This window comes from Mycetocola sp. 2940, from assembly GCF_040548835.1.
Taxonomy (GTDB): Bacteria; Actinomycetota; Actinomycetes; order Actinomycetales; family Microbacteriaceae; genus Mycetocola_A.
The window spans coordinates 1-57452 of record NZ_JBEPSK010000008.1; the positions used below are offsets into that span (position 1 = coordinate 1).

A 57452-nucleotide genomic window follows, 5' to 3' on the forward strand; every position below is an offset into this window, starting at 1 on the left:
CGGCTCGCTTCACCAAGATCCTCAACGAGGGTGCCGGGACGTACGAGTTCTCGGTCTTCAGCGATGACGGTGTCCGGGTGCTCGTCGACGGCGTCTCGATCATCGACTCCTGGGTTCCCCAGGGCGGCACCGACGAGCATGTCGGCTCGGTGACGCTGACCGAGGGTGAGCACGTCGTCACCGTCGAGTACTTCCAGGCCTACGGCGGAGCGAAGCTCGTCGTCGACTACGAGCGGGCCGGTGCCGACACCGAGGCGCCGAACGCTCCGACCGAGCTGGTCACCGCCCCTGGTGCCAACTCCATCCGACTCGACTGGGCGACCAGCTCGTCCAGCGACACCGTCGGCTACCGCGTCTACCGCGGAACGGCTGCCGGAGTCAGCACGTCGGGAACCCCCCTGAGCGGCACGTCGCTCTTGACCTCCCCCTCCTACGTCGACTCGACCATCGTCGTGGGCACCACCTACTACTACGTGGTCACCGCGGTGGACGCCGCCGGCAACGCGTCGGTCGCCTCCAACGAGGCGATGGGCCTGGTCGCAGCGGAGCCCGACACCGAAGCCCCGGCAGCACCCAGCGCTCTCACGGCGACGGGCGGCAACAACACCGTCGCGCTGACCTGGAGCCCGTCGTCTTCGGCCGACACCACCGGCTACCTCGTCTACCGCGCCCTTGAGCCTTCTGTGCTCAACGAGGGTGCAATCGTCTCAGGTGCCGCCCCCATCACATCACCGACCTACACCGACACCACGGTGTCGAACGGCACCACGTACTTCTACGCGGTGGTGGCCGTCGACCTGGCCGGCAACGAATCGGCAGCCTCAAACGAGGTCGTCGCCGTACCGCAGGTACCGAACACCACCAACGTCAAGGTGGACTTCACCGCCACCAACGGCGTTCCCGCAGCGGGTTACGTCGCCGACTGGGGCCAGGCATACGGTGCCCGAACCAGCACCAACCAGGGCACCGGCCTCAGCTACGGCTGGATCGACGCCGACGGCAACACCCTGAACCTGGTCACCAACGGCCGCGACCGTGGCCGCGCCGGAGTGGAAGAACGTGTCGACTCGATCATCCACATGCAGTACGGGGATGTGAGCGGCGGCACCGGAACCAACGGTGTGAAGAACGAGGGCGAGTGGGAGCTCGCCGTCCCCCAGGGCCTCTACGAGGTCACCGTCGCTGTCGGCGACGAACCGGGCGCGGACGGTGTGTACGACTCCAACCACGTCATCAACGTCGAAGGATCCGTCGGCATCGAGAGCTTCGTGGCCACCGCGGCCGCCGAGTACCGGACCGTCACAACCACCGTCGGCGTCTGGGACGGCAAGCTGACCGTCGACGCGCGAGGCGGCACGAACACGAAGCTCGGGTACGTCGACGTGAAGGGCATCGAACGCAAACCCCACGTTGACACCGTGCTTCCTGAGAACCGCTCAACCGACCACGATGTGAATGCCGGCGTCTCGGCGACGATCCGCGTTCCGTACGCCGGCGTCGGAGTGGACCCGCTCTCGCTGCCCAACAACGTCAAGCTGTTCGAACTGCCGAGCGGTACGCAGGTTCCGACCACGGTAGGAACGTCTGGCGGTAACGACGTCATCTCGCTCGCCCCGAACGACCCGCTGAAGCCGAGCACGAGCTACCGGTTCGTGGTGACGAGCGGCGTGCTCGACAACTACGGCGCCCCGTTCGTGCCCTTCTCGTCGGTGTTCACCACCGGCACCGGTGAGATCGTCGAAGGCGAGGGCTTCACCCCGGCCACGAACATCGCGTTCGAAAAGGTCGAACTGCCCATCGGTGCTGGAATGTACTGGTCCTCGTTCACCTTCGGTCCCGACAACAAGCTCTACGCCACCAGCGTGGGCCAGGGCCTCTTCCGCTTCACGGTCAACGCCGACGGCACCCTCTCCAACAAAGAGGACCTCGGCTACCAGGGCATCGCCATGATCGGCCTGACCTTCGACAAGAGCGCAACCGCAGGCAACCTGAAGCTGTGGGTCACGACGACGACGGCCAACTTCAACGAGTCCGGCCAGTGGGTCAGCGGCATCAGCCTCCTGACCGGTCCCAACCTCGCAACCCGCAACCAGGTCTTCAGCGAACTGCCCCGGTCGCTCTCCGACCACCTCACCAACTCGATGACCTACGGCCCCGACGGACGCATCTACTTCCAGCAGGGCTCCAACCAGGCAGCCGGCGACCTCGACAACTCATGGGGTCAGCGTGGCGAGCAGCTCCTCACGGCGGCGACCCTCGTCTTCGATCCCGCGAACAGCCAGGTCGCGGCAGCGGCCGCCGGCGGCGGAGCCATCAGCGTCAAGACCGCGCAGGGCGGTACGTACAACCCATACGCTCCGACAGCGCCGCTGAAGATCTACGCCTCCGGTATCCGCAACGCCTACGACCTGGTGTGGCACTCCAACGGGCACCTGTACGTGCCCACGAACGGCACGGCCGGTGGGGCAAACACCCCCGGTGTGACGGTCAACGCCAACGGAACCTTCACCCGTGAGGCCGCAGCGGGAATCCCCGGATTCTCGACAGTGGATGGCACGGATGTGACGGAACAGTGTGTCCGGCGCGGCTACACGGGTGGCTCGGTCCAGCCGATCGCCAACCAGCCCACGCAGCGCGACCTTCTCTTCGACGTCGTCGCCGGCGGCTACTACGGCCACCCGAACCCGACCCGGTGTGAGTGGGTGCTGAACGAGGGCAACGACCCGGCGAACCCGCCGCTGTCGCCAGGGCAGGGCGGATCCCGGTACGCGCTCGGCCAGAAAGCCGACCCGAACTACCGCGGAATCGCGTACGACTTCGAATTCAACAAGTCGCCGAACGGTGCACTCGAGTACAAGAGCTCGACCTTCGACGGGCAGCTCAAGGGCCGCCTCGTCGTCACCCGGTTCTCGAACAACAACGACCTGATCTTCCTGCAGCCCGACCAGGCCACCGGCGAGATCCTGGGTGCACAGACCGAGGTCGGCATCACCGGTGTGGCGAACACGACCATGCAGGGCGTCGGTGGGTTCAACGACCCGCTCGAGGTCGTCGAGGACACCCGCAACGGAAACCTCTACGTCAACCAGTACGACCGGAGCGGGAGCAGCCAGAAAATGTTCCTCCTGCGGGTGCCGGCAAGCCAGCAGGCCTCCAAGATCAGCACCTCCGCTGACGAGATGATCTTCTCCGCCGTCAAGAGCACCACCTCGGCGACGAAGAACATCACCGTCACCAACGGAAGCACCGAAGCGGTCACCCTGTCCGCGACGGTCAGCGGAGCGAATGCAACCGAATTCGCGGTGGTCTCCGGCAACGGGACTTCCCTCGCACCGGGCGCGAGCACCACGGTCGGGCTGCAGTTCAAGCCGGGCACAACGGTGGGCCAGCGGTCCACTCAGCTCACACTCTCCGCGGGTTCCTCGACCGTCACGGTCGGCGTCTACGGCCTCACCATGAACGGCATCGAAGGCGGCAACGAGCCCACCCTGCAGAACGTGCTGGGGACGCTCGGTCACAACCTGAACGTCGGGTGGACCAACCTCGAGGGAGGCGTGCAGCCGACCGCCAAGGGCGATGAGGTGCTCGAGCCTCTCTTCGTGAAGAGCGGAACCGGTTCGGTCTCGATCACACCGCTCGCTCACTACGCACCGCGGGAGAACATCCCCTTCGGGTGGTACACCGGTGACGGTGCTGAGGCTGACCGGCGCCAGGTCGGTGCCATCTCCTCGGCCGGCTACCAGTCCCTCCTTCCCCCGGTCACGTCCGGAAGCGCAACCACCTTCGATCCGGGCAGCGCAACCTTCGGGCTGTACTACTACTCCGGGGTGTTCGCGCGATTCGGCTTCACCGAGGACCGGCTGAACACGGGCATCGCCCACCGCGCACGCGTCTACCCGGCGAAGAACCGGTCGGGTGTGCTGGTGCCGAACTCGTACATCGTGGCCTTCGAGGATGCCAGCAACGGCGACTACCAGGACTACCTGTTCCTCGTGAAGGGCCTCAAGCCGGTCACGGACACCGGGTCGGTCGACGGAGCCGTGCGGGTGGACTTCACGACGGCGGCGGGTGACCTCGCGGCGGGATATCTCCGCGACCACGGGCAGGCGTACGCGCTTCGCACCGGGGCCGGCCAGGGCAGCGGACTCACCTACGGCTGGAAGGACCAGGTCACCGAAACCGACCTGGACATCTCGGTCGGCGGGACCACGCCAGGTAACGGACGGGACCGCGCCACCAGCCAGCCGGACATGAGGCTCGACAGCTTCATGCACATGCAGTCAGCAGACGTCGCCGGCACCTTCAACGGAACGCCCGCCCGGGCGTTCTGGGAGCTCGCGCTCCCGAACGGCGAGTACACGGTGACGGTGGCCGTCGGTGATCCTGCACCGCAGGCATCCGACCAGGAGATCCACCAGATCAACCTGGAGAACGCGTCACTGATCAACCTGTTCACGCCGACCGGCGCTGCCGGCGCCGCGACTCGTCACACCACGGCCACCAAGACGGTGAGCGTGACCGACGGAGCTCTGACCGTTGATGCGATCGGCGGGCGGAACACCAAGATCAGCTACATCGACGTCGTGCCGGTGGAGGACACCGGCGGCGACGACCCGACGGACGGCGCCCAGGTGAAGGTCGCCTTCCAGCCTGCCGCTGCGACCACCCCCGCGGGGTGGACGGCGGAGACCGGCTCGGCGTACTCGGATGCTCGAGGCTTCGGTTGGCTCAACGCCGCCAACGGGCAGCCCGTCGACCGCACGGTCGCGACCCGCACCCGGACGGCGCCCATGTCTGGCATCGCCTACCCCTCCGACCCGCTGTTGAAGAGCTTCGCGTTCCTCGACAACGAGTCACAGCCCACCTACACGGACGGGATCTGGGAGTACAAGGTGCCGAACGGCACCTACCAGGTCGCCGTCTCGGTCGGTGACGCGAACTACATCGACTCGACTCATGGGGTGAGCGTCGAAGGCCAGCCGGCCATCGCGAACTTCCTGCCGACCGAGACCACCCCGTTCCAGACGGGCGTCCGCGACGTGACGGTGACGGACGGCAAGGTGTCGATCGCGAACACCGGCACCAACACGAAGATCAACTGGGTGTCGATCAAGGGCGAAGGGCTGGATGCACCTGCCCAGCCCCAGACCAAGATCAACTTCCAGCCGTCGACCACGACGGTGCCGAGCGGCTGGCTCGCGGACACGGGCGCGGCCTACGCGGCAACGCCCGGCTACGGCTGGCTCGTCAACGGCCAGCCCGCCGACCGGTCGGCCAACACGCGCCACCGCACCGCGGCAACGGCGGGGATCACCTACCCCACCGGTGACGTGACGCGGCAGACGCTGATTCTCACGCAGGCCACCTCCACGGCAGGCACGTCTGACGGGGTCTGGGAGCACGCCGTCGCCAACGGAACGTACACGGTGTCCGTCTCCGTCGGTGACCCAGGGTTCCTCGACTCGGTGCATGGGGTCTCCGCAGAAGGGTCCGCACTCGTCACCAACTTCACCCCGACGGGCGGCACCCCGTTCGCCACCGGGTCGGCGACCGTCATCGTCGCCGACGGCAAGCTCACGCTCACCCCGACCGGCACGAACACGAAGTTCAACTGGGTCACCATCCAGGGAGCGGCGCTGGCCGCACCCACGGTGGGAATCAAGGCGAACGGCGCGGATGTCGGTGCCACGTGGACCGGCGGAACCGCCAACGTGACCGTCGAGGCGACCGCCGGCAACGGCGAAGCGCTCGAGTCGCTCGTCTACACCGTCAACGGCGGTGCGGCGACGCCGTACACCGCTCCGATCGTGCTGGATGCCGTGGGCAACTACGTGCTGAAGGTGACGGCCACCGACAGCGAAGGTCGCCAGACGGTGCGCGAGGTGCAGTTCGAGGTCCTCAACATCGGCGGAACTCTGACCCTGCGCAACCAGCAGGCGACGCGGGTGGGAGGCGCCACCACGGATGTCATCCCCGGCTTCCGTGAGGACACGCTGATCATGCACCGGATCAACTCCGGGACGACGACGCACACCACGACCGAGTCGGCCACCGTGAACATCACCAACACCGGCACCAAGGACCTGCGCATCTCTGCCATCACCCTCGGCGGAGCCAACCCGACGCAGTTCGAGCTGACGAACCCGCCGGCGCTTCCGCTCCTGGTGGCTCCGGGCGCGAGCGTGCCGATCACCACGAAGTTCATCTCGACCTCTGGTACCCGGGGCGTGCGCACCGCAACGGTGAACATCTCCTCGAGCGACCCGGCCAAGGGCGTCACCGCGGTGCAGCTGCGAGGCGGCTACATGACGGCGCCTGAGGGCAACAGTGAGCTGACCCTTCCGCAGGTCATCGGCCTGTTCGGCTGGACCACCGACGTGGGCCCGCTCACGGACGGGGGACTGGGCAATGGTTCCGAGAACCCGGGTGCCCCGCTCAACGGGGAAGAGGTCAGGTCCAACCTGTGGAAGAGGCTGGACGCAGGCAAGCCGGTCCAGGTGCGCCAGCTGGCGGCCTTCCACGGCTGCTGCGGTCAGACCGAGACGGTGAACGTGAACGGTGCCACATCGACTCACAACGCCGCGTACGGCCAGGGCGTACTCCCTCTGAACAACGCGTTGACCGGCCCCACCCAGCTGAGCACGAACCCCACGGGAAACTTCGGGATCGTCGTTGCCGGCCAGAGCACGAACAACAACAACTACCGCGCCGTGAAGACCTGGCCGGTACGCGATGCGGACGGCAAGATCGTGTCTGGTTCGTGGATCGTGGGTCACGACTACATCAGCTCGCCGAGCCAGTGTGGTATCTCGCCGACGAACTGTGACTTCCAGGACAACGTGTACCTCATCTCCAACGTGCTGCCGGTTGCCTCGTCCGACACTGTCGCGCCGACGCAGCCGGGCACACTGACCGGAGTGGTGCAGGGCTCCGGGGTCGACCTGACCTGGGGCGCCAGCGCCTCGACCGACGTGGCCGGGTACCGGATCGAGCGCGGCACGACCGCGTCCGGTCCCTGGACGACCATCAGCGGTGCGGCACCGGTCACCACCACGAGCTTCCGCGACGCGGCCCTGCCGTTCGCCAACACGGTGTACTACCGGGTGCTCGCGCTGGATGCTTCGGGTAACGTCTCGACTCCGTCCACCAGCCCGGCGATCAACATCTCGGCGGTGGGCAGCCAGGCGATCCGGATCAACGCCGGTGGCGGGGCGGTGACGACGAACGGCACCAGCTGGCTCGCCGACACCTACTTCGTCGGTGGCAAGACCTACACCAACCCCGCTGTCACCCAGATCGCGGGAACCACCGATGACGCCATCTACCTGAATGAGCGCAGCGCAACGACCGACCTCGGCACCTTCGGATACGACATCCCCGTACCCGACGGCACCTACACGGTGAAGCTGCACTTCACGGAGCTCTACTGGGGCGCTCCGGGTGGCGGAACCGGGGGCACCGGCAAGCGCGTGTTCAACGCCAACTTCGAAGGCGGAACCGCCGAGATCACCGGTCTCGACATCACCGCCCGCGCAGGGGCAGCCGCGACGGCCTACGTCACCACGAACACCGTCACCGTGACGGGAGGTGTCCTCGACATCGACTTCACGGCCACGGTGAACCAGCCGACGGTGTCCGCCATCGAGGTGATCCGCTGAGGATCACCGGGGTCGGGCGAAACCGGCCCATGACCAGGTAACAGCAGGAGCCCCGACCTTCGACAGAAGGTCGGGGCTCCTGCAATTCGCGTCCGTCAGACACGACCCACGGCTCCGGGCGTGCCTCCGCCGTCCGCAAGGATGCCGGATCCATTCGCTGGGCTAGCATGAGCGTGCAGCGAACGACTGGCGATGGGGGTGGCGAGACCGTGATACCTGCATGGACGCCAACGGGCCATACCCCGACGCCGGGATCGCTCGCCGGGCTGGTGGTGGCGGACTTCTCCCGTGTGCTCGCTGGTCCATACGCAACGCAACTGATGGCGGATCTGGGCGCCACAGTGATCAAGGTGGAGAGTCCTCTGGGGGACGAGACGCGCGGGTGGGCTCCTCCGGAGCGCGACGGAGTGTCCACTTACTACCTCGGCGTCAACCGCAACAAGTGGGGTGTGGTGCTCGACTTCAACGACGAGGCCGATCGGGTGCTCGCGCTGGAGTTGGCTGCACGCGCCGACGTCGTGATCGAGAACTTCCGTCCAGGGGCCCTGGTCAAGTTCGGACTCGACTACGACTCCGTCTCTGCAGCGAACCCGGGCGTCGTCTACGCCTCCATCAGCGGATTCGGATCGGCGGAAGGCGCAGCCCTGCCGGGATACGACCTCGTGGTCCAGGCGGCATCCGGCCTGATGAGTCTCACCGGACCGGAAGACGGCCCGGCCTACCGAAGCGGGGTCTCAACGTTCGACATCATGACCGGGATGCAGGCCACCATCGGCATCCTGGCGGCGCTGAACCACCGCACGAACACCGGGGAGGGGCAGCATGTCGAGGTGAACCTCCTCTCCACCGCGCTCTCAGCGATGGCGAATCACACCTCGACGTTCGTCGCCGCCGGGCAGGTGCCGTTCCGGATGGGCAATGCACATCCGAGTCTCTTCCCGTACGAGCCACTGCCGGCGAGCGACGGCGAGATCGTCATCGTTGCTGCGACTGACGCCCAGTTCGTCAAGCTTGTCAGGGCGATCGGTCGCCCCGGGCTGGCCGACGATCCACGGTTTGCGAGAACCGAGGACCGCAACCGCAACCGGGACGAACTCCGACCCGTCCTCGTCGAGGCCCTTGCGGAACACACCAGGTCCGAGTGGTTCGACCTGCTGACCGAGGCGGGCGTCGCCTGCGGGCCGATCAACACCATCGACGGTGGCGTGGCTCTCGCCGAACGGCTGGGTCTTGACCCCGTGATCACCGTCGGCGAGGGGGAGAAGGCGGTCCCGATGATCCGGAACCCCATCACGTTCTCGCGCACCCCGCCGCGCTACGATTCCCCGCCCCCCACTCTGGGAGAACACGACGCGCGCATCCGTGAGTGGTTGTCCGGTCCGCCTCCGTGCCCGCGAGGAACCAACGGAAAGGCCTCCCATGCCTGAATATCCCACAGGAATCGGCACGAGCGACATCGATTCGATTTCCCTGCTCGGCCACGACCTGGCGGGCGACCTGCTCGGCAAGGTCAGCTTCGGCGAACTCGCCTACTGGCTGGCCACGAAGCGGCGTCCGACCCCCGGGCAACTGCGTGTCTTCGAGGCCGTCCTGGTCTCGCTCGCCGATCACGGCTTCACCCCCACGGCGATCGCGGCACGGCTGACGCTGTACAGCGCGCCCGACTCGCTCCAGGGAGCGATAGCGGCCGGCCTCCTCGGCGGCGGGTCCCGCTTCCTGGGAGTGACCGAAGACACGGGGGTATACCTGCACAACGTCGTCGAGACCCTCGGAGAGACGAGCGAATGGACGGATGCTCGCTGGGATGACCTCGCGCGGGCGACCCTGACGGCATCCGCGGGCACCGCAATTCCCGGCCTTGGCCACCCGGTGCACAAGAACGGCGACCCTCGCACACCGGTGATCATCGACATCGCCAGGGAGGCGGGGGTGAAAGGGCCGCATCTTGAACTGTTCGAAGCGATCGGTCGCGTCCATCCGGAGATCCTCGGCAGAACACTTCCCCTCAACGGCGCAGGTGTCGCCGGTGCGGCGCTTGCAGACGCCGGCCTGCCGGTTGAACTGTTGCGCGGCTTCGCCCTGCTCGCCCGCACCGCGGGGATCATCGGTCACCTGGCGGAGGAACTCCAGAACCCGATCGGGCCGGATGTGTACCGGGAGGTCGACGGGAACGCCGTCTACAGGAAATCGGTTGAGTCCTCGGATTAACCGGTCGGCCGGATGCACCTCGGTGAGGAAACCAGTTAAAGAAATCTTCGGGCATTCGCGTGTATAGATGCTATAACTAGTTAACGTATAAGTTGTATAACTAGTTTCATGTGCGGGGATCCGCGACGGTGTTCAGTCGCGGCGACCCCTCCGCGGTTCGCCTCGAAAATCAAAGGAGATTTCAATGACGTTTGTCGCCAGTTCTCACCACGTGACCCTGTCGGTCGGGCACGCCCAGGAGGATGTGGACTTCCACACCAGGATCCTGGGTCTGCGGTTCATCAAGAAGACCGTGCTGTACGACGGTGCAAAGCCGATCTACCACCTGTACTACTCCAACGCGGGGGGCGATCCGTCTGCCGTGATCACGACGTTCCCGTGGGCACAGGCCGGGCTCTACGGCTCCCGGGGAACGAACCAGGCCCGCGAAGTGATGCTCTCCGTGCCCGACGGATCGCTCGATTACTGGGCGAAACGACTCGCCGATCACGGCGTCGACAGCACCTTTGAGGATGTTTTCGGCGGACGACGGCTTCACCTTCGCCACCCGTCAGGCATCGAGTACGTGCTGGTGGAGACAGTGGGCGATCCGCGCGTCGGGTTCACGGGCAACGGGGTCTCGATCGAGAACGCGATTCATGGGATCTACGGCGTCGGAATCCACGTTTTCGACCAGGACCGGATGGTGCAGTTCGGCAAGGAGGTCTTCTTCGCAACCGGCGCGATCGATGAAGAAGGAGACCGGGCTCGGTTCCGGGTGGGCGAGAACGGATTCGGGAACTGGGTCGAACTGACCGGTAACCGCACCGATGACCAGGGAACGTGGCGTTTCGGTGCCGGCTCGTACCACCACTTCGCGTGGAACCTCGACAACCTCGAGAACCAGAACGAAGTGAAGTTCGACATTGAGGGCGCCGGCTACACCGATATCTCTGAACTGAAGGACCGCACGTATTTCAAGTCTCACTACGTGCGCACCCCGGGTGGCGCGCTGTTCGAGCTTGCGGTGACGCACAACGAAGGCGGCTGGGACTGCGACGAGTCCCCCGAGGAACTCGGGCGGGCGTTCATGCTTCCGCCGCAGTTCGAGCACGAACGAGAGTCGATCATGAGCCAGCTCGAGCCGTTGCGCGACGAGAACTGACCAACTGAGGGGGTCGCATCCGACTGTCGGGTGCGACCCTGTCGTTTCGAAGGAGGATCTTGTGAGTGCACTGGAAACCTGGGGCGACGCTGTCGGCGCCTCTCCGCTCGCCGTGGTCGCCATTCATGGCCGCGGCCAGAACGTCGAGTTCATGCGGGGACTCGCGGAACGCATCAATGTTTCCGGGGTGGGGTTTTTCGCCCCGACCGCTCCGGGCAATACGTGGTACCCGCACCCCTTCCTTGATCGATCGCCGGAGAACGTCTCCAGCCTGGCGGATGCTCTTCGCACCGTGGCCGCGGCCGTGGCCGCCGCCGAGGCGGCCGGCTTCGCCCGGGTCGTTGTGCTCGGTTTTTCGCAGGGAGCGTGCGTGCTGTCGCACTTGATCCTGACGAAGGATCTGCCTCTCGCCGGGGCCGTCCTCTTCACCGGCGGCTATGTCGGCCCGGACGACATCGCCCCGGCCGACGTCTCTGCCCGCCCGGGGCTCCCGGTCCTGCTGCGCTCCCTCGACGAAGATCCGTGGGTGCCGCCTCACCGCGTCGCCGACACGGCGAAACTGCTCGTTCGATCCGGTGCGCACGTGGACGCTCTGATCGAGACGGGTGACGAACACATCGTCACTGAGAGGGCGATCGCCGATGCTCGAGCATTCCTGACGACGGTGCGCGACAGCGTGTCGTCCCTGTCCCCACAGCGTTGAAAGAAGAGACCTGATGAGATTCGACCACCAGACCCTGCCGCAACGTGTGCGATTCGGCACCGGCGAGGCCGCCACAGCAGTGGCCGCCGAAGTCGAGGAGCGCGGAGCGCGGTCCGTGATGGTGATCGCCGCGCCTTCCGAGAGTGAACTTGCCCGCACCATCGCGAGCTCCATCACGGTGACGCTCTGGTGGGACGACGTCGCGCCGCACGTGCCGATCGAACGGGCGGAACGTGCGCGGGCCGCCGCCCGCGATTCCCGCATCGATCTGATCGTCTCGGTGGGAGGGGGTTCGACGACGGGGCTCGCGAAGGCAATCGCCCTGACCGAGCGCATCCCCATCGTGGCCGTCCCGACCACGTACGCCGGCTCCGAAGCGACCAACGTGTGGGGGCTGACCACCGAGTCTCGGAAGACCACCGGAGTGGACGACGCCGTTCTGCCTGCCGTTGTGGTGTACGACTCCCGTCTCACCCTGAGCCTGCCGGTGGCCCTCTCGGTGGCATCCGGACTCAACGCTGTCGCTCACTGCGTGGACTCGATGTGGGCACCCAACTCCGACCCGCTGAACCGCGCCCTGGCTGAGGAGGGGATCAGGGCTGTGGCAGAGGCCCTGCCTCGCATCGCACAGGAGCCAGGCGACGTTGCCGCGAGGGAACGCATGCAATACGGCGCCTACGTGTCCGCCGTTGCTTTCGCTTCAGCCGGCTCAGGGCTGCATCACAAGATCTGTCACGTGCTCGGCGGAGCCTACGATCTCCCGCACGCCGAAACCCACTCGGCGGTGTTGCCGCAGGTGCTGGCGTACAACGTCGGTGCCAGCGCGGAAGCCGAGGAGAGAATCGCACGCGCTCTCGGTGCCTCGAGCGCCGTCGAGGGAATCGAAAAGCTCTACCGAGCGCTTCCCACGGTGAGGGCACTCCGTGAGGTGGGCTATCAGGTCGAGGCCATTCCCGAGAGCGTCGCCCTGATTCTGCCGCTCGTGCCCCCGAGCAATCCCCGGGACGTCGACGAGGAAGCGCTCGCAGCACTTCTCCGCCGTGCCTATGACGGCCAGCCGGTCGCCTGACGTCCTCCCTTCTCGAGCAGGAAGCCACGATGGAGTACACGCAATTGGGTCGGTCTGGCCTCAAGGTCAGCCGCATCGCCCTCGGGTGCATGAGTTTCGGTGATACCTCGAAAGGGTTCACCGAATGGTCGCTGGGTGACGACGGCGCGGAGCCGATCTTCCGGCAGGCCGTCGAACACGGCATCAGCCTGTGGGATACCGCGAATGTCTATGGGTTCGGGACCTCCGAGGAGATCGTCGGCCGAGCGATTCGGAAATACTCCCGCCGCGAAGGCGTCGTTCTCGCGACGAAACTCTATTTCACCATGCACGACGGCCCCGGCGGTGGGGGGCTCTCGCGCAAGGCCATCATGGAGCAGATCGACGCGTCGCTGACGAGGCTCGGCACGGATTACATCGATCTCTACCAGATCCATCGCTTCGACCCGACGACACCGGTGGAGGAGACCATGGAAGCGCTGCACGACGTGGTCAAGGCGGGCAAGGCTCGCTATCTCGGGGCGTCGTCGATGGCGGCGTGGCAGTTCTCGAAGATGCAGTACACCGCCGATCTCCACGGCTGGACACGTTTCGTTTCGATGCAGAACCAGTACAGCCTCATGCAGCGGGAGGAGGAACGCGAGATGTTCCCTCTGCTTGACGATCAGGGTGTCGGGAGCATCCCCTGGAGCCCGTTGGCGAAGGGGCGGCTCGCCCGCCCGTGGGGAGAGCAAACCGCGCGCTCTGAAACCGACCCGTTCGGCCGCCGGTTCTTCGTCGAGAACGACGAGCCCCTCGTCGGGGTCGTCGCGCGAATCGCTGAAGGACGCGGGATCCCGATGGCACAGGTTGCCCTGGCCTGGGTGCTCCGTAACCCGGCAGTCTCCGCGCCGATTGTGGGCGCAACGAAACAGAGCCACCTTCCCGATGCCGTCGCCGCTCTCAACGTGCATCTCACCGACGATGAGGTTCGCGAACTCGAATCGGCCTATACGCCGCGCGCGCCGACAGGATTCTGAGGGCGACGCTCAGGGTCGACTCCGACCGGGATCCGTGCACGTCGACCCCACCTGGTGGTTCCGATCCACGTGATCACCCGCTTGCCGCGACAGGACGCGAGGAGTAATTTGCGCCGAAGATGGGGCGGAGCCGCTGGCTCACCCGACGCCATCCGGGCCGTCCCTTGACGACAAGGAGACACATGAAACGCATAGCAATCGGGTGCGTCGTCGCACTTGGCCTCGTCCTTGGCGGCGCCAGCGCAGCCCAGGCCGGTGAGACCACGGGCAACGGAAAGCCGGTACCTGCTCCTGAGCGAGCAAGCTCTGTCTGCGCCTTCTCCGGTCAGGACCTCCCCGACGCTGAGGAGAACCAGCCGCCCGAGTTCAACGACGACTTCGTCACCGACCAGCGCTCGCAAAGCTACGGCCGGTGGGTGGCTGCCGGGTTCAAGGGCGACCCGAACGTGCCGAGCCCGGGAGTAGCCTGCCGCGGCAACGTGGAGTTCGAAGAATAGGCTGCTGATCCGTGAGCTCCAGCCACGGTGAGCGCCGCACCCGTATTGGGGTGCGGCGCTCACTGTTGTGTTCCCCCCTCACCTCTTGACAGGGTTCCTCCAAAGGTTATTATAAAGCTTGAAATAAGTTCTTCCCAGCCCGACTGAGAGTTCGCGATGACCCATCCCGCACTGGACCTCGCCCCGTTCCCGACGGTGTTCGGGACTACCGGCTCTCACTGTCCTGCGTCCGGGTGCAGCCGACTCGCACACGGCACCGCACCCGCGCCGAGGCGACAGCCGTCCCGGCATGACATCCGACAGAAAGGGCGGGAGACCTGCAGTCACAGGTCCCCGCCGAAATCCCGCTTTACTCGCATCAAGAAAAGGGAACCTCAATGAAGAGAATACTCGCCAGATCGCTGGCACCCGTCGCTCTCGCTGGCCTGGCTCTCAGCCTCGCCGGCTGCACGTCTGAACCCGCCAGCGGCGACGCCAAGGCCGAGGCCGACGGACCCCTCACCGTCTGGGTGATGGGCGATTCCGGTACGAACTTCGAGTCACTCGTCGAACCGTTCGTGAAAGACAGCGGCCAGAAAGTCGACGTCGTCGCCATCCCGTGGGACAGTATCGATGAGAAGCTCACGACGTCGGTAGCGTCCGGTTCCGGGCCCGATGTGCTGCAGATCGGACTGTCGAAACTGCGCACCTTCGCCGATGCCGGCGCGCTCCTCCCGCTCGACGACCTTCTGTCCGACCGCGACGGGCTCGACCCGGGTAACTTCCCATCCGGTGTCGGGGGCGACGCGACATCCGTCAACGGTGAGGTCGTCAGCATCCCGTGGGTGAGCGACACCCGTGTGCTGTTCACTCGGACCGATATCCTTGCGGAGAACGGGATCGACAGTCCTCCCGAGACCTGGGACGAGTTGCGCTCGGATGCCAAAACGCTCGCGAGTCGCGGGGACGGCCAGTACGGGTACTACATCCCCCAGTGGGATGCTCCGCTGCCCGTCGAGATGACCTGGAGCCTCGGTGGAGACGTGATCGACGCCGACGGCAACGTGGCATTCGACACCCCCGAGTTCCACAAGGCTGTTGACGTGTACACCGGGCTGTACGCCGACGGCAGCGTGCCGACGAACGGCGACTTCGACCAGACGCAGGGGTTCATCTCCGGTGTTGCGCCGATGGTCGTGAGCGGCCCGTACCTGGGCAAGGCCATCGCCGATGGTGCTCCGGAACTGGAAGGCAAATGGCAGGCCAGCCTGCTCCCGGCCGGCACGTCGTCGACGTCGCTCTTCGCCGGCTCGAACCTGGGCGTCTGGGCAAACACGGACCAGCAGGAGGCGTCGCTCGACCTTCTCGAGTTCTTGTCGGAACCCGAAACGCAGCTGGAGTGGTACTCGCTCACGGGTGAGCTCCCGACGGTCAGCAGCGCGCTCGACGACGAGGAACTCAACAGCGACCCCAACGTCGCCGTGTACACCGAGCAACTCGCGACCGCAAAGGTGCTGCCTCTCGTCTCGAATTGGGACGGCGCCGTCGGAACCGAATTGCTCAACGCGTTGAACGCGATCGTGCTCACCGGTGCCGACCGCGACGAGGCCCTGGCGGGCTTCTTCGCGAAGACCGAGGGCCTCACGACCGAGTAGCTGCCAGGAGGGCTGCAGCCTCCGCTGCTGCGGCCCTCCGTCTCTCGTCCCGAACAGCTCCGGAAAGGAGTGATCGTTGCGCACTCGACTTGCTCCATACCTCTTCGTTGCCCCTGCGATGCTCCTCCTTGTCACCTTCGGCGTGTTTCCGATCTTCGTTGCGCTCGCCGTGAGCCTGACGAACATGAACATCTCGGCCTTCGCGAACATCAGCAACGTCGACTTCGTCGGCCTCGACAACTATGTGAAGCTCTTCGACGACGCCGACTTCTGGCAGGCCCTCGGCAACACGGGGCTGTTTGCCGTCCTCGGCGTCCCGTCGATCGTGCTGCTGTCACTGGCGGTGGCGCTGCTCCTCAACCACAGTGACCACTGGATCTTCCGTGCGCTGCGCTCGTTCTACTTCATCCCCGCCATCACCGCCATCGTCGCCATCTCGCTGATCTGGGGATACCTCTACAACACCCAGTTCGGCTTCCTCAACTACGTGCTGTCCTTCGCCGGCATCGACCAGGTGCAGTGGCTGTCCGACCCGCTGCTCGCGAAATTCTCCGTCGCCCTCGTCGCGGTCTGGCGCGGCACGGGTCTCAACATCATCATCTTCCTCGCGGCGCTCCAGGGCGTCCCCCGGGAGTACCTCGAGGCGGCATCCCTCGACGGGGCGAGCGAATGGCGCAAGACGTTCTCCATCGTCCTCCCGCTGCTGCGCTTCGCGATTTTCTTCGTCACCGTCACGACGATCATCTCGTGGGGCCAGTTCTTCGACGAGCCGTTCGTGCTGACCGACGGAGGGCCGCTCGGAGCGACGACGAGCGTCTCGATCTTTCTCTATAAGGAGGGGTTCCGGTTGAACCAGTTCGGCTACGCGAGCGCGGGCTCGATCGTCCTGTTCGCCATCATCGCGGTCATCACCCTGGTCCAGCTCCGCGCGAGAAAGGCAGACGATGAGTACTGACGTCGCCGAACCGCGACTGAGACCCGCCGCACTCTCGGACGGGCCGGCGCGCGCTGATCGATCCACTGCCCGCAAGACCCGCTCCCTCACGATCCTCATCGGGGTGGCGCTCGCCGTGGGCGCCCTCGTCACCACCTTCCCGTTCCTCTGGATGCTCACGTCATCCGTCAAACCGCAGCGGGAATCGACCGATTACCCACCGACGATCCTGCCGAAAGAACCGACCTTCGAGTTCTACGGCGTGCTCTTCACCGAACTCGACTTCGGCCGGTACCTCGTCAACACCCTCGCCGTCGTCTTGATCGGGATGGTCGGGCTCGTCGTGATGGCGATGGCCGGGTACGCGTTCGCGAAGTTCGACTTCCGCGGCAAACGCTGGATGTTCTTCCTCGTGCTCGCGACGATGATGGTCCCGGTCCAGGTGACGATGATCCCGACGTACCTCATCCTCAACCAGATGAAACTGACGAACACCCTCCTCGGGATCGCGCTGCCCACCCTTGTCAGCGGTTTCAGCATCTTCCTGTTCCGCCAGTTCATGTCGACGATCCCGACCGAGATGCGCGAGGCGGCGCGGCTCGACGGGGCGAGCGAATGGCGCACCTTCTGGCAGGTGGTCCTGCCCATGTCCAAGCCGATCCTCGCCGTCCAGATCGTCCTGACCTTCATCGCGGGCTGGAACAGCTTTCTCTGGCCGCTCATCATCGCCAGCGACCAGAAGCTCTACACGCTGTCGGTGGGCCTGTCGCTGCTCAACCAGCAGCTGGCCGTGAACCCGTCGCTGCAGATGGCAGCGGCGTCGGTCATGGTGGTGCCGATCCTTCTCGTGTTCGTCGTTTTCCAGCGTTTCGTCATCCAGGGTTTCGCCCTGTCCGGTCTGAAGTAACCCGTGGAGTCCGTTGCCATGTCACATCTCCCCACGTTCCGTCCCCGACCGGCGTCGTTCGACGGCTTCGTCCACGCCAGCGACGCGCGCCTCGTCGACGGCTCGGGCCGTGAGATTCTTCTGCGCGGTGTCGGTCTCGGCAACTGGATGCTGCCGGAGGGGTACATGTGGAAGTTCAGCACGGGGGCCGAATCACCGCGGGAGATCGAGGCGCTGAGCACCCGGCTGCTCGGTGAGGAGGGTGCGCGCCGGTTCTGGCAGTCGTTCTACGACGGCTTCGTCACCGAAGCCGACATCCGGCGGATCGCGGAAAGCGGGTTCGATCACGTGCGTCTGCCCATCAACGCCCGGTTGATCCAGGCGCCGGATGGCACACCGCTGGAATCCGGGTACGCCATGATCGACCGCCTGATCGCATGGTGCCGCACCCACAAGTTGTGGGTGCTCCTTGACCTCCACGGAGCGCCGGGCGGGCAGACCGGAACCAACATCGACGACTCCCCCCGGAACATGCCGGAACTCTTCATGGACGAGAACTACCGCGCGCTCACCCTGCGGCTCTGGCGCGACCTGGCCGGCCGCTATGCCGCCGAAACCGTCGTGCTCGGCTACGACCTCCTCAACGAACCGCTCCCCAACGAGTGGCAGGACATCTACGCGACCGAGCTGGTCGAGCTCTATCAGGAACTGACCCGGGTGATCCGCGAGGTCGATGACCGGCACCTCATCGTCTACGAAGGTTCGCACTGGGCCACCAACTGGAGCATCTTCACGGAGGTCTGGGACGAGAACTCCCTCCTCCAGTTCCACAAGTACTGGTCCTCCCCGGACACGGCGAGCATCGCCGTGTTCCTCGACACCCGCGACCGGCTCGGGCTGCCGATCTACATGGGCGAAGGCGGCGAGAACACACTCGAGTGGATCTACACCGCGTTCCGGCTCTACGAGTCGCACAACATCGGGTGGAATTTCTGGCCGTGGAAGAAGATCGACACCCTCACGTCGCCGGCATCCATTCCCCCTCCGACCGGGTGGGAGCAGGTTGTCGCGGCCGCCTCAAACCCGGAGCTCGAGGTCCCCGACGCTGAACGGATATTCGGCGAGTTCCTCCGTAACGCCGCAATCGGGAACTGTGTGTGGCGGCCAGGCCTGGTCGCTGCCCTGCTGGGTGAACGGCCCCCCATCATCCCCGCGTGGGGATTCGGCACGCGCGGGGCCGGAGAGTCATACTCGTCCATCGGGTCGAGCGTCATCCCGGGCATCCGCTCAGCCGATGAGGTCGCCCTGTCCTGGGCGAATCCGGGAGCAGGCAACCCCGAGAATCCCTTCCAGCAGACCGACGGGCGGCCCTATTCACACGACGAAGAACTCGTCGTCACCCTCCAGGCGGGGGACTGGCTGGAGTTCGAAGCAGTCGACATCGACCCGGCCTCCGTTCGCGTGGTGGGCGCTGAAGAGGCCACCCGGGTCGAGTCCAGCGCGCGCGGAATCCGGGTCGTGGCGACCGGCGAGGCAGCGCTCTCGCGACTGGTGATGGGAGGCACCTCACGTTGATAGGTTCAGGAAGCATGACCAAACGTTCCGCCGAAGCAGCCGCGACAGCGCCGGCCACGGTGAGCGACGTCCGTCAGCGGAACCGGTCACAAGCGCTGCGCAGCATCATTCTTGCCGGGTCGACGACGAGGGCGGAGCTCGCGCGGGAATCCGGGCTGTCCGTGGCATCCGTGACGAACCTCGTCTCCGAACTCATCGCCGAGGGCCTCGTCATGGAGGGCGGCACCGTCGCGTCGAGCGGCGGCCGCCCCACCACCCTCATCGAACCGAATCCATCCGGCGCGTACCTGCTGGGAGCGGACGTCGGTGAGCGCGGCGTCGCCGTCGAACTCTTCAACCTGTCGATGGCCCGGGTCGACCGTGAGTTCCGTGGCGGGCGCGAGGGTGAGCCGATCGACGCCATCGCCCGCGACCTCGACGAAGCCGTCGAGGCGCTCCTCGAACGAAACCCAGGGGCGCTGGATCGCATGGTCGGGATCGGACTCGGCCTTCCCGGAATCGTCGAAACCGACGAGGAGGGGCGGCAGGTCCTCTACGCACAGAGCCTGGGCTGGCCGGCCATCCCGATCTCCCAACTGGTGTCGCATGACATTCCCGTCTTCGCTGAGAACGGCGCGAAGACGCAGGCCATGGCCGAACTCTGGGACGGCTCAGCCCGAGGAGCGAGCGAAGCGCTCGTCGTGCTGATGGGCCGCGGCGTCGGCCTCGGAATCATCACGAACGGCCAGCTCGCGCACGGGCTGTCGAGCAGCGCCGGCGAGTGGGGCCACGTGAAGATCGAACGCGGCGGCCGGCTGTGCCGCTGCGGCGGGCGTGGTTGCGTCGAAGCGTACGTCGGGGCGGATGCCATCCTCTCCGACTGGCGGGATGCCGGCGGCGAGTTCGAGGGAAGCGGGTGGAACGCGCTCGGCGAGTTGCTGGATGCCAACTCGAGCGGCGACCCCGCGGCGACGCGCGTCGTGGACGAGCTCGTCGCCACGCTCGGCTCAGCCCTCGGCGGCCTCGTCAACCTCACGAACCCGGAACGCGTCGTGATCGGCGGCTGGGTAGGGCTCCGGCTGATGGAAACGCTCGCGCCTCGAATCGACGCCGCGATCCGACGGGAGGCGCTGGAACGGCCGGGCAGCCAGTTCACGCTGTCCGCCAGCCGGTTCGGCGGGGACACCGTTGCCCTCGGAGCGGCGATGCTGCCTCTGAACGCCATCGTCAACGAACCGCGGAAAGCCCACGTCGGGTCTTAGCTCTACGATAAGTGGGAGCGATCACGCACTGCGCTGCGCGCAGTCTGACATTGGTTGACGTCACGTTCCGCCCGTCCACGAGCACCGCGATCTGAGCAATGGGCAGTTCTGTGTTCGACCACCACCAAGCGCCTAGAAACAGAACGGGGACCCAGGTCGATGAGTAACTCAGCAAGAGATGTGGAATCGGCCGGAGACGGTGACGCCGTGCGCAATGCGATCCTGGCGGGTCGTACGACGCTGGGAATCGAACTGGGCTCGACCCGGATCAAGGCGTGCCTGATCGGCGACGAGTCGATGGACGTGCTCGCCGTCGGCAGCCACGACTGGGAGAACGAGTTCGTGGGCCGCTCGTGGACGTATTCGATCGACGACGTGTGGTCGGGAGTGCAGAACGCGTACGCCGGCCTCATTGCCGACGCGTCGCGGCGCTACGGTGTCCAGCCTGAGACCTTCGGAGCGATCGGCGTGTCAGCGATGATGCACGGTTACCTCGCGTTCGACGCCGACGACGAACTCCTCGTGCCCTTCCGCACCTGGCGCAACACCACCACCGAGCGCTCGGCAGCCGAACTCTCGGAACTGTTCGGGGTCAACATCCCGCTGCGCTGGTCGGTCGCGCATCTGTACCAGGCGGTCCTCGACAACGAGCCGCACGTGCCGGAGGTGCGTTTCTTCACGACGCTCGCCGGCTACGTCCACTGGCGGCTCACCGGCCGCAAGGTGATCGGAATCGGGGATGCCTCGGGAATGTTCCCCATCGACTCGGCCACGAACGACTACGACTCCGAGTTGCTGGGGCGGTTCGACGGACTCGTCGCCGACCAGGCCCCCGACCTCAAACTCGCCGACCTGCTGCCCGAGGTGCTCGTGGCCGGTCAGCCGGCCGGCCAGCTGACCGCGGCAGGTGCCGCGCTCCTCGACCCGTCAGGCGGTCTCCGACCCGGCACCGTGTTGTGCCCGCCCGAGGGTGACGCCGGCACCGGCATGGTCGCCACCTGTTCCGTTGCCCCCCGCACCGGCAACGTCAGCGCCGGCACAAGCATCTTCGCCATGGTCGTCCTCGAACGCCCGCTCGAGCGGGTCCACCACGAGCTCGACCTCGTCACGACCCCGGCGGGCGACCCCGTGGCCATGGTTCACTGCAACAACGGCGCGAGCGAACTCGCGGCGTGGGTGGGGATGTTCAGCCGCTTCTCGGCCGCAGCGGGAACGCCGCTCGACTCCGACGCCGTCTTCCGGGCCCTGTTCGGTGAGGCGCTCGCGGGCGACGCCGACGCCGGCGGGCTTCTCGCCTACAACCACCTCGCAGGGGAACCGATCGCCGGCCTGGCCGAGGGTCGTCCGCTGTTCGTGCGGACCCCGGACAGCCGGCTCACCCTCGCCAACTTCATGCGCGCGCAGCTCTACGGGGTGTTCGCCACCCTCAGCATCGGGATGCGGGTGCTCGCCGACGAAGGTGCCGCTCTTGACCGCATGTTCGCGCACGGAGGGATGTTCCGAACCGCAGGCGTTGCCCAGCGATTCCTCGCCGGTGCGCTGGACGCACCGGTCGCGGTCGGTGAGACGGCCTCGGAAGGTGGCGCCTGGGGCATCGCCGTTCTGGCTTCGTACCTTTCACGGGCGTCGGACTCCGACCTCGACACGTACCTGCGCGAACGCGTCTTCGGTGATGCCGAGTTCCAGACGGTGGAGCCCCACGCTGAAGACGTGGACGGTTTCGCTGCATACCTGGAGCGCTACCGCGCGGGCCTGGCCGTCGAGCGCGCCGCGGTCGACGTGCTCTGATCCGGCGCTGCACGCGAACGACCCAGCGCCTGCGGCGTGTCCGCGGGCACTGGGTCGTTGCAGTCCGGAACAAGCGTCAGCAGTATGCGAGCGAGCCGTCGGGCCGTACCGGCAGCGTGCGCTCCCAGTGGATGTAGTCGTCGTCAACCAGCGCCGCTTCGTCGATCTCGACGCCCCAGCCTGGGCGATCCGGCCGGAGTTCCAGGTGGCCGTCGACGGGGAGGTAGGGGTCAACACACCAGCTGGTCTCTTCGATCTTGTATTCGAGGATCGAGAAGTTGCTGCAGGCCGCCGCGAAATGCAGATTGTGCGCCACGGCAAGCGGGCCCATCGGATTGTGCGGAGCCACGGTCGTGAAGTGCGCCTCGGCCAGGGTGGCGATCCGCCGCATTTGGGAGAGACCGCCGACAACGCAGATGTCAGGCTGGACGATGTCCGCGCCATCCGCGGCAAGGAGACTCAGGAACTCGTTCGGCGAGTAGAGGCTTTCACCGGTCGCCAGCGGGACGGTGAGCTCGCCGCGCAGCCGCGCCCAGGCGGCGAAGTACTCCGGCCGGATGGGCTCCTCGAAGAAGAGCGGCTGGTAGGGCGCAAGCGCGTTACCGAGCTGGACGGCCTTGTACGGCTCGAAGATCTTGGCATGGGCGTCGAAGGCGAAGTCCCACTGATCGGAACAGGCCTCGCGCACCGCACCGAAGTAGTCGGCAGACTCGTTGACGACCAGGCCCCATCGCCGGTTGTGGAGGTCGCCGCGGAACGGGCTGAGCTTGAACGCCGTGAATCCGTACCGGTCGTTCAGCTCCTGCGTGATGTCGGTGCACTCGAGCGGGTCGGGAGCCGAGTAGACGCCGCAGTAAACCGACACCCGGTCGCGCACCGAGCCACCCAGGAGTGCGTAGACCGGCACGCCGAGTGCTTTCGCTGCGATGTCCCAGAGGGCGTGGTCGATCGCCGAGATCGCCGCAAGCCCGATCGCGCCCTGCGGGAAGCGCGCTTTGCGAAGAAGCTTCTGGTTGATGAACTCGACACGTCGGGGGTCGTCGCCCACGATCTGATCGAAGAGGTAGTCGAGCAACGGCGGCAGCGCGAGGTCCGGCCCGTGGTTGTAGGCCTCGCCCCAGCCGCTGATGCCCTCGTCCGTGTCGATCCGCACGAGCAGGCGCGGCCGGTTTCCTACCCGTTGCATGAACGATTTCAGGCCGGTGATCTTCACAGTCGCACCGCCTCGGGCAACGGGGGCGCCGTCCCCTCCAGCAGGAGGTCGTCCACAGCTCCCCAGGCGTTCAGGATCTCCGAGATCTCCGCGCGCGTGGCGGCATCCGGTATAAAGCTGGGCGGCCGGATGGAAGCATCACAGAGGCCGAGCTGAGCAAGTGCCTCCTTCACGACACTGACGTTGTTGGCCGACCGGTTCTCGGCGCGCAATTCTTCGAAACGCGCGATGCGCCCGAGGAGAGCAAGGGCGAGGTCGAAGTCGTTCCCGCGCAGCGCGTCGCGCAGCGCGATCGACAGCCGTGGGTTCACGTTCACCAAGCCTGACGTGAAGCCTGTCGCGCCGTGCACCCAGTACGACAACGCGTATGGCTCGGCGAGGCCAGCGATCCAGACGAACCGGTCGGCACCCGCTTCTTCGCGGATCCGGCCGAAGACGGTGGGATCGGTCACCGCGTACTTGATGCCGATCACATTGGGACACGTGTCGCCGAGCTCGCGCAACATCGCCGCACTCACCCAGTCGTTCCGGATGTAGAGCACGAAAGCCACGTCGGGCGCGGCGTCGGCGATCTGCCTGTGGTACTCCAGCCAACCGGACTGTGAAATGTGGGGGTGGACCGGCTGATGGATCATCGCCATCCGGATGCCGACCGACTCGCCGATCCGCACATCCTCCACCGCCGTGGCCACGTCGTGGCCGATACCGAGCAGCAGCCGGGAGTCGAGGCCGCCGGCGTCGGCCGAGGCCAGGATCAGCTCGCGGCGTTCGGCCGCCGTCAGCGCGTAGAACTCGCTGGTGTTGCCGTTCGGGGTGATGGTGGTCACGCCATTGTCGACCAGGCGTCGCAGGAGCACCGCGAACGCGGAGAAATCGATTTCGCCATCCCGGTACGGGGTGACCGGGATGGCGACGACATCCGCCAGGGCTGCGCGCTGCTCGGGAAAGTTCATGCTGGGTCCTTGATCTGGCCGATGGCGCGGGTCTCGAAACGACGGATGTGGTTGAGCACGAGCTCTGCTGCGAGCCCTGAGTCCCCGGCGCGTGCCGCGGCCAGGATGTCGGCGTGCTCGGTCGCTTCATGGTCCCAGGACGGCTTCTGGGTCCATGTGTTCACGGTGATGAGTGCCGTCTGCTCGCGGAGGCCGTTCAGCATGTCGACGAGGATGTCGTTTCCGCAGTTCGAGTAGAGCAACTGGTGGAAGTCCCGATTAGCCAGGCTGCGCTCCGCTTCGTCGGTCGCCGCGGATGCCCGGTCGAGAGCGCTCTGGGCGAGTTCGACGTCGAAACCGCGTTCGACCGTTCGGGCCACCGCGACCGGCTCGAGCAACGTGCGCACATCGAACACGTTGTTGGCCATAGTCTCGTCGACCACGCGAACGGTCGCTCCCTTGTACTCGCTCATCGTGACGAGGCCAGCACCGACCAGTGTCTTCAGTGCTTCCCGCACGGGCGTTTTAGAAATGCCGAATCGGCGCGCCAGGTCGGTCTCAACCAGCGGCTGCCCGGCCGCCAATTCCCCGGTGAGGATGGCGCGCCTGAGGGCCTCGGCGACAAGGCCCGTCCGCGAGGGCGCCTGTATCAACTGCGACGTTGCATCGAGATTCACACTGAACTCCTTTTTTCTCTAAGCACACCATATCAGTAATATGGTGTGTAGTATATGATCGACCGCAGCAGAAATCTTCTGCCCACACAACCAACGGAGGTACGCAATGAAGCGTGACAGTGAACTGGCATTCCGCCAGCTGCGCCGCTCAACGAAACTCGGCGCAGTCGTAGGCGTTGCTCTTGCCAGCGCGCTCGTCATGACCGGATGCGGTGGCGCGACAAGCGAACCGGCCGCGTCGGAAGATGTCGTCCTCGAGTTGTGGGACACAGACACCCGCCCGGAGCGCACCGAAAACCTGAAGACCCTGATCGGTATGTTCGAGAAGAAGAACCCCGGCATCACCGTCAATTACCTCGGGCTGCCCACCGACTCCTATATGCAGAAGATCGGTACTGCCATCGCGACCGACTCCACACCGGACCTGGTCACGCCGAAGGCGTCAGACATCGCGGCGCTCGTTGCGCAGGATGCGCTCGAACCCATCGACAAACAGTTCAAGGCCGGCGGATGGGACGACCAGATTTCACCGGCCATGACCGAGTCTTCGAAGGCCGCGGCACCCGACGGCAACCTCTACCTCACGCCGGCGACGAGCCTTGCCGACGTCATCTACTACCGCGCTGACTGGTTCGAAGAGGCAGGCCTTGACGCACCGGCGTCATGGGACGACTTTTACGAAGCCGCAGATACGCTGACCGACAAGTCGACCGGCCGGTTCGGCTACACGATCCGCGGCGGTGCCGGCTTCTTCCCGCAGTTCGTCGAGATGGTGTACCCGAAGGCCGGTGTCGACACCTTCTTCCGCAAGGACGGCACCTCCACGCTCGATGACCCCAAGGTCATCAAAGCCGCCGAAGAGTACGCAGCGCTCTACAAGAAGAACACGGCCGAGAGCGATCTCACCGCAGACTTCAAGACGATGGTCGCGCAATTCGGCGCCGGTGGCACGGCGATGCTGAGCCACAGCATCGGTTCCTATCCGTCGCATGTCGCAGCGCTCGGCGCGGATGCCGTCGAAGGCGTCGCTCCGTTCCCCTCCGACGACGGATCCACCATCCTTTCCGGATGGATGACTACCGGGTTCGCGATGTTCAAAGACAGCGAGCACAAGGAAGCAGCCTGGAAGTTCCTCGAATTCACCATGAGCGCCGAAGGAAACAGCTTCTGGGCTGAGAAGTCCGGCTACCTGCCCGGAAACCTCGAGGTCGCCGAAGAGGCGTGGGTGACAGAGAACCAGCCGATGCAGTCTGCACTGGCCGCCGCGGCTGAACCCGATGCCGTGCTGCTCCAGCAGCCGTACTACCTCCCCGAGTTCAACTCGATCACGACGACGGATCTCCTGCCGGAATGGCAGCGCGTTCTGCAAGGCGACCTCACTGTGAAGGACTTCCTCACCGCTGCCGCGGCGAGCCTGACCGAAGCGCAGCAGGAGTACCTCGGGAAGTAACCCTTCCCACCATCTCGGGGCGCCGGGAGTTGACCCGGCGCCCCTTCTTCCACCGCTGTCCAGGAGGCATCATCCCCATGGCACTCCCCGCCCTGACCGTGCGATCCGCGCCACCTGCCCGGCGGCTGGCCCGGTACTATCCCTACTTCCTCATCGCCCCGGCGGCGATCCTCACCGTTGTCTTCCTGGTATATCCGGTGGGCAGCGTCTTCTACTACAGCCTGCAGCACTCGAACGTCACCCAGCCTTGGAAGGACGGCTTCGCCGGCTTCGACAACTTCATCGCGATGGCGTCAGATGCCCTGTTCTGGCGGAGCCTCAGCTTCACCGCCCAGTGGGTGGTGGTCGAGGTCGGCCTGCAGTTCGTCTTTGGCCTGGCGCTCGCTCTGCTGATCAACAAGACCTTCGTTGGCCGGGGCATCGCCCGCGCTTTGGTCTTCTCGCCGTGGGCTGTCTCAGGCATCCTCACGACCACGATCTGGATCCTGATCTACAACCCGTCAACCGGCGTCAGCAAATACCTCGCAGACATGGGTATCGGTGAATACGGAACCTCGTTCCTCGCCGGCGACACAACGTTCTGGGCGGTGGTGCTGGCCGAACTGTGGAAAGGCATCCCGTTCTTCGCCATTCTCATCCTCGCCGACCTGCAGTCCGTCTCGCTCGAACTGTACGAATCGGCTGAGATGGACGGCGCGGGCAAGATCCGCCAGTTCACCTCCATCACCTGGCCGCACATCCGCCAGGCCGTCATCATCGCGACGCTCCTTCGTGCGGTGTGGGAGTTCAACAATGTCGACCTGCTCTACACCCTCACGGGCGGCGGACCGGCAAGCGCAACGACGACGCTTCCGCTGTACGTCGCCCAGACCGCCATCCATGATCGGGACTTCGGCTACGGATCGGCTCTCACCGTCGTGGCGTTCGTCATCCTCACCTTCTTCTCATTGCTCTACCTCCGAATCACGAAGACGAAAGGTGACGACAAGTGACCAGTCTGCTGACCCCGCCCGCTGCCCCCGAGCGAACCGAAAGCCGTGTGCCGGCCCCGGTGCGCGTCCTGAGCGCGGAGAGGAAACGGGCACATCGCATCGATCGGGTGCTGACCTACGTGCCCATGGCACTCTTCCTCGTATTCACGATCGTCCCGTTCTACTGGATGCTGTTGTTCGCATTCCGGCCGACCGGCTCCACGTCGCTGGTGCCCTGGCCGATCACGTTCGACCACTTCGTGACGGTCTGGAACGGATCCGGCTTCGGGATCTACTTCCAGAACAGCCTCTTCGCCGCCGTGATGAGCCTCCTCGTCTCCACAGTGATCGCCCTTCTCGGCGGGTATGCCCTGGCGCGATTCCCGTTCAAGGGCAAGGCGCTGTTCCTCGTCGCCATGCTCTGCACCCAGTTCGTCCCTGGCGCCATGATGCTCATCCCGCTCTTCGAGATCTTCAACACCTTCGGCCTCACCAACAGTCTGTGGAGCCTGATCATTGCCGACACGGTCTTCCAGCTCCCTCTGTCGCTGATCCTTATGGCGGGCTTCATCCGGAACGTTCCGATGGAGCTCGAGGAAGCCGCCTGGGTCGACGGTTGCACCCGCATCCAGGCATTCCGGCTCGTCGTCCTGCCACTGCTGAAACCCGGCATCGTGGCCGTCGGCTCGTTTGCGTTCATCAGCGCATGGAACAACTTCCTGTTCGCCATCATGTTCCTCAGCAGTCAGGATCGCTTCACCGTTCCGGTGGGTTTGAGCTATCTGCTCGGCGAATTCGGCACCGACTTCGGTGCTCTCGCTGCCGGTGGTGTCATCGCGATCGTCCCTGTCGTGGTGCTCTTCGCCTATGTGCAGAAGTTCCTCGTGCAGGGCTTGAGCGCCGGGGCGGTGAAGGGCTGATGGGCGCCCAGGATTCGGCCACTGAGAACGTCGGGGCGGTTTGCGCTGCCGCGGGTGCAGCGGCGGTCGTGTACGCGCGGACAAGCCGCGCCGAACGGGCGCAGTTGCTCCACGCCATCGCCGACGAACTTTCGGCGGATCGGGAAGAAATCGAACGCCTCGCGAGAGCAGAGACCGCGCTGTCGCCGGCGCGTCTCGCGGGGGAGATGAACCGAACCATCAACCAGGCGCGGCTGTTCGCCGGGGTCCTTGACGACGGGGGTTATCTCGGCGCCAGCATCGACCGCGCGACCGCGGCCACGCCTGACCTTCGCCGGACCCGGGTACCGATCGGTGCTGTCGCCGTGTTCGGAGCGAGCAACTTTCCGCTCGCCTTCAGCGTTCCCGGGGGTGACACCGTGTCGGCCCTGGCCGCCGGTTGCCCCGTCGTCGTCAAAGCGCACCCCGGCCACCCACTGACAAGTGCGCGCACGTTCGAGGCGATGAGCCGGGCGGTCGCGCGCCTGGCGCTGCCTTCGGCCACACTCAGCCTCGTTTCAGGATTCGAGGCCGGACGGGAGTTGGTCCTGGACCCGAACATCCGGGCGGTGGGCTTCACCGGCTCGACGGGTGCCGGACGAGCGCTTTTCGACCTCGCGTCGTCCCGTCCGCAGCCCATCCCCTTCTTCGGTGAACTCGGCAGTCTCAATCCTGTTGTTGTGACGCGGGCTGCGGCTCGCGCGAGGGGTCGGCGCATAGCCGAGCAACTGGCCACGTCGATCTCGGGGAGCGCCGGGCAGCTGTGCACGAAGCCGAACCTTCTCTTTGTGCCGGATGCCGACGGCGACGACCTGGTCGAACACCTCACCGCCGCTCTCCGGGCGGTGCCTGCCCAAGTGTTGTTGAACGACACCGTCCAGGAGCGGTTCTCTGAGAGCGCGGCACGATGGGCGAACGAGCCGGGCGCCGCGGTACTGGCAGACGGCGGTCCAGGTCAGCACGGGGCCCGGCTGATCAGCATCGACGTCGGGCAGCTCTCTGACGCTTTTCTTGAGGAATCCTTCGGCCCGGCGGCCGTGGTTGTGCGATACCAGGACGGCGATGCGTTGCCGGCGGTCCTCGACGCGCTGGGTGGCCAGCTCACGATGTCGCTGATGCTTGAAGGCGAGGACGTGACCGCCGTTGCCGCACTCACTGAGGCGATGACACGGATGGCCGGGCGGCTCGTCTTCAACGATGTCCCGACCGGCGTCGCTGTCGTCTGGTCGATGACACACGGTGGCCCATACCCGGCGACCACCAACGCCGCCCACACCTCGGTCGGCAGCGCGGCAATCGATCGATGGCTGCGCCCGGTGTCTTTTCAGGATGCTCCGCCAGAACTTCTTCCCGAGGAGCTTCGCGACGACGCGATCGGGATCCCCCGTCGCGTCGACGGGATGCTGATGGCGCTGGCTTCGGTCAGCGCTTGACGAGTGGCTTTCGACGAGGCGGCGGTTCGAGTCAGCGCACCCTCACGATCCGGTCGACTCGACTGTGGGAGTGAGGCCGCGTTCGATCCGATCCATGGTGCCGGCGAAGGCATCCGTGATGTCGATGCCCAGGCGTTCGGCGATGACGATAACCCACCAGAGCGACTCCGAGAGCTTGTGCTCGAGCTGCGCGTTCACGTCGCCGTCGATCTCCCAGGTGCCTTCGTGGGCGAGGATGAGGCGCCCCACCGTTCCGACGTCGTTGCCGAACCCCAGCATCAGTTCCTGGAGGGTCCAGACCTGTCCGTTGAGGCGCTGCTCGAGCGTCTCATAGAGCGCCCGGATCTCCATCGCTCGCTGGCGTGCTGATTCGAGGCTGACGGGCTGTGGGTCGTTCATGAGAGTGTCCTCTGCGCTGAGTAAGTGGGGCGAATGCCGCCCCGGTCTACGGTACGAGGTGCCCCGCTGCGCGGAACAACTCGTACCATTCGGGCCGGGTCAGCGGGAGATCGGAGCCGAGTGCTGCCCCGGCGACACGGTCGGGACTCGTCGTGCCCAGCACGACCTGCATCTGTGCGGGGTGACGGGTGATCCATGCAGTGGCAACGGCGATCGGCGGAACGTCGTACTGCGCGGCGAGGCGGTCGATCACCGCGTTGAGTTTCGGATACTCGGGAGACCCGAGGAACACGCCGGTGAAGAAGCCGGCCTGGAACGGCGACCAGGCCTGCAGCGTGATGTCGTGCAGTCGGCAGTAGTCGACGATCCCGCCGCCGTCGAGGGTGACCGACTGCTGCTCGTCGAGCATGTTCGCCGCCACGCCCTGGGTGACGATCGGGGCGTGGGTGATCGAGAACTGCACCTGGTTGGCGACGATCGGCTGCCGCACGAAACGCTTCAGCAGGTCGATCTGCCGCGGCGTGTGGTTGGAGACGCCGAAGGATCGCACCTTTCCGGCAGCTTCGAGTTCGTCGAACGCCCGGGCGACTTCCTCCGGCTCGACGAGCGCGTCGGGCCGGTGCAGCAGCAGGATGTCGATGTGGTCGGTCTGCAGGGCGTCGAGTGACCCGTTCACCGACTCGATGAGGTGCTCGTAGGAGAAGTCGAAGTAGGGGCCGTTCCCGACGATCCCCGCCTTCGTCTGGATCGTGATGGCGTCCCGCTCGGCGGGGGTCAGGTGCATCGCCTCCGCGAAGCGGCGCTCGCACCCGTGCAGGTCGTCCCCGTAGATGTCGGCGTGGTCGACGAAGTCGATTCCGGCGTCACGGGCAGTTCTCACGAGATCGCGGATTTCGTCATCCGTCTTGTCGGGAATGCGCATCAACCCGAGAACGACGTTCGGGGCCTCGATCTGGGTGTTGGGCATGGTGAACTTCTTCACGGGATTCCTTCCGGGGACGTCGCCGATTCGGTGCATGCCCACCCAAGCACTTCCGGCGAAGCGACGTCCACAGCGGGTCAGGCGGGTCTGGTGGACGCGGTGTCGTAGAACTCCCGTGCGATGTCGACGAGGCTTCGGGCGTCACGGGCCTCGTCGTCACGCCACCAGGCGAGCGTCACGGGAATGAGCGGGGCATCGCGCACCAGACGATAGGCAACGCCGCGTCGAGGATGCCGCGCCACAGTCGCCTCCGCCGTGGTGCCGACCGCCCCGCCGGTCGCGATCTCGTCGAGCCATTCCTCCATGTCGCGGATGTGCCGGATCGTCACGGCCCCGTCCGCCCAGAGCGAGGCCGTGGTGGTGCTCGTCTCCGGGTCGGTGACCACGACGCGCCCCTCGAGGTCAGAGAGTCGAAGTGACCTCCTCCGGGCGAGCGCGTCGTCGGCGGGGACCGCCGCGAACCGGCGCTCACGGCCCAGCTCCACCGCGAGAAACCGTGCGTCGACGGGAACGCGGAGGACGGCGATGTCGACGATGCCCTCTGCCAGTCCCGCCGTCCGCGTGTTCACGTGGACGAGTTCCAGCCGCGTGGCAGGGTGCTCGGCGGCCCACCGTTTGCGGATGCCGTCGGTGTGCGCCCCGAATGCTGCCCAGGCGTATCCGACCCGCAAGGTTCTGCCGTCTGAACCGACAACGGTGCGTACCGCGTCCACCTCGGCGAGCACCCGGCGCGCCTGAACGACGACCCGGTTTCCGGCGGGCGTCGGCACGACGCCGCGGGGTCCGCGGCGAAGCAGCCGGGTGCCGAGTTCCGCCTCGAGGGCAGCGATTCCGCGAGAGGCGGCCGCCTGCGACAGTCCCCGTTCGATGGCGGCATCCGTGATCGTGCCCTGGCCGACGCAGGCGACCAGGAGCCGGAGCGCTGAGAGTTCGAGAGCCATGCGTAGAGCGTATGGCAGGCGACCATCGCGCATTCGGAATTCCGCAAGATGCCCGCCACACTGGCGAGGTGACAGCGCACGCGACTCGGGCGCCAGCCGCCCCGCCGACAGGTAACAGAGGTGTGACCGACGGCGCGTCAGCGCCGAGCGGCCGTACCCTGTCGGGGGTAGGCATGATGCTGACGAGCGCCGTGAGCAACCAGTTCGGCGCTGCCGCCGGCTCCACCGCGTTCGACGCGATCGGACCGGTCGGGGTCGTCGCCATCCGCCAGATCGTCGGCGCCGCGGTGCTGATGCCGACCGTTCGGCCCCCGTTGCATCGGTTCACGAGAGCACAATGGTGGCCGATCCTGCTCCTCGGCGTCGTCTTCGTGACGATGAACCTCGGCCTCTACACGGCGGTTGACCGCCTCGGGCTCGGCCTCGCCGTCACCCTGGAGTTCCTCGGACCGCTGGGCGTGGCGCTTCTCTCCTCCCGTCGTCTGCTCGACCTTGTCTGTGCCGTCGCGGCGTTCGGCGGCGTCTGGATCCTGGTTCTGCCCGGGCCGTCGAGCGACCTGGTCGGAATCGGGGCCGGTCTCGTGGGGGCTGTGAGCTGGGCGGCGTACATCCTGCTCAACCGGACGATCGGCAGGCGAACGCCCGGGCTGCAGGGGGCTGCGGCGGCGACGCTGGTCGCGGCGGTGATGACGCTGCCCGTTGTTGTCATCTTCGCGGTGCAGGGCCGCTTCACCGCTGCGTCGCTCCTCGCCGCGATCGCCGCCGGCGTTCTCTGTTCGGCCGTTCCCTATGCGCTCGACCTGCTCGCCATCCGGCGGGTGCCGACCCCCGTCTTCAGTGTCTTCATGAGCGTCCATCCGGTGGTCGCTGCCCTCGCCGGCCTCATCGTCCTTCACCAGGTGCCGATGATGAACGAATGGGTCGGCATCGCGATCATCGTCGCCGTGAACGCTACCGTCACCGGAATGAGGCGCGGTCGACGCTCCATCGCTGAGCGAGGGGCGTGACCCGCCCGATCATCACGACGGGATTCTCTGCCACTGCAGGACGGACGACGTCGAGACGACGGTGAACCTGGTCCACTCACTGGTGCCCCCCATGATCGTGATGCGTGACAGGTTCGAGACGCTCGACGTGATGCCGTAGTAGCTCCTCCAGCTCGACAACGTCAGGGGCTTGTCGCTGCGGTAGCTGTGCGTATCGCCGTTGATGAGGAAGACCGGCTTGGCGAAGGACAGGCTCTGGGATGCGATGGTCTGGACGATTTTCTGGAACCCGCTTTTGTACGCCGATCCCTGGCTGGGAATGAACATGTCGGCCTGTGTGATCAGGACGACGGCCCGGCTTCCCGCGGCACGGGCGCGCGTGAAGGCGTCGGTGATCAGGCGGGCGGCGGCGTCGATGCGCGACGTGACTTCGGCCGTCTGCGCCGCGGAGGGAGAGGACGCGCCGTACCAGGGGACGAGGTCGTTGGACGATCCCACCGCGTGAAAAGCGGCGAAGGTGAGAGAGCCGGCGGCGAAGGTGACGTTCTCGGGGTACCCGGACTGCGCGGTGACGGGGATCCGCGTCGCCCCGAGCGAGGTCCCCGGAGCAGGGAAGAACACGCTCCTCAGTGTTGCGAGCTTGCTGAGGGGTGCGCCGGCGCCGGTCGTCGCCCGCCAGCAGTCGGCCCACTCGTTGTCGCCGGGCGTGTAGACGAGAGGGTCGGCGAAGAGGTCGAATCGCGACCGCACGTTCGCGTAGTACGAGGAGGAGCAGTTGAGCGGGCTGCTGATGTCGCCGAGGTGGCTGACGAGCCGCACGCCCGTGTCGGCGTTGATTTTCGAGATGTAGGAAGGGAACGCCGAGATCTGCGCGCTGCCGTACGGCACATCACCGATCACGGCGAAGGCGTACGGGGTGGCGGCGGTGGACGCCGTCGTGCCGAAGAGCGTGAGAATTCCGGTCAGAAGGACGGTGGCGAAGACGGAGAGCCTGGGGGAGCGGGTCATGGCAGCCTCGATGGAGTACGTCAGGTCTGGCCTTGAAGGGCAGCGAGGCGTTATGCCGGAATTATGCATCCGAATCCCAAGCCATGCCAGCCCCAGCATCGACACCACATTGGCGGTCGGATTGCGGCTTCGCTCCTCAGCGAGTCCAGCCGACTGCGCCTGCTCGCGTCACGCGGTCTGCGCGGCTCGTGCCCGCCGACCGAGGGTCAGGGCCTGGAAGATCTGGACGACACCGGCGATGACGAGAACGATGGCGGCGATCTTCAGCAGGATGACGACGGCTGTCGTTGGAATGAAGAAGATGATCACACCACCGATGATGCTGACGATGGCGTAGACGATGGCCGCCGCCCTCGATGCCCTGCTCGACGAGTCGGCGAGCGTCGCCACTCCTTCCACAATCCAGGCGATACCGATGATGTAGGCGAGGATGTCGACGCCGAAATCCGGATTGATCATGAGATACACGCCGGCGAGGACAACGAGAAGACCGAGGATGACGCTGAGCGTGCGGTAACCACCCGACGCGCCAGGGACGGTGAAGCTGCGAACGACCCGCGCGATCCCGGCAATGAGGAAGAAGAGCCCGAACAGCCAGGCGACCACGAGGAGCGTCGCATTCGCCCACACGAAGATGGCGATGCCGATTCCAACGGCGACCGCCCCGGCGATTCCGAGGGCCAGGCGGATGCCGTTCAGTTGCGATTTGCTGAACTCGGCCGGTTCGACGGTGAATGAGAACGACATGGTGCCTCCTGTTCCTCTGACGGGTATGGCGGTTTCTGCGCACGGCCCCGTGCCGACCATGATCGTCGAGTTCTGCAGTCGGTGCCAGCCCCTGTTTTCGTCTATCGATGCAGGCGACACAACGCGTCGCGGTACTGAACGGCGTGTGGCGGAGCGGGGGATGTCGCCGCACGGTCACGCGCGTATGCTCGTCGCCCACAGGGAGGCGACATGAGAGCACTGGTGGTTTTCGAATCGATCTGGGGAAACACGGAGGAGGTCGCGCGCGCGGTCGCGGCGGGGCTCGGGGGCGATCGCATAGACGTGGTCGATACGGCATCGGCGCCCGCCGTCATCGAACCAGACGTCGACCTGGTCGTGGTCGGCGGGCCGACGCATGCGTTCTCCATGTCGACAGCTGCAACGCGCGAGTCCGCACGAAAGCAGGGCGCCGAACGCGTCCCCGAGCGCGGCATCCGGGAGTGGATCGAGGCGCAACCGTCACCCGGCCACGCGATACCGGTTGCCACGTTCGACACGCGGGTCGTCACGCCCCGGCTGCCCGGGTCTGCCGCGAAGAAGGCGATGAAGCGCCTCGTGCGACTGGGCTTCCGTGCGGTCGCGAAACCGGAAACGTTCGGCGTGCACGGCTATTCCGGCCCGATCGCGGACGGCGAACTGGAACGCGCGCGGCGCTGGGGCGAGGACCTCGCCCGACAGCTTCCGGCGGGCTGAGTTCGGCACTCTGAGCCCCGACGGTTTCTGTGCAGCGGGACACACAACGACATCCCGCGACATACATCGTTACAAACGAACCGCCCGGTGACGCGCGCTCCTAGCATGAGGGCCATGGCAGACAACCCCACGAAGAAACTCATCCTGAACCTCTTCGAGATGAACTGCGTGAGTCATATCACCCACGGGCTCTGGCGACTGCCCGGGAACAACCGGCACCGCTACACGGACATCACGTACTGGACCGAGCTCGCTCGAATCACGGAGGATGGCGGGTTCGACGCCATCTTCATCGCTGACGTCGTCGGTGCCTACGACGTCTTCCGCGGAGGTCCGGACGACGCACTGCGCCTGGGGCTCCAGATCCCCAACAACGATCCGATGCTCGTCGTTCCAGCCATGGCCGCTGTCGCCGACAACGTCGGGTTCGGTGTCACCTTCTCCACCAGTTACGAACCGCCGTTCGCATTCGCGCGCCGGATGAGCACCCTCGACCACCTCACCTCGGGTCGGATCGGCTGGAACATCGTCACGTCGTATCTGCCAAACGCCGCTCGCAACTTCGGTCTCACGGGAGAAATTCCGCATGACACCCGTTTCGCCATCGCCGAGGAGTACCTCGATGTGCTCTACAAGCTGTGGGAAGGGTCGTGGGACGACGACGCCGTGATTCGTGATGTTGAGCGAGGGATCTATACCGATCCGGCCAAGGTGCGCTACATCGACCATGTCGGTGAGCATTTCCAGGTCGCCGGTCCTCACCTCTCGGAACCGTCGCGGCAGCGCACCCCGGTCCTCTTCCAGGCGACGGCATCGCCGGCTGGAATCCGGCAGGCCGGCAAGCACGCCGAAGCCGTTTTCACCGGGGTGAGGGGCGAATCAGGGATAACCCCTCTGGTCGGCCGTTTTCGCGAGGCCGCGCGTGCGAACGGACGACCAGGCGACGCACTCAAAGTGATTGTCCAGGCCGCGGTCATCGTCGGCAGGACCGACGCAGAGGTGGCCGACAAACTCGACGTCTACCGCCGGTCCGCGAGCACGGTCGGTCGATACGTTCACGCCAGCCTGCCCTTCGACCCGACGGCGCACCCCGGCGACATCACCGTGGCAGAGGCTCTGCGTCGGGAGGGTGTCGCCGAGGGTGCGGTGCCTCCCGCCGCCCTGGGCCAGAGCATCGAAGCCTTCACGGCATCGGCCGCCACCGACCTCGAGCGCGATTTCTTTGCCGCGGGAACCCCCGGCGCTGTCGCCGACGAGATCGAGCGCTGGCTCGACGAACTCGGCATCGACGGCATCAACCTCCGGCAATACCACAGCTTCGACACGGTCCGCGATTTTGTCGACCTGGTCGTGCCTGAACTCCGCAGGCGCGGCCGGGTGCGTGAGTCGTATGCTCCAGGCGAGACCCTCCGGGACCGCCTCACCGGTGCGGGGGACCGCCTGCCTCCCACTCACCCCGCTGCGGCATATCGCGGCGGTCATGGCCTCCTCGCGGGGTCCGCTGCTCTCCTGGAAGGAGCCCGTCGATGAATTCCATCGCATCTCAGACCCTTGCCGTTCCGGTCGGGCTCAAAGCCGCACGCCAACGGCTCGGCCCGGTCTTCGCGACCATCGCGAGTCGGGCCGCAGAACGTGATCTCGATCGGTCCCTTCCGTTGGAGGAGGTGCGCCTGCTCGCAGAAGCCGGCTTCGGCGCCCTGCGTCTGCCCGTCGACGCGGGGGGTGCCGGACTCACCGTCACCGAGTTCACCGCCCTCCTCATCGAACTGGGCACCGCGGATTCCAACCAGCCGCAGTTGTGGCGCAACCACATCGCCTTCGTCGAAGACCGGGTGTGGCATCGGGATGCTCCTGGCGCGAGCGAATGGCTGCACCGGATCGCCTCCGGTGACGTCGTCGGAGGGGCATGGTCAGAGCGTGCCACCGTCCCCGGCGCCGGGAACTCGACACGGTTCGATGCGAGCACCTTCCCGCCAACGGTGACCGGGACAAAGTATTACAGCACCGGCAGCATCTACGGCGACTGGATCTCGGTGGCGGCGAAGGCCTCCGACGACACCGACGTGTTCGTTCTCGTCGACGCTCGCGGAGACGGAGTCGAGCTCTTCGACGACTGGGGCGGCATCGGCCAGCGGCTGACGGGAAGCGGGACGACGATCTTCGACCGGGCTGTTGTAGCCGGGGACGCGGTATTCCGCTCGGACGAGCGGGCACCGCATCAGGAGATCATTTACCAGATCGTCCTGCTCGCCTCCCTGGCCGGTGTCGCGCTCTCCGCCCGCGACGAGGCGGCAGCCGCTGTCCGGGCCCGGCTGCGCAACTACCCCCAGGGGCTCGCTGCCGCGCCACGCGACGACGCCGTCGTCCAGCAGGCGATCGGGGGCGTTGCGGCGGCGGCAGCGGCCGCGAGGGCGATCGTCCTGAACGCCGCATCCGAGCTCGATGCCGGACTCGACGAACTCGAACGCGCAGTCGTTGGTTCCTCGATCCCGGTACCGGCCGCCTCGTTCGAGAACTCGGATTCTGCCGGAACCGCCGACCAGTTGCGTGCCGCGGCGGTCGCGACCTGGGAGGCGCAACTCGTGGCCGCGGATGCTGCGCTTCGAGCGTCCACGGAGCTCTACGACGCGCTGGGCTCGTCAGCCGTGGAACGCAGCACGGGACTTGACCGGCACTGGCGCAACGCGCGCACGCTCGTCTCGCACAATCCGCGCGGCTACAAGGCGCGGCTCGTCGGGGACTGGTACGTCAACCAGGCGGATCCGTCGCCGTGGGCACGAAAGCACGAGATCCAACCTCCCTCCAGCTGATCGACGAACGCCAGGGACCACGAACTCCTTCACGGAGCCCGTGGTATCCGTCGCGCCCGATTATGAGTCTCACCTCGTGTTTTCTGTGACCGTTTGTGTCGACACATGCCGCAACACAGTTCGACAGAGGACCGCCCGGAAATACAGCATGAGAACCGTTGACCCCCGCAGCACGGTTCGGCGCACGACGCCGGTTCGGCACATCGACTACTCAGGAGCACCCGTGAAGAAGAAAATCTGGCTCGCCGCAGCCCTCACCGCCGTCACCGTTCTGACCGCCGGCTGCGCAGCGCAGACACCGGCGGCGTCCTCCGATGGCGGCACCCTGACCTACCTCGACGCGGAGATCGCGACGAGCGCGCAGGTGCAGGAGTCCGGCACCTGGCAGACCCGGGCCCTCCAGCAGAACATCACCGACCGCCTGCTGTACCGCAACGCAGACTCCGGGGAACTCGAACCCTGGATCGCCGAGAGCTGGACTGCCAGTCCCGACGGGCTGACCTACACCTTCGTTCTCCGTGACGGAGTGACCTACAGCGACGGAACCCCGGTGAACGCATCGAGTGTCAAGAAGAACCTCGAATGGCAGTCGAGCGGCGATGACGCGAAGGGCACAACGCCCAACGCGCAGTTCCCCTCCGGCCTCACCGCGGTGGCGGACGACGACGAGCGGACCGTCGTCGTCACGCTTCCCGCGCCCTACGCGCCGTTCCTCAACGTCCTCACCGGATGGGGAGCCGGCCTCGTCGCCGACGCGACCATCGACGCGAGCAAGGAGGAGCAGTCGAAGTTCGTGAACCTCATCGGAAGCGGCCCGTTCGTCGTCGCCTCCGAGACGTACGGCAAGGAGATCGTGCTCTCCCGGCGGGACGGCTACGCCTGGGCGCCGCCCAGCTCGCCGAACCAGGGTGAGGCCCACCTCGCACAGGTGACCGTCATCCCGGTTCTCGAAGACAGCGTGCGTCTGGGAACGCTCAAATCGGGCGAGGGAGATCTCATTCGCTACGTGCAGCCCAGTGAAGAGCAGGCCCTCGCCGACTCCGGCTACCAGGTTGTGGCGGGCACGGGCGTCGGCCTCTCCAACCAGTGGTTCCTGAGGCCCGCTGCGCCGTTCCTGGGCGACATCAACGTCCGCAAAGCGCTTCAGCACGTCATCGACCGCGATGCCATCGTGAAGAACCAGTACACCGGGAGCTGGTCGCCGGCGACATCGGTCCTGGCCCCGGGCACCTTCGGTTACGTCGACGAGTCAGCAAAGTTCGACTATGACCTCGATGAGGCCAACGCCCTCCTCGACGCCGCCGGGTTCACCGCACGCGACTCTGACGGTTACCGCACGAAGGACGGGGAGCGGCTCGTCGTGAAGACCTACATCGACGTGTACGACAACACGGCGAAGAGCCTGTTCCAGGCGATCCAGAACCAGTTCGTCGAGGCAGGAATCGAACTGTCGCTCAACGAACTCGACTACTCGACCTACTGGGCCACCGCGTTCGCCGATCCCGAGGTCGCCGCGCTGCGGGTCGGCTGGCCGCACCCGGACCCCTCGAAGGGGCTGAGCGAGTACTACAGTGCCGACGGATCCGACCTGCTGGGCATCGCCGGTTCGGATGCCACACTGCAGTCGCTCCTGGACGCACAGAACGCCGCGACGGACGACACCCAGCGCACGGCGCTTCTTGCCCAGATCCAGGATCACCTCGTCGACCAGGCGTATGTCATCCCGATCCTGAATGACAGCCAGGTCTTCGTCGCCGCCGAGCGTGTCCAGGGCTTCGAACTGAGCGACGGAGCTCTTCCCGAGTTCTACAACGTCTCGGTCACCGACTAACAACTCCCAGAAGTGGTGCGGTGCCTCAGGCGCCGCACCACCTCACGATTGGAATCGCCGTGGCAGCTCGCAATTATGTCGCTCGACGCATCGCCCAGGCCGTCCTCGTCGTGGCGCTCGTCTACACCATCGTGTTCTTCACGCTCTTCGTCCTCCCAGGGGACCCGATCGAGAACAAGTTGACGAGTCCGCTGAACCCACTGCCTCCGGCATCAGCCGAGGCGCTGCTCGCCTACTATCAGCTCGACAAGTCGCCGTTCGAGCAGTTCACGATCACCGTTGGAAGGCTCTTCTCGGGGGACCTTGGCTACTCTCTTGTCAGCGGCAGGCCGGTCAGCGAGCTCATCGCGCAGGGCGTCTCGGACACCATCGTCCTTGCTGCCATGGCATTTGTCTTCACCCTCGCGCTTTCGCTCACGATCGCACTGACGACGGTTTTCGCGCCGTGGTCCGGCCTTCGGAACGCGGCCGCTTCACTCCCGATCATTTCCATCTCGACACCGAGCTTTCTGATCGGATTCCTCCTGCTGAGCGTCTTCTCATTCCAGCTGGGATGGGTCTCGTCCATCCGCGACCAGGGTCTTGTGTCATACATCCTGCCCGCGGCCACCCTCGCCATCGCCGTGAACGGAGTGCTCTCCGAAGTGCTCATCCAGGGCCTCCGCAAGGCACGGGCAGAGCCATTCGTCACCGTGCTGAGGGCGAAGGGCACCAGTGAGGGCGCCATCGCGATCCGTCACATCCTCAAGAATGGGGCGATCCCGGCGATCACGGTGCTGGCGCTCGTCGTCGGGGAGCTGCTCGCCGGCGCCGTTGTCGTGGAAACCGTGTTCTCACGACGCGGCCTCGGGTTCGTCACGTACGAGAGCGTGCGGGACCAGGACACACCGGTGATCCTCATCGTCGTGATTCTCGTCTCAACGGTCTACGTCGTCATCAACCTGATCACAGACCTGCTCTACCCCAGCCTTGATCCACGGATCCTTCGGCACGGATCGAAGGCCGCCGGTGCACCCGTCCCGGCCAGACGACAGAAGGTGACAGCATGAGCGCTCCCATCCTGACGGCATCCCGAGATCGGCGCCGAAGCGCAGAAGCCGGCTCCTTTCGGGCGGCCGTCGCCCGGCTTGAGCCGATGGACTACCTCGCGCTGGCCGTCGTGGCGTTCGTGCTTCTCGCCCTGCTGGCACCGCGGGTGCTTTCTCCTTACGATCCGCTTGCAGGGGACGATGCCAGCATTCTCACCGCCCCATCCCTCGCGCACTGGTTCGGCACGGACTATCTCGGCAGGGATCTGCTGTCACGGATCATCCACGGCACCGGCAGAACGCTCCTCGGCTCAGCCGTCGCCGTGGTGATCGGCCTGGGCGTCGGGACCATCCTGGGGCTTATCGCTGCGTATTTCGGCGGTCTCGCCGACGTAATCATCAGCCGGCTCGTCGACGTGCTGCTGTCGATTCCCGGGCTGCTGCTCTCGATGGTCGTCGTCGTCGCACTGGGCTTCGGCGCCCTCAACGCGGCCGTCGCCGTCGGCATCGCGTCGATCGCCGCGTTCACCAGGATCATGCGCTCGGAGGTCCTCACGGTGAAGGGTCTCCCCTTCGTCGAAGCGAGCCACCACCTCGGAGGGAAGCGTCTGTACGTGCTGGCCAGGCATATCTTCCCGAACTCGTACTCGTCTGTGCTCGCCCTCACCGGGCTCCAGTTCGGTATTTCGATCATCTGGATCTCCTCGCTGAGCTTCCTCGGTTATGGTGCCCCGCCACCCCAACCGGAGTGGGGTCTCCTTGTGTCCGAGGGTCGCGAGTACGTCGTCTCGTCGCCCTGGCTCGTCGTCATCCCCGGACTGGTCATCGCCGTGACCGTGCTCTCGATCAGCCGGCTCAGCCGGGTCCTCAAGGAAGGCAACACGCCATGACCCTGTTCGCTCCAGACTTCCCGGCCCCGCTCGTCGTTGACAGGCTCTCCATCGGCTACCGCCGACGCCGGCGCGGACCTCTTGAGGACGTCGTGCACGACGTCTCGTTCACGGTGCCGCACGGGTCGACCGTTTCGCTCGTCGGGCAGTCGGGCTCAGGGAAAAGCACGATCGCCCGCGCCGTCGCGGGTCTGTTACCGCACAACGGCGCTTCCACCGCCGGGTCTGTATCCGTCGTCGGACGGGATGTCACCCGGTACAGCGCCTCGCAGTGGCGACCGCTTCGCGGAAGCTCGGTCGGGTTCGTTCCCCAGGACCCGCTCAGCTCGCTCGACCCGTTGCAGAGGATCGGCGTGCAGATCGCCGGCGCCCTCGCCCCATCGGTTCCGCGCTCCGAGGTTCCGGCACGGGTTGTCCGTCTGCTTGAACACGTCGGTATCCGGGACGCGAAAGCGCGGTCCCGGGCTTTCCCGCACGAACTCTCAGGCGGACAGCTGCAACGTGTCCTCATCGCTATCGCCATCGCGGCGGACCCGGCACTGCTCATTGCCGATGAGCCGACCTCGGCACTGGACGTCACCGTCCAGAAGCGGATCCTCGACCTGATCGACGGGCTTCGCGAGGAGCTCGGGCTCGGCGTCCTGTTCATCACCCACGATCTGGCGCTGGCGCAGGAGCGCAGCGATGAAATCGTGGTGCTCAAGGACGGGGTCGTGCGAGAACAAGGGCCAGCAGGCGTCGTTCTCGTGTCGCCTCGTGACCCGTACACGATCACCCTTCTCTCTGACGCCCCCGCAGCGTCCCCCGACAGGTACCGGGATCGCGTGCGTCAACCGGAGGCATCCGCCCGCTCGATCATCTCGGTCTCGAACGTCACGAAGACGTTCGAGGGCCGCGGTCCGGCTGACACGGCGACCCGGGCCCTCGACGACGTTTCGTTGACCGTCGCAGAGGGATCCGTCCACGCCCTTGTCGGTGAGTCGGGGTCAGGCAAGACCACCCTGGCGCGGATCGTCGCCGGGCTGACCGGCTTCGACGAAGGCTCCACCGTTGTCGACGGAAGGGAACTGCCCGCCCACGCAACGTACGCCAACCCCTTCGCGCGCACGCTCCAGCTCGTGTACCAGAACCCTCTCTCGGCGGTCGACCCGCGCTACAGCGTGCGGCGCATCATCGAAGAGCCGTTACGGATCCACGGAATCGGCGACTCGCAGGCCCGGCGGGCCCGCGTGGCTCACGTCCTTGACCAGGTGGCTCTGCCGTCCACCGTGCTCGGTCGGACGGCCAGGGAGATCTCCGGGGGTCAGCGCCAGCGGGTGGCCCTGGCTCGCACCCTCGTGCTCGCACCCGATGTGCTCGTCCTCGACGAGCCGACCTCTGCCCTCGATGTCACTGTGCAGGCGCAGATCGTGGACCTGCTCCTCGACCTCAGGGAACAGCACAACCTCAGCTACCTGTTCATTTCGCATGACCTGGGCCTCGTGCGGCAGATCGCAGACACGATCACGGTGCTCAGGCTCGGGGCGGTGGTCGAAAGCGGCAGCACTCAGGAGATCTTCTCGAAACCCCAGGACGCGTACACCCGTGAACTTCTCGACGCAGTGCCCAGGCTGGAGCGAAGGATCGAGGCCGTCGCCTGACCTTCCCTGGCAGCTTGTCCGTACTTCAGCCACGCGCAAAGAACTCGAGGGTGTGGGCAACGACGGCATCGGGTTGTTCCTCGGGGATGTAGTAGCCGGCACCGGGCACGTGCTGCAACGTGAAGTCGTCGGCATAGTCCTCGTAGCCGCCGACAATCTCAGGGTGTTCCCGGGACGGGTCGTTCCCGCCGTAGAGCACGGAGCCATAGAGCGAGAGGGTCGGTGTCCGCAGGCGCGTACCGCGGTATGCGCCTGACCGCTTTGCCTCGGCCAGGATGAAGTCGCGATACAGGGCGGATCCGGCTCGTGCCCGCGCCGGATCGCGGAGGCGGGAGACGAAAATGTCGAGGTCCTCCTCCGACCACACCGAGCGATCCTGGGTGTCGCTTGTCATCTGCCAGCGCGGGAGCCGTCCGGAGCGGAGCAGCCTCGCCCCCAGGACGGGCGTTGCGATCGCGAGCATCGGCCACAGCTTCCACAGCGACAACAACATTCGCGGGTGGAATTCCGGGTACGGATGAGGAGCGGCGATGGGGATGAAACGCTCGACCCGGTGAGGCTGGCTCAGGCAGAGCCGGTAACCGAGGAGCGCGCCCCAGTCGTACCCGACGACGTGTACCGTCTCAAGCCGGAGGGCGTCGAGGAGCGCGACGACGTCGGCCACCAGCTGGTCGTTCGTGTACCCGTCGGCGGGGGCATCCGTCCATCCGGCCCCTCGCAGGTCGGGGCAGATGACGCGGTAGTGCTCCGCCAGCGCGGGAATCATCTTGCGCCACGCCCACCAGTGCTGGGGGAAGCCGTGCAGCAGAAGCAGCGGTTCGCCGCTGCCTGCCTCCGCCACGTGCATTCGAAGCCCGGGCAGGTCCAGGAAGTAGTGCTTCACTCCTGCCAGGTGGGGCAGTGTTTCCTCGTTCTCCCGGCTGGAGTCGATCTCGGGATCGGCTGCCCTGTCGGGTCTTCTCTTACCCATGAGAGGATCGTACTACGAACATAGTGGCATTTCTACTACGCTTATAGTGGAATGATGATACCGATCCGGGAGCGGGTGCTCGACGCCGCAATCACCCTCCTCGCAACGGGCGGGCTCCGCGCACTCACGCATGTCCGTGTCGACCAACGAGCAGGTTTGCCGAAGGGGTCGACGTCCAACCACTTCCGCACCCGTTCTGCGCTGCTCATGGGCGTCACCGGGTGGATCGTTCAGCGCGAACTGCCGACTGTAAGTGTTGCATTCTCGCCGCGGTCCGCCACCGAGTTCGTCGATGCGATGTGCGCGCTGCTCGATGTGGCAACCCGCGACAATCGTGACCTCACCTCAGCACGGCTCGTCCTGTTCATGGAAGCGAGTCACAACGCCGAGCTACGTGAGGCGTTGTCCCAGGGGCGCGCGTCCATGGGCGCGGTTGCCATATCCGCCCTGACCGAGATGGGTGCCCGAGATCCGATCGCCGGCGCGGAAGCGATCGCCGCCTGTTTCGAAGGGCTCATCCTTCACCGCATCGCCCGCCACGCGTACACCGATCCGCGGCCGATCTTCGAAACCGTGGTCAGGGGTGCGCTGCAAGAGGGTCGCACACCTTGATCCGAGGACCTTCGTGTTCTATAAAAGAACTGGACGTTCCGCTTTGGATTAGATCGGGCGCTCCCAACGTCAGCGTTGCACGAGGAGTCCGATGACCAGCCACGCCCCCACGAACGCCTCTCCAGCAGCGCCCGCCTCGCAGACGCTCAGTCGGGGCATCCGCATCCTGGAGATCCTTGCCCAGACGCGGGGCGATCTCTCCATCGACGACGTCGCGCACCAACTTGATGTGCACCGCTCGATCGCCTACCGTCTCCTGCGCACGCTCGAGGATCATGGGCTCGTGGTTCGCCACCTGAGCGGTCGGGTGGCTCTCGGCCCCGCGACGGCCGCCTTGGCGGCCGGTGTGGCTCCCGATCTCCAGGCGGTGGCTCGTCCCGAGCTCACGGCCGCCGCCGACGAGCTGGGCATGACCTGCTTTCTGTCGGTGTTCCACAGGAGCGAGTGCATCACTCTGGTCAGCGTTGAGCCCCGCGATGCGATCGCCACGATGGCCCAGCGTCCCGGGACCCGGCACCCGGTCACTGTGGGTGCCCCCGGCAAGGTGATCCTGTCGCTGATCTCGCCCGCAGAGTGGCCCGGCGCCGTGTCAGACGGCCTCCGGGCCGAGCTCCGGGAGGTCGATGCCCGCGGTTTCGCGACGAGTCATGATGAAGTGATCTCGAGTGTGCAGTCCGTTGCGGTTCCCCTCGCTGTCCGGGATCGCTCGCCAGCCGCTGTCGCCGTGGTTTACGTCGCTCCGGTTCGGAACGCCGAGGCGATCGCCGCCCGGCTGACGCGCGCCGCCGCCGCCATTCGCAACGCGCTCGGCGGCTGATGCTGCGGGTGTGCCCGGAAATCCGTCGCGCCGGTACCCTGAGAACATCATGAGCGACGACGATGAAGTAGATCTCCTGGTGGACGCGTGGGCAGGTCGCCTGCCCGAGATTGACTTCACCCCGCTGGATGTCATGTCTCGCCTTCGTCGCGTCGCCCTCCGCCTCAACACACTCCGTGCATCCGCCTTTCGGAGCGCCGACCTGAGCAGTTGGGAATTCGATGTCCTCGCGGCCCTCCGGCGAGCCGAGCCGCCGCACGAGTTGAGCCCGATGGAGCTCTCGCGGGCGACGATGATCGGTACTGCGGCAATGTCCAACCGGCTGGAAAATCTCGCGGCCCGCGGACTGATCGAACGGAAAGCCAACCCGCGAGACGGGCGAAGCAACCTGGCGCGCCTGACGGCCGACGGGGCATCCCGCGTCGACGCGGCCATGATCGCGCTCGTCGGGCTCGAAGCAGAGGAACTCAAGCGCTTGACCGGCCAGCAGCAGGCCCAGCTGGCGAGCCTGTTGAGGCTCATGGGCGGCTCGTCCACGTAGTCGCTGCGCGAGCCGGCGGAGACCCCTGATCTCCTCGCGTATCGTGAAGTAAGGTAACGATGTAGTAGGGTACCGGTATGGACCCGACGTCGAATCCGCTGGATCGCCTCCTCGAGATCAGCGAACTGTTCCGCGCTGACATGGCGCGGGCCTTCGAGGGCACAGGCCTCACTGCCGCACGCACCCACCTGCTGTGGGTGCTGGCCGGCCTTGGCCCGTCGCCACAGCAGGCCCTCGCCGGCGCCATGGGCGTCAGCGCCCGGAACATCACCGGCCTCGTGGACGCCCTCGAAGCAGCCGGGTACGTCAAGCGGTCTCCGCATCCGACCGACCGGCGGGCGACGATCGTCTCACTGACGGATGCCGGCGAAGTCACGATGAGCGACATGGCACGCGATCACGCGAACCTCTCCACGAACCTTCTGGATGCCGTGGACCCTGCTGATCGCGCGGCTCTCTCCCGGGGACTCGATGCGATCGCGACGCGGTTGCGCGCCCTGATCCAGGAAGAAGCGGACGCGGCGGCGGTGATTCGATGAGCGCTGACACCACGACGACCAGCCGTCGCTCGCCGTGGGAGCAGACCAGGTACATCGCACGCCGGGCCCTCACCATGGAGATCGGCATCTGGCAGAGCCTCTATCGCTTTCTCTTCCGTCGTCCGAGAGTTCCCCGGGGAGCTGTCGGCTTCACCTATCACAAGCAGGTCTGGACGATCCTGATGATCTTCATCGGGCTCTCAGCGTTCGAGATCCCGATCCTCGACCTCATCGTCCACCGGTGGCCGGTCGTGCGCATCGCGTTCCTCGCCCTCGGCATCTGGGGGCTCACCTGGATGATCGGGCTCGCGCTGGGCTTCGTCACCCGCCCGCACGCGGTCGGGCCCGGCGGCATCCGGGTCCGCAACGGTGCGGAAACGGACGTTCCCCTGGCCTGGGACGACGTCGAGTCGGTGAGTCTCGACAAGCAGGCGGACGAAGCCAAGGCGCCAAAGGTCACCGTCGATGACCAAGGCAGACGCACGCTCTGGATGCGCATGCAGAACGAGACCAACATCGAAGTCGCCCTGGAGCGCGCGACATCGATCCGGTTGCCGTCGGGAACCGAGACCGTGAACGTCGTGCGCTTCTGGGTTGACGAGCCCCGGGACTTCCTTGCGGAGGTCCGCAAGTACATCTGATCGTCGCGAGTCAGGACACCCCGGTCGCCTTCGCGGACTGCACGGCCGCCCGGATGCCGGCCAGCCACGGCTCACCGTGCCCGGGCAAGACGATCATCGCGCCGGTTTCGGCGAGCGGCACAAGCGACTCCATCGCCTGCGCGGAGTTCCCCGTCGCGGCGCCGGCGATGATCTGTGCCCCTCGTGCTCCCTTGTATGGGTCAAGGGTGACGAGCGCATCCCCGGTCAGCAGGGCGTCCCGGTCGGGGAAATGCAGCGCACAGTGCCCGCGCGTGTGACCCGGCGTGAAGATGACGTTCGGACTGCCCGGAACGTCGAGAACACCCGACGACGGCAGGTCCCTCACGTCGCTCACCCCCTTCACCCTCAACGCGCCGGCCGCCGTCATCGCCGCGAGGACACGCGTCGATTTCGGGTAGGTGAGCGGGTACAGGAACGGGGACCGCTCGCGCTGGTAGCGGTAGGGATGCGCGGCCAGTTCGCGGTCGGCGGCGTGGACGTACACCGGAATCCGTCGCTCCTGCACGGCTTTGGCGGCGAAGCCCACGTGGTCGAAGTGGGCGTGGGTGAGTACGAGCGCTGAGACGTCCGTCAGCGACCGACCGATCTCGGACAGCGCCGACAGCAGGTGCGGCCACGTCGACGGTAAGGCGGCGTCGACGATCGTGACCGCTCCTTCATCCTCCACGAGATAACAGTTGACGTAGGCGTGCTCGAGACGGTGGATGCCGGGCGCGACGTCGCGCGTCAGCGCCGCACCACCGGCGGATCTTCTCCTGGTACCGCGTCCTGACGTGCGGGTCGATGTCTTCATCGCGTGCTTCCCTTCTCGACGGAGCGTTCACAGTACGCACTGGGCACATGCAGGAACAAGGGGCTTGCGGCCGTCGCGCGCCCGATGCAGGCCCTGTGCCAGACTGCTGGCATGGATACCCCTCGCCGGCTGAGCCGTGCCCGGCTGGCCGGCGGGTGCGTCGTGATCTTTCTGGGAGTGGTTGTGCTCGTCCTCGCGGCGCTGGTCCTTCTCAGTGCACTGGAGCCCGAACCGGGGGATGACCACCGGACCATGGCCGGGACCGTGGTGTTCGTCGGCATCGTGGGATCGCTCGTCGTCGCGGCGGGTGTTGTGGTGCTCCGACGCCGGCCGCCTGAGCCGGCCGCGAACGCCCGGGTCCGTCTGTGGGTCCACGGCCGATTCGGCTACCAGGACGTCGTTCTCCTCTCGTTCCCCATCGCAGGCACCGCACTGATTCTGGGGTCGATGCTCGCCCCGACCGTTGTTTCAAGCCTTCCCCAGCAGGCAGGCACGTTCGCGGTAACTGCCTGTGGCTACGTCGACGAGGAGGACCGCGACAGCTACACGTGCGCCGGCGTGTTCGAACCGGCCGCAGGAGACCCCTGGACGCTTCCCCCGCACCTCTGGCTCGGAGAGGGGGAATTACCCGACCCCGGCGACCGCAAACCTGCGACGTTGCTCTCCAATGGCGGCGTGGTGGTCGGGGAACCGGAAATCTCCGGGGCGATCCTGGCACTCGGCCTGATTCTCGGCGGGGTCGGCCTGCCGATTCTGGTGATGTACCTCCGAAGCTTTTCGCGGTTTCTCTCGCTCCGGCGACGGTACCCCGGCGTCGACGTGGTCGAACGTGGGGGCTGGCGGAGCGCGGGCGGCGGGTCTGAGACGAGCCGGGCACACCTACGCGGGCAGGCGAAGACGAAGGCGGGTGTCCTTGGACTCTTCCTCAGCGTGCTGACCGTCGGAATCCTGGTGGCCGGAGGGTTCACGCTGTGGGACCGGTTCGCTCCCGGCCGAGTGGCGGCATCCGTCACCGTCGACCGGTGCACGGACTCGGGCGACCTCAGCGGACCCGGATTCCGTCCGCTGGTGACCTGCACGGCGACGGCCAGTGATGGGTCACTGGTGGAGTTCACCCCCGAATCCCGGATCCACCTGCCGGCGGGCGAGGTGGTGAGCGGTGAGATCAGGGACGGTGCGTTCATCGATCGCAGCGTGGGAATTCTCGCCGACCCTCTGATGCCGGCGCTGGCCGTAATGGCGGGTATGTGGGTTCTGATGGCGCTCGTCCTGTGGGCGAACGTTCACGAGGTCAGGCGGTTGCAGCGTGGGGAGCCCTCGACAAGAACTGAGGACAGGCGGAATGTATTACGGACATGAGCTGCAATTCGGCACATTCATCACGCCGGGCAACAATCCCCCGGAAACCGCCGTCGAGCTCGGTGTCCTCAGCGAGGACCTCGGCTTCGACCTCGTCACCTACCAGGACCACCCGTACCAGCCCCGGTTCCTCGACACCTGGACCCTGTTGACCTGGGTCGCGGCACGCACGCACCGGATTCAGGTGTCGGCGAATGTGCTCAACCTGCCGCTCAGGCCTGCGGCGGTCACGGCCCGCGCCGCCACGAGCCTTGACCTTCTCACGCACGGTCGATTCAACCTCGGACTCGGCGCCGGGGGATTCCTCGGCGCGGTGGCGGCGATGGGCGGCCCGCGGCTGACCCCCGGCCAGGCAGTCGACGCGCTCAGCGAGGGGATCGACGTGATTCACGGAATCTGGGATGCCTCCGAGCGCTCCCCGCTCCGCATCCCGGGAACCCATTACGCGGTGGACGGGGCGAAACGAGGTCCCGCTCCCGCACACCCCATTCCGATCTGGCTGGGGGCGTACCGGCCGCGGATGCTGCGCCTCACGGGCGCAAAGGCCGACGGCTGGCTCCCCTCCCTTGGCACGATGGAGCCTGCTCAGTTCGCCGCATCGAACGCGGTCATCGATGAGGCGGCGCTCGCCGCGGGACGGACCCCGAAAGACATCCGTCGCCTGGCGAACATCAGTGGCCGTTTCGAGCCGACGGGCAGCGGATTTCTTCGTGGACCGAGCAGGCAGTGGGTCGACGACCTGCTGCCGTATGTCGTCGAGCACGGCGTCGGCACTCTCATCCTCGCCTCAGACGATCCGTCGACCATGCAGCGATTCGCGGCGGAGGTGGCGCCGGCGCTCCGCACCGCGCTCGCCCGGTAGGGTCAGGGGCAGTTCCCGGAAGTCGGTGCAGATCCACCCTTGTTGAGCCGCACCGGCCGAGCGGAGAATGTCCGCATGGCAAGCCACGCCGCAGATGCCCCGGCTGACGCATCCGACCCGACCCCGTCATTTCGCGCTCAGATTCTGGCGACCGAGCATTGGGGTCTCCTCGCCGCGCGCGGCACGGCGCAGAGCGAGGTCCTCTCCCGCATCGGCATCTTCCTCACCCTCGTGTCGGCGGGCCTCGTCAGCCTCGCCCTCGTCGGCCAGGCCACGGACTTCTCCGATGCCTTCATCGCCTTCGCGATCGGCGTGCTCGCGTTCATCGACCTCGTCGGCCTGCTCACCCAGGTCCGGGTGGTGAACATCGGCATGGAAGACCTCATGTACGTGGTGGCCATGAACCGGCTTCGCGGTGCGTACCTCGAACTGGACCCCGGCATCCGGCGCGTTCTGATGGCCTCGCCCCACGACGACTTCCCCGGCGTTCAGCAGACCTATTACTTCTTCTCGCCGAAACGCGGTCTCAGCCAGGTGTTCGGAAGCACCATGATGTTCATCATGATCATCAACGCGGCGCTGCTTGGGCTGCTCAGTGCGGCGATCGTCGTGATCTTCAGCGGGTCGGCCGCGCTCGCCGTGTCTCTGGGACTTCTCGTGGGGATCGCCTATTTCGTGGTGAGCTTCCTGGCAGGGAACCGGCGCTTCCGAGCAGCGCTCGCGGCCCACCGGCCGGAATTCCCCTCGCAATCCTGACGATGCGCGCGAAGCGTTGACATAGACTCGTCCGCATCCCGGCGGAAGGAGCGTGCAATGGCACGAATCGTCGTCATCGGGGCGACCGGCCACGTCGGCAGTTACCTCGTGCCTCGCCTCGTCTCTGCCGGGCACGACGTCGTGGCGGTGAGTCGCGGCATCCGGTCCCCGTATCGAGAGGATGCCGCGTGGCGGCGGGTCACGCAGGTGCAGCTGGAGCGGGCAGCGGGCGACGCCGACGGGACCTTCGCCGACGCTGTCGCGAAGCTCGACCCCGACGTCGTGATCGACATGATGTGCTTCACCCCGGAGTCGGCCGCGCAGCTCGTGGAAGCGCTCCGTGGCCGAGTCCAGCTGCTGGCCAGCTGCGGCACGATCTGGGTGCACGGTCCGGCCGCCGCGGTTCCCACCCGCGAGTCCGACGAGCGCAACCCGATCGGCGAATACGGCATCGGCAAGGCGGCGATGGAAGCGCTGCTTCTCGCTGAGTCGAACCGCGGCGGACTGCCGTGTACCGTGCTGCATCCCGGGCACATCACCGGACCGGGCTGGCCGATGGTCAACGCTGCAGGCAACTTCGACCTCCGCGTGTGGGAGGCGCTCGCCGCAGGGAGGGAGGTCGCTCTCCCCAACCTCGGGCTCGAGACGGTGCATCACGTTCACGCGGATGATGTCGCGCAGTGTTTCCAGAAAGCCATCGAGCGCCCGGCCATGTCAGCAGGAAAGAGCTACCACGTCGTCTCCGAGCGGGCGATGACGCTCCGCGGGATCGCCGAAACGGCCTCACGCTGGTTCGGCCAGGAGGCGCGCCTCTCCTACCTCCCGTTCGAGGAGTTCCTGGCGCGTTTGGCGCCGGAGCACGCAGCGGCGTCTCGTGACCACGTCTCCCGGAGCCCGTCGATGAGCATCGCGGCCGCGGCATCCGACATCGGCTACGCGCCCCGGCACACCTCTGCCGAGGCGATCGCCGAGGGGCTCCAGTGGCTTCTCGGCGAGGGCATGATCGACACCGGCGGCCGGTCGCTCCAGGCCTGAACGGCGGTCAGGCCTGGAACCGTGCCCGCTGGCAGCGGGTGCCGGCAGATCCGTCGGGAAGAGCCGGCACCCGCTGGACTATCAGAGGGAGCCCGGTACCAGCACCCGGCTGATCGTGTGGATGACCCCGTTGCTCGCCTCGATATTGACAGCCTGCCGAACCAGGCGCGGATTCCGCAGGTCGGTGTTCTCATCGCGCAGATTGATCCCGCGCGGCTCGACGACCCCTCCATTCGCCATGGTCAGCGACTTGGAGATCAGGACCTGCACCACACCCAGTGATCGATCCGGCACGACATGGTAGAGCAGCACATTGCTGATCTGGTCGAGCGTGAGGGCAGTGGTGATCGTTGTGAGAGCCTCGGTTTCGCTTTCGGGAGCCACTCCGGTGAGATCGGTCACGAGCCGCAGGAAGGCACGGTCGTTGGGTGCGAAAACGGTGAACTCTCGCGAGGTGTCGCCGAGGACGGGTGCCAACCCGGTCGCGAGGACAGCCTGGACGAGCAGGTCGTAGTCGTACGGATTGCTGTCCGGCGTTCCGCCCCCTGACGCGGCGACGGCCACGTCGACGATCGTGCCGGCCGGCGAATCGCCGTGGGCTGTCGCCGGAGCTGTCGGGCCCACCAGGACCAGAGCCGCTGCTGCAGCCGTGATCGCGACGATGGTGTTCTTCTTTTTCATGTTCGGCACTCCTTTGTCATGGCATTCTCATGCCCCGAATGGGTGCCTCCCGCGAGGGACTCTACGACACGGTTCTCGGGCGGCACCATCCCCTGGCCCCTCTTGTCAGCAAACTTTCAGTACGAGCGAGGCCAGTACCTGAAGACGCGTTTATTTTTCGCCGCGCTGCATCCGATCGAGGTGTTTTTACGGAAGTACCAGTGAGAGCGCGGATGTGTCTGCCGGATCCTGGTTGGGTGCCTCCGTCCTGGGCCCCGTCGGCGCATCCCGCCCTCTCGCAACCGGTCGCGCCATCGGTGCGGCGGAAAAAGAGCGATACGCGGGTGGAGGTCGAGACTATGCTTGACGGCGCCGCCACCCGGGCGCCGTCGCCGCCTCGGCGGTCGACGGTCACGTCGGAGAAGCGGTCCCGGATCGAGAGGTCGCACAGTGACGTGACGGATCACGACGATGCCGCCATCGAAGCGCTGTTCAGCGCAGGCGACGAACGTGGGCTGGCGGCTGCCTACGCCCGCTGGTCCGGCGTCGTCCATTCGCTCGCCCGTCGGGCTCTCGGCGTCGACGCCGACGCTGAAGACGTCACGCAGCAGGTTTTCATCTCGGCCTGGCGGGGACGAGAAACGTTCGATCCCGCGAAGGGACCACTCGGTGCGTGGCTGGTGGGCATCACCCGCAGGCGAATCGCCGACGCATTCGAGGCACGCACACGCGCGCGCCGCATCGAGGAGAACCTGGCGGAGAACCTCGAACAGGAGGGGAGTCCTGATATCGCCGAAATCGCAGAACGATTGATGATCGTCGACGAACTGGAGCGCCTCGAGCCCGTGCCGCGTCGGGTCATGGCCCTTGCCTTCTACGGCGACCTGACGCACTCAGAAATCGCGGACACCACGGGCATCCCCCTGGGCACGGTGAAGAGTCACATCCGCCGGAGTCTCGGCCGTCTTCGCACCCGACTGGAGGCGAACCATGGCGCACCTTGACGACGACCAGCTGACTCTCTTTGCCTTCGGCGAAGCCGACCCGAATGCCGAACAGCGCGAGCACCTCCGAACCTGTTCGCGGTGCGAGGCCGAGCTCGTCGCCCTGTCCCGACTCGTGAGCGTGGGCCGCAGCCTCGGAAATGAGGAACTGGTGCAGCCCCCGGATGCCGTGTGGAGGGGCATTCATTCGGAACTCGGACTCTCCGAGGAGGTTCGGGAGGTGCCACGCAAACAGCAATCAGCCCCCGAGGCGGCGGTTCGCAGGGACGTCGGCTCTCCAGCCCGCCGCGGGGCGTTCCGCCGCCGCATTCCCAGGCGAGGCGCAGTGGTGGGGATTGTCGCTGCGGCATCGCTCGTTGTCGGAGTGATCGCGGGTGTCGTCGGGGCGTCGCTGTTCGTGCGGCCGGCGGCCTCGCGCGTCGTCGCGGAGGCAGAGCTCGAGCCGTTCCCGAACTGGCAGGCCTCCGGCACGGCGCGCGTCGAAGAAGGAAGCTCAGGGGCTCAACAGATGGTTATCGACCTCTCGGCGCCGGACCAGGGGCTCCGAGAGGTGTGGCTGATCGACCCCGGCACGTCAGGCCTGATCAGTCTCGGCCTGCTCAGCGGTGCGAGCGGCACGTTCTCGCTCCCGGACGACGTCGACCTCGAGCGCTACTCCGTCGTCGACGTCTCGCAGGAACCGGACGATGGAAACCCGGCTCACTCTGGCGACTCCATCGTGCGCGGCGAGCTCCGCAGCACCTGAGCCTGTCGCTCGGTGCGCATAACTCCGCCAACCGGTGTCGCGCTCGGCCCGCATTCCGCGCACAGTCCGCGTCAATCGATTTCTGAGGGAGCGGCCAGGCGGAGTGGTGCACACGATCGTCCAGCGATCCGGTCAGGCCAGCGCTTCACCGGTCGGGTCGTCTGCTGACGGGTCGGCCAGCTGCGTGCCGCCCATCGGGGCGCCGTCCCACTCCTCGACGGTCCATCCGTCGGCCATGCTGCCGGTGGCGATGACGATTCCGGTGTTCGCCAGTTCGTGGGCGGCGGCATACCGGACGTTGACGTCGCTCGTGCGGGATGCGATCCAGGTGCGGATGGCTGCGCCGTGGCTGACGACGGCGACGGTGCCGTCGTGTTCCCGCCCGATCGTCTCGATGGCGGCGTCGAAGCGGGCGAAGAAGTCGCGGCCGTTCGGGCCGCCCGGCATCGCGACGTCGAGGTCGCCCGCCGCCCACGAGAACACCACCTCCATGTAGCGCATCTGGTCGGCGTAACTGCTCAGGCCCTCGAGGGCGCCAGCCTCGATCTCGTGCAGCCCGTCGGTGATCCGCCGTTCCAGGCCACGCTCGGTGGCGAGCGGCAGGGCAGTGAGCTGTGTCCGCAGCAGTGTGGAGACGAAAATCGCGTCGATCGCCTCACCGCGGAGGGCCTCGGGGACCGCCTCGGCCTGTCGCTGCCCGAGGTCGGTCAACCCTGGCCCGGGGTGGGCGGTGTCGAGCCGGCCGAGCACGTTGGCCGGGGTCTGTCCGTGACGAATGAGAAGGAGTCGCATAGGCCTCCAGCCTACGCACCTTCGCCGGTCGGGCAGAGGAGCGCTGGGGCATCGGCCCGTTCCGATCGGGTGAAAATTCTGCTTGGCGTGTCGCAGGGATCGGTCTATGCTTCATTAACATTCGAACATACCTACGAAGAAGGCATCATGAAGACAGCGACGGATCGAACGGCGACGATCTGGACCGAGGGCGTCCTGCCCGTACGGATGTTCTGGCGGGATCGCCGGTGGCGGGTGTCCGACACCCCGACGGCGCTTTTCGGTGAACCGGAGTACTCGCATCCGCTGATGACGCACTCTCCATCGGTCCGGATCGGCTGGAGGTTCCAGGCGACCGACGACGGCGGCGAATCGGTCGTGGTGGACGCGGTGAAGCTCGGATCGGAATGGGTGATCGTTCGCACCTATCAGTGATTCGGCCGGACTCGGATTCGGCTGGACTCCGTTGACGCGATCCGCCCGGGAGAGTAGGAAGTGAGGAGTCGGCCCGCCCTGCGGTGGCTCCGGTAACCGGTTGTCGCTGAAGGCTGATTGTTCGTTCTGGCCTGCGTTGCCCGGGCTCCCGCGGTGGAGTCTCGCAGGGTTTCTGTTCAGCGACTCTGGAGATGACCGTGAACGCCAATTTCAGCGATGAGAACGACGACAGCCCGGATGAAACGAACGTCGACGCACTCGACGCAATCCCGGGGTTTCCCTTCCCGATCAGCCCCGCGAGCGGGCTGTACACCTACTCCGCCCTGCTGTCGGGCCCGCTACCGCCTGCGCCGGTTCGGGAATGGCCGCGAAACCCGCAGCATCCTGTTCCTCCTGACCCGCCGTTCGGCCACGCCGATGCTGAGTGGAGCGGTGCGGAATGGGCCGACGACGGCAACGTTGTGGGCGGGGCCGCGGTGCTTCCGCTGTTCCGGTCGGAAGACCTGCGGCTGGACGTGGACGGCAACTTTGCCCAGATGACGGCGAGCGGTACCGCCTACTCGCGGTTGACCGCACGGAACCACTGGATCGCGTCGCTGACCGCGACGAGCACCGGGTGGTCGGGCGACATCTGGTACAAAGACAATGCGCCGTCCTTCCCGTATACCCGGGTGACGATCCGTGTCGTGCGCCCGTCGTTCTGGCGCCGCCCGACGGCAGCGATCGTCAGGTTCAGCGGCGCCGGAGCGCCGTTCACGCGCGTCTACGCCTGGACGTCGGCCCGCTTCCGCTCCGTGGAGTTCGAGTACGACACCACTCCCGACGCGAACCAGGTGATTTCCGTCGACACCCACGACCATCCCAACCGCCCGGCAGGGATCCGGGACGAAGTGCTGACGATCGACACGGTCTACCGTCGGGCCGGTTTCGACGTCAGGAACTCTGGCGGCAGCGGCAGCGTGCCGG

Annotated in this window: 51 protein-coding genes (1 of these 51 running past the window's edge); 39 read left to right on the top strand and 12 right to left on the bottom strand. The window is 66.3% G+C overall.

Annotation, left to right across the window (positions count from 1 at the left end; genetic code table 11):
• Positions 1-17 precede the first annotated feature (17 nt).
• The 14 genes from ABIE24_RS12010 to ABIE24_RS12075 all read left to right on the top strand — a co-directional run bounded on the left by ABIE24_RS12010 (position 18) and on the right by ABIE24_RS12075 (position 22335).
• Complete coding sequence (locus tag ABIE24_RS12010) at positions 18-7658, top strand: malectin domain-containing carbohydrate-binding protein (protein WP_354500164.1); 7641 nt, start codon at positions 18-20, stop codon at positions 7656-7658.
• 209 nt (positions 7659-7867) lie between these two features.
• The gene (locus tag ABIE24_RS12015) at positions 7868-9085 is read left to right on the top strand and encodes a CaiB/BaiF CoA transferase family protein (protein ID WP_354499953.1); all 1218 of its coding nucleotides are present in this window, start codon (positions 7868-7870) and stop codon (positions 9083-9085) included.
• A complete protein-coding gene (locus ABIE24_RS12020; RefSeq protein ID WP_354499955.1) occupies positions 9078-9866 on the top strand; it encodes a citryl-CoA lyase in 789 nt (262 codons plus the stop codon). Before ABIE24_RS12015 ends, ABIE24_RS12020 begins: the two co-directional genes overlap by 8 nt.
• 184 nt (positions 9867-10050) lie before the next feature.
• Entirely contained in the window at positions 10051-11010 is a 960-nt protein-coding gene (locus ABIE24_RS12025; protein WP_354499957.1) for a VOC family protein, read from the top strand.
• Positions 11011-11071: 61 nt separating this feature from the next.
• A complete protein-coding gene (locus ABIE24_RS12030) occupies positions 11072-11713 on the top strand; it encodes an alpha/beta hydrolase (RefSeq protein WP_354499959.1) in 642 nt (213 codons plus the stop codon).
• A gap of 13 nt (positions 11714-11726) precedes the next feature.
• Entirely contained in the window at positions 11727-12782 is a 1056-nt protein-coding gene (locus tag ABIE24_RS12035) for a maleylacetate reductase (protein ID WP_354499961.1), read from the top strand.
• A gap of 29 nt (positions 12783-12811) precedes the next feature.
• The gene (locus tag ABIE24_RS12040) at positions 12812-13780 is read left to right on the top strand and encodes an aldo/keto reductase (protein WP_354499963.1); all 969 of its coding nucleotides are present in this window, start codon (positions 12812-12814) and stop codon (positions 13778-13780) included.
• Positions 13781-13962: 182 nt separating this feature from the next.
• Positions 13963-14277 (top strand): hypothetical protein, encoded by a 315-nt coding sequence (locus ABIE24_RS12045; RefSeq protein WP_354499965.1) that lies wholly within the window; start codon positions 13963-13965, stop codon positions 14275-14277.
• A gap of 377 nt (positions 14278-14654) precedes the next feature.
• Positions 14655-15911 carry an extracellular solute-binding protein gene (locus ABIE24_RS12050; protein ID WP_354499967.1) on the top strand — a complete coding sequence of 419 codons (1257 nt, stop codon included), beginning with the start codon at positions 14655-14657 and terminating at the stop codon, positions 15909-15911.
• Positions 15912-15987: 76 nt separating this feature from the next.
• Complete coding sequence (locus ABIE24_RS12055) at positions 15988-16866, top strand: carbohydrate ABC transporter permease (RefSeq protein WP_354499969.1); 879 nt, start codon at positions 15988-15990, stop codon at positions 16864-16866.
• Positions 16856-17752 carry a carbohydrate ABC transporter permease gene (locus tag ABIE24_RS12060; RefSeq protein ID WP_354499971.1) on the top strand — a complete coding sequence of 299 codons (897 nt, stop codon included), beginning with the start codon at positions 16856-16858 and terminating at the stop codon, positions 17750-17752. The genes ABIE24_RS12055 and ABIE24_RS12060 overlap by 11 nt, the downstream gene beginning before the upstream one ends.
• An 18-nt stretch (positions 17753-17770) precedes the next feature.
• Positions 17771-19306: a glycoside hydrolase family 5 protein gene (locus tag ABIE24_RS12065; protein ID WP_354499973.1), complete on the top strand. Its 1536-nt coding sequence runs from the start codon at positions 17771-17773 to the stop codon at positions 19304-19306.
• A 14-nt stretch (positions 19307-19320) separates the two neighbouring features.
• Positions 19321-20547 carry an ROK family transcriptional regulator gene (locus ABIE24_RS12070; RefSeq protein ID WP_354499975.1) on the top strand — a complete coding sequence of 409 codons (1227 nt, stop codon included), beginning with the start codon at positions 19321-19323 and terminating at the stop codon, positions 20545-20547.
• A gap of 159 nt (positions 20548-20706) precedes the next feature.
• Positions 20707-22335 carry a xylulokinase gene (locus tag ABIE24_RS12075; RefSeq protein ID WP_354499977.1) on the top strand — a complete coding sequence of 543 codons (1629 nt, stop codon included), beginning with the start codon at positions 20707-20709 and terminating at the stop codon, positions 22333-22335.
• Positions 22336-22411: 76 nt separating this feature from the next.
• Here ABIE24_RS12075 and ABIE24_RS12080 read toward each other — a convergent pair whose 3' ends face one another.
• Genes ABIE24_RS12080 through ABIE24_RS12090 form a run of 3 tightly spaced genes read right to left on the bottom strand, consistent with a single transcriptional unit; the run spans position 22412 to position 25157 of the window.
• Complete coding sequence (locus ABIE24_RS12080; protein WP_354499979.1) at positions 22412-23548, bottom strand: mandelate racemase/muconate lactonizing enzyme family protein; 1137 nt, start codon at positions 23546-23548, stop codon at positions 22412-22414.
• A complete protein-coding gene (locus ABIE24_RS12085; RefSeq protein WP_354499982.1) occupies positions 23545-24501 on the bottom strand; it encodes a dihydrodipicolinate synthase family protein in 957 nt (318 codons plus the stop codon). The genes ABIE24_RS12080 and ABIE24_RS12085 overlap by 4 nt, the downstream gene beginning before the upstream one ends.
• Entirely contained in the window at positions 24498-25157 is a 660-nt protein-coding gene (locus tag ABIE24_RS12090; protein ID WP_354499984.1) for a GntR family transcriptional regulator, read from the bottom strand. Before ABIE24_RS12090 ends, ABIE24_RS12085 begins: the two co-directional genes overlap by 4 nt.
• A gap of 106 nt (positions 25158-25263) precedes the next feature.
• Here ABIE24_RS12090 and ABIE24_RS12095 point away from each other — a divergent pair, with 106 nt between their 5' ends.
• From ABIE24_RS12095 to ABIE24_RS12110, 4 genes are all read left to right on the top strand, one after another.
• Positions 25264-26607 carry an ABC transporter substrate-binding protein gene (locus ABIE24_RS12095; RefSeq protein WP_354499986.1) on the top strand — a complete coding sequence of 448 codons (1344 nt, stop codon included), beginning with the start codon at positions 25264-25266 and terminating at the stop codon, positions 26605-26607.
• A gap of 77 nt (positions 26608-26684) precedes the next feature.
• Positions 26685-27599, top strand: a complete 915-nt coding sequence (locus ABIE24_RS12100) for a carbohydrate ABC transporter permease (protein ID WP_354499988.1) — start codon at positions 26685-26687, stop codon at positions 27597-27599.
• A complete protein-coding gene (locus ABIE24_RS12105) occupies positions 27596-28498 on the top strand; it encodes a carbohydrate ABC transporter permease (RefSeq protein ID WP_354499990.1) in 903 nt (300 codons plus the stop codon). The genes ABIE24_RS12100 and ABIE24_RS12105 overlap by 4 nt, the downstream gene beginning before the upstream one ends.
• Complete coding sequence (locus ABIE24_RS12110; RefSeq protein WP_354499992.1) at positions 28498-29949, top strand: aldehyde dehydrogenase (NADP(+)); 1452 nt, start codon at positions 28498-28500, stop codon at positions 29947-29949. Before ABIE24_RS12105 ends, ABIE24_RS12110 begins: the two co-directional genes overlap by 1 nt.
• Before the next feature lie 42 nt (positions 29950-29991).
• Here ABIE24_RS12110 and ABIE24_RS12115 read toward each other — a convergent pair whose 3' ends face one another.
• The 3 genes from ABIE24_RS12115 to ABIE24_RS12125 form a co-directional block, all read right to left on the bottom strand.
• Positions 29992-30348: a nucleoside triphosphate pyrophosphohydrolase family protein gene (locus ABIE24_RS12115; protein WP_354499994.1), complete on the bottom strand. Its 357-nt coding sequence runs from the start codon at positions 30346-30348 to the stop codon at positions 29992-29994.
• A gap of 46 nt (positions 30349-30394) precedes the next feature.
• The gene (locus tag ABIE24_RS12120) at positions 30395-31330 is read right to left on the bottom strand and encodes an aldo/keto reductase (protein ID WP_354499996.1); all 936 of its coding nucleotides are present in this window, start codon (positions 31328-31330) and stop codon (positions 30395-30397) included.
• 77 nt (positions 31331-31407) lie between these two features.
• Positions 31408-32271 (bottom strand): LysR family transcriptional regulator, encoded by an 864-nt coding sequence (locus ABIE24_RS12125; protein ID WP_354499998.1) that lies wholly within the window; start codon positions 32269-32271, stop codon positions 31408-31410.
• 173 nt (positions 32272-32444) lie between these two features.
• Here ABIE24_RS12125 and ABIE24_RS12130 point away from each other — a divergent pair, with 173 nt between their 5' ends.
• Complete coding sequence (locus ABIE24_RS12130) at positions 32445-33278, top strand: EamA family transporter (RefSeq protein WP_354500000.1); 834 nt, start codon at positions 32445-32447, stop codon at positions 33276-33278.
• 12 nt (positions 33279-33290) lie between these two features.
• Here the strand turns inward: ABIE24_RS12130 and ABIE24_RS12135 are convergent, their stop codons facing one another.
• Together ABIE24_RS12135 and ABIE24_RS12140 are read right to left on the bottom strand one after the other, a co-directional pair.
• Positions 33291-34265, bottom strand: a complete 975-nt coding sequence (locus tag ABIE24_RS12135) for a hypothetical protein (RefSeq protein ID WP_354500002.1) — start codon at positions 34263-34265, stop codon at positions 33291-33293.
• 168 nt (positions 34266-34433) lie between these two features.
• A complete protein-coding gene (locus ABIE24_RS12140) occupies positions 34434-35012 on the bottom strand; it encodes an HdeD family acid-resistance protein (RefSeq protein WP_354500004.1) in 579 nt (192 codons plus the stop codon).
• 210 nt (positions 35013-35222) lie between these two features.
• Between ABIE24_RS12140 and ABIE24_RS12145 the strand changes: the two genes are divergently transcribed.
• From ABIE24_RS12145 to ABIE24_RS12175, 7 genes are all read left to right on the top strand, one after another.
• Positions 35223-35726, top strand: coding sequence for a flavodoxin family protein (locus tag ABIE24_RS12145; RefSeq protein WP_354500006.1), 504 nt, complete (start codon positions 35223-35225; stop codon positions 35724-35726).
• 114 nt (positions 35727-35840) lie between these two features.
• On the top strand, positions 35841-37256 hold the full coding sequence (locus tag ABIE24_RS12150) for an NtaA/DmoA family FMN-dependent monooxygenase (protein WP_354500008.1): 1416 nt from the start codon (positions 35841-35843) through the stop codon (positions 37254-37256).
• Positions 37253-38536 (top strand): acyl-CoA dehydrogenase family protein, encoded by a 1284-nt coding sequence (locus tag ABIE24_RS12155; RefSeq protein ID WP_354500010.1) that lies wholly within the window; start codon positions 37253-37255, stop codon positions 38534-38536. The genes ABIE24_RS12150 and ABIE24_RS12155 overlap by 4 nt, the downstream gene beginning before the upstream one ends.
• Before the next feature lie 223 nt (positions 38537-38759).
• Complete coding sequence (locus ABIE24_RS12160) at positions 38760-40367, top strand: ABC transporter substrate-binding protein (protein WP_354500012.1); 1608 nt, start codon at positions 38760-38762, stop codon at positions 40365-40367.
• A gap of 59 nt (positions 40368-40426) precedes the next feature.
• Positions 40427-41416, top strand: a complete 990-nt coding sequence (locus tag ABIE24_RS12165; protein ID WP_354500013.1) for an ABC transporter permease — start codon at positions 40427-40429, stop codon at positions 41414-41416.
• Entirely contained in the window at positions 41413-42285 is an 873-nt protein-coding gene (locus ABIE24_RS12170) for an ABC transporter permease (RefSeq protein WP_354500015.1), read from the top strand. Before ABIE24_RS12165 ends, ABIE24_RS12170 begins: the two co-directional genes overlap by 4 nt.
• Positions 42282-43925 (top strand): dipeptide ABC transporter ATP-binding protein, encoded by a 1644-nt coding sequence (locus ABIE24_RS12175; protein ID WP_354500017.1) that lies wholly within the window; start codon positions 42282-42284, stop codon positions 43923-43925. Before ABIE24_RS12170 ends, ABIE24_RS12175 begins: the two co-directional genes overlap by 4 nt.
• Before the next feature lie 25 nt (positions 43926-43950).
• On the opposite strand, the gene ABIE24_RS12180 is transcribed toward ABIE24_RS12175, so the two are convergent.
• On the bottom strand, positions 43951-44895 hold the full coding sequence (locus tag ABIE24_RS12180; RefSeq protein WP_354500019.1) for an alpha/beta fold hydrolase: 945 nt from the start codon (positions 44893-44895) through the stop codon (positions 43951-43953).
• A 51-nt stretch (positions 44896-44946) separates the two neighbouring features.
• Between ABIE24_RS12180 and ABIE24_RS12185 the strand changes: the two genes are divergently transcribed.
• The 5 genes from ABIE24_RS12185 to ABIE24_RS12205 all read left to right on the top strand — a co-directional run bounded on the left by ABIE24_RS12185 (position 44947) and on the right by ABIE24_RS12205 (position 48045).
• Positions 44947-45507, top strand: a complete 561-nt coding sequence (locus ABIE24_RS12185) for a TetR/AcrR family transcriptional regulator (protein ID WP_354500021.1) — start codon at positions 44947-44949, stop codon at positions 45505-45507.
• A gap of 91 nt (positions 45508-45598) precedes the next feature.
• Complete coding sequence (locus ABIE24_RS12190; protein WP_354500022.1) at positions 45599-46324, top strand: IclR family transcriptional regulator; 726 nt, start codon at positions 45599-45601, stop codon at positions 46322-46324.
• A 49-nt stretch (positions 46325-46373) separates the two neighbouring features.
• A complete protein-coding gene (locus ABIE24_RS12195; protein WP_354500024.1) occupies positions 46374-46865 on the top strand; it encodes a MarR family winged helix-turn-helix transcriptional regulator in 492 nt (163 codons plus the stop codon).
• Between the two features lie 77 nt (positions 46866-46942).
• Positions 46943-47404: a MarR family winged helix-turn-helix transcriptional regulator gene (locus tag ABIE24_RS12200; protein ID WP_354500025.1), complete on the top strand. Its 462-nt coding sequence runs from the start codon at positions 46943-46945 to the stop codon at positions 47402-47404.
• Positions 47401-48045 (top strand): hypothetical protein, encoded by a 645-nt coding sequence (locus ABIE24_RS12205; protein WP_354500027.1) that lies wholly within the window; start codon positions 47401-47403, stop codon positions 48043-48045. The genes ABIE24_RS12200 and ABIE24_RS12205 overlap by 4 nt, the downstream gene beginning before the upstream one ends.
• Before the next feature lie 10 nt (positions 48046-48055).
• On the opposite strand, the gene ABIE24_RS12210 is transcribed toward ABIE24_RS12205, so the two are convergent.
• Complete coding sequence (locus tag ABIE24_RS12210; RefSeq protein ID WP_354500029.1) at positions 48056-48859, bottom strand: MBL fold metallo-hydrolase; 804 nt, start codon at positions 48857-48859, stop codon at positions 48056-48058.
• A gap of 111 nt (positions 48860-48970) precedes the next feature.
• Here ABIE24_RS12210 and ABIE24_RS12215 point away from each other — a divergent pair, with 111 nt between their 5' ends.
• From ABIE24_RS12215 to ABIE24_RS12230, 4 genes are all read left to right on the top strand, one after another.
• Positions 48971-50218, top strand: coding sequence for a hypothetical protein (locus ABIE24_RS12215; protein ID WP_354500031.1), 1248 nt, complete (start codon positions 48971-48973; stop codon positions 50216-50218).
• Entirely contained in the window at positions 50202-51080 is an 879-nt protein-coding gene (locus tag ABIE24_RS12220) for an LLM class flavin-dependent oxidoreductase (protein WP_354500033.1), read from the top strand. The genes ABIE24_RS12215 and ABIE24_RS12220 overlap by 17 nt, the downstream gene beginning before the upstream one ends.
• 75 nt (positions 51081-51155) lie before the next feature.
• Complete coding sequence (locus tag ABIE24_RS12225; protein WP_354500035.1) at positions 51156-51836, top strand: hypothetical protein; 681 nt, start codon at positions 51156-51158, stop codon at positions 51834-51836.
• Between the two features lie 57 nt (positions 51837-51893).
• Positions 51894-52871, top strand: coding sequence for an NAD-dependent epimerase/dehydratase family protein (locus ABIE24_RS12230; protein WP_354500037.1), 978 nt, complete (start codon positions 51894-51896; stop codon positions 52869-52871).
• 81 nt (positions 52872-52952) lie between these two features.
• Here the strand turns inward: ABIE24_RS12230 and ABIE24_RS12235 are convergent, their stop codons facing one another.
• Positions 52953-53552, bottom strand: coding sequence for a fasciclin domain-containing protein (locus ABIE24_RS12235; RefSeq protein ID WP_354500039.1), 600 nt, complete (start codon positions 53550-53552; stop codon positions 52953-52955).
• Between the two features lie 338 nt (positions 53553-53890).
• On the opposite strand from ABIE24_RS12235, the gene ABIE24_RS12240 reads away from it, so the two are divergent.
• Together ABIE24_RS12240 and ABIE24_RS12245 are read left to right on the top strand one after the other, a co-directional pair.
• Positions 53891-54535 (top strand): RNA polymerase sigma factor, encoded by a 645-nt coding sequence (locus tag ABIE24_RS12240; RefSeq protein ID WP_354500042.1) that lies wholly within the window; start codon positions 53891-53893, stop codon positions 54533-54535.
• Entirely contained in the window at positions 54522-55280 is a 759-nt protein-coding gene (locus ABIE24_RS12245; RefSeq protein ID WP_354500044.1) for an anti-sigma factor, read from the top strand. Before ABIE24_RS12240 ends, ABIE24_RS12245 begins: the two co-directional genes overlap by 14 nt.
• 132 nt (positions 55281-55412) lie before the next feature.
• On the opposite strand, the gene ABIE24_RS12250 is transcribed toward ABIE24_RS12245, so the two are convergent.
• On the bottom strand, positions 55413-56072 hold the full coding sequence (locus ABIE24_RS12250) for a histidine phosphatase family protein (RefSeq protein ID WP_354500046.1): 660 nt from the start codon (positions 56070-56072) through the stop codon (positions 55413-55415).
• Between the two features lie 147 nt (positions 56073-56219).
• Between ABIE24_RS12250 and ABIE24_RS12255 the strand changes: the two genes are divergently transcribed.
• Complete coding sequence (locus tag ABIE24_RS12255; RefSeq protein WP_354500048.1) at positions 56220-56486, top strand: hypothetical protein; 267 nt, start codon at positions 56220-56222, stop codon at positions 56484-56486.
• Positions 56487-56677: 191 nt separating this feature from the next.
• Positions 56678-57452, top strand: partial view of a zinc metalloprotease gene (locus tag ABIE24_RS12260; RefSeq protein WP_354500050.1) — the start only. The gene runs 1556 nt beyond the window's last position; the window shows 775 of its 2331 coding nt (coding positions 1-775); the start codon lies at positions 56678-56680; its stop codon lies off the right edge, out of view.

What these genes read in the sequence shown, in the direction of transcription:
- ABIE24_RS12135 (WP_354500002.1), bottom strand. Translation starts at nt 34,265, where the DNA reads ATGACCCGCTCCCCCAGGCTCTCCGTCTTCGCCACCGTCCTTCTGACC.
- ABIE24_RS12150 (WP_354500008.1), top strand. Translation starts at nt 35,841, where the DNA reads ATGGCAGACAACCCCACGAAGAAACTCATCCTGAACCTCTTCGAGATG.
- ABIE24_RS12230 (WP_354500037.1), top strand. Translation starts at nt 51,894, where the DNA reads ATGGCACGAATCGTCGTCATCGGGGCGACCGGCCACGTCGGCAGTTAC.
- ABIE24_RS12210 (WP_354500029.1), bottom strand. Translation starts at nt 48,859, where the DNA reads ATGAAGACATCGACCCGCACGTCAGGACGCGGTACCAGGAGAAGATCC.
- ABIE24_RS12060 (WP_354499971.1), top strand. Translation starts at nt 16,856, where the DNA reads ATGAGTACTGACGTCGCCGAACCGCGACTGAGACCCGCCGCACTCTCG.
- ABIE24_RS12240 (WP_354500042.1), top strand. Translation starts at nt 53,891, where the DNA reads ATGCTTGACGGCGCCGCCACCCGGGCGCCGTCGCCGCCTCGGCGGTCG.
- ABIE24_RS12100 (WP_354499988.1), top strand. Translation starts at nt 26,685, where the DNA reads ATGGCACTCCCCGCCCTGACCGTGCGATCCGCGCCACCTGCCCGGCGG.
- ABIE24_RS12110 (WP_354499992.1), top strand. Translation starts at nt 28,498, where the DNA reads ATGGGCGCCCAGGATTCGGCCACTGAGAACGTCGGGGCGGTTTGCGCT.
- ABIE24_RS12040 (WP_354499963.1), top strand. Translation starts at nt 12,812, where the DNA reads ATGGAGTACACGCAATTGGGTCGGTCTGGCCTCAAGGTCAGCCGCATC.
- ABIE24_RS12235 (WP_354500039.1), bottom strand. Translation starts at nt 53,552, where the DNA reads ATGAAAAAGAAGAACACCATCGTCGCGATCACGGCTGCAGCAGCGGCT.
- ABIE24_RS12020 (WP_354499955.1), top strand. Translation starts at nt 9,078, where the DNA reads ATGCCTGAATATCCCACAGGAATCGGCACGAGCGACATCGATTCGATT.
- ABIE24_RS12250 (WP_354500046.1), bottom strand. Translation starts at nt 56,072, where the DNA reads ATGCGACTCCTTCTCATTCGTCACGGACAGACCCCGGCCAACGTGCTC.
- ABIE24_RS12025 (WP_354499957.1), top strand. Translation starts at nt 10,051, where the DNA reads ATGACGTTTGTCGCCAGTTCTCACCACGTGACCCTGTCGGTCGGGCAC.
- ABIE24_RS12195 (WP_354500024.1), top strand. Translation starts at nt 46,374, where the DNA reads ATGAGCGACGACGATGAAGTAGATCTCCTGGTGGACGCGTGGGCAGGT.
- ABIE24_RS12130 (WP_354500000.1), top strand. Translation starts at nt 32,445, where the DNA reads ATGATGCTGACGAGCGCCGTGAGCAACCAGTTCGGCGCTGCCGCCGGC.
- ABIE24_RS12155 (WP_354500010.1), top strand. Translation starts at nt 37,253, where the DNA reads ATGAATTCCATCGCATCTCAGACCCTTGCCGTTCCGGTCGGGCTCAAA.
- ABIE24_RS12175 (WP_354500017.1), top strand. Translation starts at nt 42,282, where the DNA reads ATGACCCTGTTCGCTCCAGACTTCCCGGCCCCGCTCGTCGTTGACAGG.
- ABIE24_RS12140 (WP_354500004.1), bottom strand. Translation starts at nt 35,012, where the DNA reads ATGTCGTTCTCATTCACCGTCGAACCGGCCGAGTTCAGCAAATCGCAA.
- ABIE24_RS12095 (WP_354499986.1), top strand. Translation starts at nt 25,264, where the DNA reads ATGAAGCGTGACAGTGAACTGGCATTCCGCCAGCTGCGCCGCTCAACG.
- ABIE24_RS12115 (WP_354499994.1), bottom strand. Translation starts at nt 30,348, where the DNA reads ATGAACGACCCACAGCCCGTCAGCCTCGAATCAGCACGCCAGCGAGCG.
- ABIE24_RS12125 (WP_354499998.1), bottom strand. Translation starts at nt 32,271, where the DNA reads ATGGCTCTCGAACTCTCAGCGCTCCGGCTCCTGGTCGCCTGCGTCGGC.
- ABIE24_RS12185 (WP_354500021.1), top strand. Translation starts at nt 44,947, where the DNA reads ATGATGATACCGATCCGGGAGCGGGTGCTCGACGCCGCAATCACCCTC.
- ABIE24_RS12035 (WP_354499961.1), top strand. Translation starts at nt 11,727, where the DNA reads ATGAGATTCGACCACCAGACCCTGCCGCAACGTGTGCGATTCGGCACC.
- ABIE24_RS12190 (WP_354500022.1), top strand. Translation starts at nt 45,599, where the DNA reads ATGACCAGCCACGCCCCCACGAACGCCTCTCCAGCAGCGCCCGCCTCG.
- ABIE24_RS12065 (WP_354499973.1), top strand. Translation starts at nt 17,771, where the DNA reads ATGTCACATCTCCCCACGTTCCGTCCCCGACCGGCGTCGTTCGACGGC.
- ABIE24_RS12205 (WP_354500027.1), top strand. Translation starts at nt 47,401, where the DNA reads ATGAGCGCTGACACCACGACGACCAGCCGTCGCTCGCCGTGGGAGCAG.
- ABIE24_RS12145 (WP_354500006.1), top strand. Translation starts at nt 35,223, where the DNA reads ATGAGAGCACTGGTGGTTTTCGAATCGATCTGGGGAAACACGGAGGAG.
- ABIE24_RS12170 (WP_354500015.1), top strand. Translation starts at nt 41,413, where the DNA reads ATGAGCGCTCCCATCCTGACGGCATCCCGAGATCGGCGCCGAAGCGCA.
- ABIE24_RS12075 (WP_354499977.1), top strand. Translation starts at nt 20,707, where the DNA reads ATGAGTAACTCAGCAAGAGATGTGGAATCGGCCGGAGACGGTGACGCC.
- ABIE24_RS12255 (WP_354500048.1), top strand. Translation starts at nt 56,220, where the DNA reads ATGAAGACAGCGACGGATCGAACGGCGACGATCTGGACCGAGGGCGTC.
- ABIE24_RS12215 (WP_354500031.1), top strand. Translation starts at nt 48,971, where the DNA reads ATGGATACCCCTCGCCGGCTGAGCCGTGCCCGGCTGGCCGGCGGGTGC.
- ABIE24_RS12045 (WP_354499965.1), top strand. Translation starts at nt 13,963, where the DNA reads ATGAAACGCATAGCAATCGGGTGCGTCGTCGCACTTGGCCTCGTCCTT.
- ABIE24_RS12225 (WP_354500035.1), top strand. Translation starts at nt 51,156, where the DNA reads ATGGCAAGCCACGCCGCAGATGCCCCGGCTGACGCATCCGACCCGACC.
- ABIE24_RS12085 (WP_354499982.1), bottom strand. Translation starts at nt 24,501, where the DNA reads ATGAACTTTCCCGAGCAGCGCGCAGCCCTGGCGGATGTCGTCGCCATC.
- ABIE24_RS12180 (WP_354500019.1), bottom strand. Translation starts at nt 44,895, where the DNA reads ATGGGTAAGAGAAGACCCGACAGGGCAGCCGATCCCGAGATCGACTCC.
- ABIE24_RS12245 (WP_354500044.1), top strand. Translation starts at nt 54,522, where the DNA reads ATGGCGCACCTTGACGACGACCAGCTGACTCTCTTTGCCTTCGGCGAA.
- ABIE24_RS12050 (WP_354499967.1), top strand. Translation starts at nt 14,655, where the DNA reads ATGAAGAGAATACTCGCCAGATCGCTGGCACCCGTCGCTCTCGCTGGC.
- ABIE24_RS12220 (WP_354500033.1), top strand. Translation starts at nt 50,202, where the DNA reads ATGTATTACGGACATGAGCTGCAATTCGGCACATTCATCACGCCGGGC.
- ABIE24_RS12200 (WP_354500025.1), top strand. Translation starts at nt 46,943, where the DNA reads ATGGACCCGACGTCGAATCCGCTGGATCGCCTCCTCGAGATCAGCGAA.
- ABIE24_RS12070 (WP_354499975.1), top strand. Translation starts at nt 19,321, where the DNA reads ATGACCAAACGTTCCGCCGAAGCAGCCGCGACAGCGCCGGCCACGGTG.